Source organism: Flavonifractor sp. An100, from assembly GCF_002161175.1.
Classification (GTDB): Bacteria; Bacillota; Clostridia; order Oscillospirales; family Oscillospiraceae; genus Lawsonibacter.
In genome coordinates this window covers 1-56,690 of sequence record NZ_NFMA01000003.1, presented here as the reverse complement: position 1 = coordinate 56,690, position 56,690 = coordinate 1, and the positions used below count along the sequence as shown (strand labels likewise).

Below are 56,690 nucleotides of genomic sequence, written 5' to 3'. Positions count from 1 at the left end.
GCCGGTGCTGTTCTACTACTGGACGGGGAGCAGAAACCGGCCCTATCGCAGCCAGAAGATGTACGGCATGGCAAAGGACTTCAAACCCAAGGCCGGACAGATTACCCTGTCCAGCATCATAGGCCGTGGGATTCTCCACGAGCTGGAGAGCGCCAATGAGGGAGTGCTGACTGTTCCAACAGCGCCGGAACCGTGCCAGATTGCCCTCTATACCGTGACTCTGGTATCAGGCTCCAGCCGCACGGAACACGCCGTACTATGTGGCCTAACGGAGAGCGGCAAAGCCCTGGACGATGCAGCTTGCCGCAGCATCCTGGAGCTGCCGGTGGAGAATTACACCGAGGATGAGCGGAGATCTCCCCACTGGTTAAAAGGGAGCAGCCGTCCCCACCCGCTGGATAATTTGGTGCCAAAGGAGGCGCTGCTGGAGGCGCAGTTGGAGCGTTTGTCTCCCGCCCAGGCCGAGGCAATGGAACGGATGAAGCAGCAGGTGTCCGCTGATAAGGCGGCATTGAGCCGTGAGCTGAACACCCTAGACAGCCAGGTTCAGCAGGCCCAAGCGGAGCTGGAGGCCGTCACCGGCGACCGGCTGAAACGGCTGTCTGCGCAGAAAAGAGTAACCCAGCTTCGGCAGGAATACATGAAGCGGCAGGAGAGCCAGTTCTTTGACGCTATGCGCCTGGATGTAGAGCTGGAAGAAAAAATAAAGTCCTTTGCCGACAAGGAAAAGCTGACGGCAAAGGTGCAGAGGGAATTTATGGTTAAAGTTGAGGTGTGATAAATGAATTTTGATATAGGAAAAGTTTTAGATACATCTGCTAGAGCCTCCTTTGCAATCTGTTTTGCCAGTATATTCTTGCTTTTCTTTCCTGCAACCTTTCTGCCATTTGATATTATCGCATTTAGAGAAAAATATGGGATATGGTTTTTTATTATTTTTGCAATATCTGCTTCGCTACTCATTTCTTATATTATGAAATACATTATTGGTTTTACCAAACGGAAATGGAATAAAATCAACACATGGAGAACATATAAATACATTCTGAAGAATCTTTCAGATGTAGAAAAAGTCTATTTAAAACAGTTTTATGACAAGGGACAAACAGCGATTCTCTTTTCAATGATGGACCCGGTGGCACAAAAACTCAAAACTTTTGGAATTATTTCTCAGCCGTCTGGAACAAGCATTGCGCCACGAGGGCTATCCCCAGGATTTATTCAACCGTGGGTATTTGAATTGCTCCATAAGCACCCGGACTATCTAAATGTGTCTAAAGCAACAACTCAGGAGGTACAAAAAGATGCCTGATATACTTGACGGACTTTCCATGAACATAGAACAAAGCAACCTGGACAAGCTGCGCTCGGTGTTCCCGGAGTGCGTCAGCGAGGGCAAGCTGGACATTGACAAGCTGCTTTCTCTGTGCGGCGAGTACATCGACAACGATTTTGAGAAGTACAAGTTTGAGTGGAAGGGCAAGGCGGACTGCCTGCGGCTGGCCCAGAAGCGTTCCACCGGAACCCTGCGCCCCTGCCAGGAGGAAAGCGTGGACTGGGACACCACCCAGAACCTCTACATCGAGGGCGACAACCTGGAGGTCTTGAAGCTGCTGCAAACGGCCTACTACCGCAAGGTGAAGATGTTCTATATTGACCCGCCGTACAACACCGGCAACGATTTTGTCTATGCCGATGATTTTGCCGATCCCATGGCCCGGTACAAGGAAGTGACCCAGCAGACCACCAAGAGCAACCCGGAAACCATGGGCCGCTTTCACACCAACTGGCTCAACATGATGTATCCCCGTCTGCGTCTGGCGGCAAACCTGCTGCGGGATGATGGTGTGATTTTTATCTCGATTGATGATAACGAGGTCACAAACCTGCGAAAAGTTTGTGATGAAGTGTTTGGCGAGGAAAATTTTATAGCACAGATTATATGGCAAAAACGTACATCACCAGATGCACGACGGGTTATTAGCCCGGGGCACGAATACATCCTTGTCTATACAAAAAACATTCAGAATAGTAACCAAGTTATAAAGCTGCTACCATTTTCTGAAAAGGACAAAGCAGCTTATAAAAATCCTGATAACGACCCCAGAGGGCCGTGGATTTCGACTGATTGCACAGCACAAGCTGGTCACGGAACGAAAAACCAATTTTATACTATGGTTACACCTGCTGGACGGGTTATCGAATTGCCTGACAGCCTGTGTTGGCGATATACACAGGATAAAATGAACGAAGAAATAGCTGCTGGGCGAATCTGGTTTGGTGCAGATGGAAAGGGTGTTCCAAGAAAGAAAACATATCTCTCGGAAAGAGCAGGACGCAATCTTTGGACATGGTGGCCTAACACAGAGGTTGGTCATACCCAATCTGCTGCGCAAGGCTTAACAAAATTATTTGGCGGAAAGATATTTGACTTTTCTAAACCAGTTGAACTAATACAGCGGTGTCTTGCGATTTCAACTTCAAATGATGACATTATTCTCGACTTCTTCTCTGGCTCCGCTACCACCGCCCATGCGGTGATGCAGCTCAATGCCGAGGACGGCGGCAACCGGCGCTTTATTCTGGTGCAGCTTCCCGAGCTGTGCGACGAAAAGAGCGAGGCGCATAAGGCCGGGTACAAGAATATCTGCGAGATCGGCAAGGAGCGAATCCGGCGGGCCGGAAAGAAAATCCTGGAGGAACACGCCCAAGTCACTATGGAGGAGGACAAGCAGCCCCTGGACGTGGGCTTCCGTGTCTTTAAGCTGGACACCTCCAATCTGAAAACCTGGGACGCTACCCCCATTGAGGACGAGCAGCTCGACCTGCTGTACCAGCGAATGAATACCATGATTCACCGGGTAAAGCCGGAGCGTACCGACCTGGATATGATCTATGAAATCATGCTGAAGCTGGGTGTACCGCTGACCTACTCCGTGACCCCGTTCTCCATCCACAACAAGACCGTCTATGGCGTGGGCGATGATTGCCTGCTGCTGGTCTGTCTGGCCGAAGATGTGCAGCCGGAGGACGTGGAGCAAATGACCGAATATGCTCCGGCTAAAATCATTATCTCCCGTGACAGCTTTGCCGACGATACCGCTATGGCAAATGCCTACTATATCCTGCGGGATCATGGAATTGAGCTGAAACTGGTGTGAGGAAGATATGAATAACACTCTAAAATGGTTTCATGTAATCACAAAAACCACTGTGCATTGCCTACTTGGAACAATCGAATACATTGGTATTCCATTCTTACTTGCTTATCTTTCTACATTCCTTTCCCCTATCTCCAGCGGTAATACTTTGTGGCTTTGGATTGAACGGATTGCTTTTTGCTTTACGATATACGAAGTAATTATTGTTGGTGTGCGAAAAATGCAGATTGACATACGCAAAGATGCACTATTAGCACTAAAAACCGCCTACGAACGAGCAGCCCTGTATTGTGAAACAGGAAATCAAGACATATATCGGAACTTGACTTCAAAAATAGATCAGGTGCTTGACAATGGAATACTAAATCAACTTGATGTTGTGCAGAGCTATAAAAATCTCAAGCTCTACATGGACAGTAAAAATATTGTTGGAATCAAATATGAGATTATCAATATTCAGCACTCCATTGAAGCAGATAATCTTTTATGGAACTATACCCTGTTCCTGCGGTTGTTTAAGAGGTGAACAGGCATGAAACTTAAATTCAAAAATCAAGCCTTCCAAACGGACGCAGTCAACGCCGTGGTGGACTTATTTACTGGCCAGGAGAAAACCAAAAGCACCTTCTCCGTGGTGGATGATCGGCAGACTTCCCTTCTCCCTGAACTGGGCCAGGGCAACGCCCTCTACATCGACCAGGAAACACTGACCGCCAATATGCACGCTGTCCAGAAGCGGAATGGTTTACCACTCACTGACTTGGAACCCGCCGCCGAAGGCGCATTGGGTGCAGCGTCACGCTGCCAGTTCTGTATCGAGATGGAAACCGGCACCGGCAAGACCTATGTTTACACCAAGACCATCTTTGAGCTGAACCGCAAGTACGGGTTTACCAAGTTCGTCATTGTGGTGCCGTCGGTGGCCATCCGGGAGGGCGTCTACAAGTCCTTTCAAGTCACTCAGGAGCATTTCGGCCTGCAATATGACAATGTGCCGTGCCGGTACTTCATCTACAACTCTGCCAAATTGTCCGATGTGCGGCAGTTTGCCACCAGCTCCAACATCGAAGTGATGATTATTAACATCGACGCTTTCAAGAAGGCGGAGAACATTATCAACCAGGCCCAAGATCGTTTGGGTGGCGAGACGGCCATGGGCTTTATTCAGAATACCCATCCTATCGTCATCATCGACGAACCCCAGAGTGTAGACAACACCCCCAAGGCCAAGGAAGCCATTGCCACGTTGAACCCCCTGTGTGTGTTGCGGTACTCCGCTACCCACCGAGAAAAAATCAATCTGCTTTACCGCCTGACTCCGGTGGATGCCTACCAGATGGGGCTGGTGAAGCAGATCGCCGTGTCCTCCAATCAGATTGCCGGTGGCTTCAACCAAGCCTATGTGCGGCTGCTTTCTGTCAGCAACGACAAGGGCTTTAAGGCCAGGGTAGAACTGGATGTGAAGGGCAAGACCGGAGCCGTGACCCGAAAGGCCATGACCGTCAAGCCGGGAGACGATTTGTTCCTGCTCTCCGGTCAACGGGAACTGTATGAAGGCTACACCGTCGCCGGAATCGACTGTACCCCCGACTTTGAGCATATCGAGTTCGGCAACACCCAAGAGGTCAAGCTGGGCAAGGCCATTGGCGATGTAGACGAGAACATCGTCAAGAAGGCGCAGATCCGGCGCACCATCGAAACCCACCTGGACAAAGAGCTGCGGTATCTGGACAAGGGTATCAAGGTACTGTCCCTGTTCTTCATCGACAAGGTGGACAAGTACCGCCACGAGGACGGCACCCCCGGCATCTATGCCACCATGTTTGAGGAGTGCTACCAGGAGCTGATGGCGAAACCCAAGTATGCCGTCCTTCAGGAGCGGTTTACCACAGACGTGAGTAAGATGCATAACGGCTACTTCTCCCAGGACAAGAAGGGCCGTCTGAAGGATACCAAAGGCGACACCCAAGCTGACGATGACACCTACAACACCATTATGCGGGACAAGGAGTGGCTTCTCAGCTTTGAGTGTCCGCTGCGGTTTATTTTCTCCCACTCGGCGCTGCGGGAAGGCTGGGACAACCCCAATGTGTTCCAGGTTTGCACTCTGATCGAGCAGAAGTCCACCTTTACCTGCCGTCAGAAGGTGGGCCGTGGCCTGCGCCTGTGCGTGAACCAGGACGGCGAGCGTATCGAGGATAAGAACATCAACGTCCTTCACGTTATGGCCAACGAGAGCTTTGCCGAATTTGCCTCCACCCTCCAAAAGGAGATCGAGGACGAAACCGGCGTCAAGTTTGGTGTGCTTCAGCTTAGTTTGTTTTCCGGCATGGTCTATGAGGCCCGTCGGGACGTAGAGAAGCAGGTAACGACTGAACAGGCCCAGGCGGTAGTAGCGGCCCTGAAAACCGCTGGTGTGATTGATGAGGCTGGTCAGGTGGCCGCTGCAATCAAGCCCAGGGAAATCGAGCTGCCCAAGGCGCTGGAGCCTGTCAAAGAAGTGGTACAGGAAATCGTAGAAAAGGCCCAGCCGGTGGCGGTGGAATCCCTGGCCGGAACCACCTACACGGAAACCGTGGTGGAGGAACACACTGTCACCCACGAGGAAGCAACCGAGCTGCTGCAACATTTTGAGCAAAAGGGGTATATCACCAGCACCGGCAAGGTCAAGGACACCATGAAGAACGCTCTGAAAAACGGAACCCTTGACCTGCCGAAAAAATATGAAGCTGCCAGAGAGCGGTTTGAGCAGATTATCGCCAATGCCGACCGGAAGCCCCCGGTGCGGGATGCTTCCCGTGATGTGGTGGTGCGGCTCAACAAACAAGTCATGCTCTCCCCGGAGTTCCTGGAGCTATGGAACAAGATCAAGCAGAAAACCGCTTATCGGGTGAGCATTGACACCGAGCAGCTTGTGGAGAACTGCGTCAAAGTTATCCGGGAAATGCCCCATATCCCCAAAACCCGACTGGTGTCCCAGACCGCCGACATCCATATTGAACAGGCTGGAATCAGTCACATAGAACGGGAAATGCGGACAATGGATATTGCCAACGACTATCAGGCCCTGCCGGACATTATTACCGCCATCAGCGATGAAACGCTGCTGACCCCGGCCACCATCAATCGGATTCTGGTGGGGAGTGGACGGTGCAAGGACTTTCTCAACAACCCGGAGGCATTTCTGGAGCAAGTCGTAGAGCTGATCCGCAGCCACCGCCACGCCCTGGCTATCGACGGTATCCGCTATGTGAAGCTGGACGGCCAGGAATATTATGTGCAGGAAATCTTCGACACCACTGAGTTGCTTGCTAACCTGGATCGGAACGCCGTAAAGGTGGAACACAGCGTCTATGACTATGTGGTTTACGACAGCTCCACGGTGGAGAAGCCGGTTGCCGTGGCCTTGGACAACGACCCGGATGTGAAGATGTTCTTCAAGATTCCCAGCCGATTCAAAATTGAAACCCCCATCGGCACGTACAACCCCGACTGGGCTGTGTATCTCAACAAGAATGGTGAGGAAAAGCTGTATTTTGTCCTGGAAACCAAGGGCGACACCAGCTTTATGCACCTGAAAACCAGTGAGCAGCTGAAAATTCACTGCGGCAAGGAGCATTTCAAAGCCTTGAACGCTGGGGTGGAGCTGGAGGCTGCCACTAGCTGGACAGAACTGCGTGAGCGGCTGTAAATAGAGTTAATGACACAATGAGCAAAGGGAAACCTGGACTGAATCCGGGTTTCCCTTTTTGTGTTTTATTCAGCTTTTTCTACAATTCCATAGTCAATCAAGATATTTTCATCCCCGTGTGCGGGATAGACAATACCCGTCATCTCGTAGTCGTAGCGTTTGACCTTGCGGAACGGCTTTAACAGTTCTGGAGCATAGGCAGCAGTCTGGCACCCCTCGTATTCCGGCATACCAGCCAGATCTTGAGACGCTGCTTCGACCAGAGCCTCCGTGACTTCATAGATGTCTGTACCAAATTCCACAGCCACCAGTTCGTGTTTTGTCACATCCTTCTCTATGCTTCCAGGGGATCGGTACAGAAGATATTTCATGTCGCTCAAACCTCCTCCTGTTGTTCTGCCTGCCATCATTTTAGCGTGGGAACGTAGGAAACGCAATATGAATTAAACCTAATTTCAGTAAAAGCACTGTTTTCTTTCCATTTGTCAGCAAATTTCGACCTTCCGACTGTGTTATCATTCTTTCGACTTCAACTATATGATATATTAAAAGTTTTATAGAAAGAGTGATCTCGGTGCGCAATTCTTTTTGAATCAAAACAACTGTATAACCCGTGGCATAGAAAAGAGGATTTTCTAGACCGTCCGCTGAAACGGAAAAGAAAATCCTCTTTTCTTTTGTTATTTGACATACCCGGCCCCGGGGAATCCGTTTGTGTTAGGCATATCGAATTTTGTCGTAAAAACGATGAGATTCGATATGCCTTTTTTTATTTGCAGTTTGATTGGTTTACAGCGCACTGGCATCCCTCCATAGCAGCGTACCCGTAGCAACTTCTTTGAATACTTCAAAAACAATTCAAAGGAGTTGCCAACATGAAATTTATTGATTTGAGAAAAGAATACCCCCATCTGGATTCTACATACTCGGAATATCCTGTTTCCTACAAGATTGACGCCATGTTTGAGCAGTGCCGTCTTGCTGACCAGGCCCTGGAGAAGCGGAGAAGCCGAAACGGGGATGTGGTATCTCTGGACAGTGAACCGGGAGTGGAGGCTCACATTTTAGAACAAGTACCTGGGCCGGAAGAAGAAACGATGCGGCATATCCAGAACGAAGAACTTTACAAAGCTATGCGGTCTATCCCCAGAAAACAGGCAGACCGGATCTATGCCTATTACTTTATGGACATGACCTTGGAAGAAATCGCCGCTGCGGACGGCACCTCCGTACAAGCGATTTATTACAGCATCCAGGCTGGCAAAAAGAATCTAAAAAAAATTTTAGAAAAACTTTTCAAAGAGACTTAAAAAATCGCCTCCAGATGTCCTTGTTAATAGAGGGGTTTTCACTTCTCGGTGAACCTTGATAATGGAATATCGGCAGCATGAGCAGGTACGTCACTGTGCCAATGCAATTTTTCGTTTACCGCCATGACCATCGGTCACACCGATGTGAGCGATTTGTAAGCGATACGCCTGGGTGCTTATGGCTCATTCAGGAGGAGAGCAGCACAGACATAATGGTACTTCCGAACGGTGGCCTCCCACGTAAGCGGGGGAACCCTACGGCGCACGGTACGACCGACGCTGTGGAGTTATGAATCGTCCTCGCCACGGACAACCTGCCATGTTCCCATTTCGCCAGGGGCTCGATAAATATGGCGATGAATATGACCGGCATATTCAAAGTCAGATACCACGCACTGGCAGCACACGCTGCCAGTGCGTTCATGTGGCTTTGAATCCGAACATCATAGTATCCGTTCAAAAGGCATAACTTACCGAGAAGGAGGTTTGAGCATGAATGAGATTGACCGTGAGATCGGGCTTGTTCTTTTGAAGCGACTGTGGCAGCGGAACTTTATCTCAGAGGATCTTTATCATTCTGCCAGTCATTCTCGGTTTTTTGACAGAAAGCATTTCACCCATTATGCTGAAGATAAGCCTTTACAAGTACAAGAGCAGAAGGGGGATCAACGGCATGATGACCATTAGAAAGCTGCGGGAACAGTTACGGATGGGCAGGTCTATCTACGACCTTTCCCTGCGGGTTACATATTATGCCCGTGTATCTACGGAGAAAGTGGAGCAGCAGGGAAGTTTGGAAAACCAAGTTCAATACTACACGGAATTCATTCAGAAAAATCCCAACTGGACATTCGTACAGGGGTATGTGGACGAAGGTATCTCAGGAACCAGCACCTATAAGCGGGAGAGTTTTCTGCGGATGATTGACGACGCCCACCGGGGCTTGTTTGATTTCATTATTACCAAAGAGATCTCCCGATTTTCCAGAAGTACGTTGGACAGCATTCAGTACACTCAGGAACTGCTGGACGCCAATGTGGGGGTTCTCTTTCAAAATGACAACATCAATACCCTGGATACGGATAGCGAGTTTCGCTTGGTGGTGATGGCAGGGGTGGCCCAGGATGAGGTGCGGAAGCTGTCCGAGCGTTTGAAATTCGGGTTCCGACAGTCCATCAAGAACGGTCATGTTCTGGGCAATAACCGTCTGTGGGGGTACGATAAGAAGGACTGCAAGCTGACCATTATCCCGGAGCAGGCTGAGGCAGTGCGGCTCATTTTTGAACTCTACGCCACTGGGAAGTATGGAATCCGAAAGATCTCTCAGGAGTTGACCCGGCGAGGACACACCAGCCTGCTGGGTAATGAGTTCAATCAGCTGACCATCCGGCATATTCTGACCAACCCTAAGTACAAGGGGTGGTACTGCGGCAACAAAACCCAATCGCTGGATTATCGCACCAAAAAGAAAGCATTTTTGGACGAAAGCGAATGGGTTATGTACCCAGATCCCAACATCCCAGCAATTGTTTCAGAAGAATTATGGGATCAGGCAAATGCCATCTTCAAGCAGCGGAGCAGGGAGGTTCGGACAAAATCTACCAGCTACCATAACCGCTATCCATACAGCGGGAAAATCATTTGCGGCAGACACGGTACCAGCTTCCATCGCCAGTCCTTTAAGACCCAGAAAGGAGAGACGGAGTTCTGGCGCTGCAAGACCTACCGCCAGAAAGGAAAGGATGGGTGCGACCTACCGGGTATCCGTACCCATGAAGTGGATCAGGTCTTGGCCGACCTCTTTGAGAAGGTGGTTACAGAGAAAAAACAGATCATCCGGTTGGTGCTGGACAGCATTGGGGAAACCTCATGCGGGGTGGACTACTCCGCTCAGATTGGACGGATCGAGGTGCAGATCAGCCAGATCGAGGAGAAGAAGGATAAGCTGCTGGAGCTGAGTATGGCGGATGCCATTACCCTCCAGGAGTTTAAGGAGCGCAACGGACGATTCAACCGCCAGATCTCCGCCCTGGAGGAACAGCGGATGTCTCTGTGTCAGCAGGAGCAAATGCAAAAAAGTACGGAGGTTGACCCAAAACTCCTGGAAAAGGCCCTTTGGGAAGAACTGGACTTTACGAATGGAATCCAATCCGAAGTCGTGGCGACGATCCTGGATCACATTGTGGTGTTGGAGCAAAGCGATGATAAGCAAATCTATTTAGAAATCTATCTCCGGCTGGGGCAGCAGGCTTCAGCCCATTTTCAGAGGGGCGGATTAGTCTCTTGCAATAGTCCTTTAAAAAATACTACGCGCAATATGGAGAACAGGATGATCTGATTTCTATTGGCACCATTGGACTGATCAAAGGAATCTCTACGTTTCGGGCGGATAAAAATGTCCGATTGGCAACCTATGCCAGTCGATGTATTGAGAATGAGATTCTGATGCATTTTCGTTCTCAGCGAAAATTACAGGGGGAGGTGTCCCTGGCGGATACATTGGAATCGGCGGGTGAGGGCGGATCGCTTTCCTTAATGGATGTAATCGCGGTGGACGATACCATGTTGGAGGATCTGGATACAAAGGATGCCTGCCAACGGGTGAGACGATGTGTGGAGACCTGCCTGACACCGCGGGAACGCACCATTATCATACGTCGATATGGTCTGGACGACCGGCAGCCTCAGACCCAAAAGGAAATCGCATCCCAATGCGGAATCAGCCGTTCCTATGTATCGCGACGCCGCTAATGTAAACAAAGCCCGGAAAGCCTTGTGGGACAAGACTTTCTGGGCTTTGTGCGTGGCTAGTGTAGCACCGCGGTTATTGTAAACGGTAAGAATTCTAGTAAGATAAGCGGCTGTTCATCGAAAGAAGGTTACTTTTCTTTTATGTATTCCTCGACCTTATCTAAGCGTGACTCGACACTTTTCCAAAGTATGGGTAGCAAGACACACTCAGCAATTGTTGCAATGCCAATGATCCCTGTAACAATGTTAAGAAGTCTGCTATCGTTATATACAAAATATAGTGTAATAGCAATTGTGATAGATAAAATGATTGGTATTGCAATAAGTACTACTTTAAAAACAACAAGAAGGGATTCGGCTTTTTTTAGAAAAGAACGTCTTTCAGATGCAGTTTCCTCCAATTTAGATATATGATTTTCCAATGCGGATAGTCTGGATTTTATTTCATGATTGTCCTGACCGCATTGATATGGATTTGGACAAGGAGGAGTAGACGATTGTGTATTTGGTGTCTGACTATAGCTTGATGTAGAGGGAGTTGACACATCGGTTAAAGGTGTCGTTACACTTGGAATAGAGACTGTATTACTGTTTTCTCTTTCTTCTGAGGATGACATTATCTCGCCTCCCCAAAAGATTTGTCATTTAATATGGTATAGCTATGTTTTAAGATATTAGTTATTTGCTTCAAGCTAAGAGGTTTTGGAGCGTCTTCGGTTACGGTGTTAATGTCTCGAATATAAATTACTCCAGATTCTTTCTTTCCGTTTGTATTAGCCACAGCATTAGAAACATTTAACACATTGTTTGTATTGATTCCTTTTACACTGATGATTTTATTCATGCGAAAAGATAGTTCATTTTCCCCCTTAATATTCCCGCCAAAGTAATGTTCGGAAATATAATCGCACGGTGTGCCTATGGGCTGAAACACAGTATAGACAATACCGACTCGTATTATCTCATGACCTTGTATAGTAGTTTTTATATAATTCAAAATATCTTCTGAATAGCGGTTTTCAATAATTTGAAGCTGATTATTTTCTTGCATGGGATACAAAGTTAAATCACTTCTATTTCTGGAAATATTCAACGAATGAGGAACCGTAGTAGATTTACGCTGTACCACAGGAATTTCAGCAGGAGCATCAAGTGGAAGATCCATACAAATCGGCATAGCATCAAATATATTTCCCAATTTTTGGTTGATCTGTTCTGCTAAATAATCTGGCCTGCTTACTAAATCTTTAAAAAACAGAGCAATTTGAATAGAAATAACTTTCATGATAATGACCTCCATCTTCAATGCAATAGAATAATACATTAACTTTGATTATACAGCAAAATATATATCCAATGTCCGCCCTTATGGTATCTTCTTAATTTACCTCCCTCAACAAAACTCGATAGTATGCGGTTTGCCGTAGCTGTAGACACCCCGCACAATTCCCGCACATCGGCGTTCATGATATAGTCGTGGGTTTTAAGATACTCCTCAATTTTCTTCCAGCGAAGGGTTGCCTTATCCATCCTTCCATCGCTCATTTCATCACTCGTACCAATCGCATCCATGAGTGATGCTTTGATGGCTGAGAGCATGAACTCAATAAATACCGTGGACTCTCCGGCATCATTAGAGGCGTTGATGGCATCATAATACTCCTGCTGACGGTCGTGGATGATGGATTCCACCGGGAGCCAGGCAAAGGCCGGATTCCATTTAGAAAGCAGCAGTGTATGCCACAGGCGTCCTACACGTCCATTTCCATCGGCAAAGGGATGGATTAGTTCCAGCTCATAGTGGAACACACAACTGCGAATGAGCATGTGAACCTCACTGGTCTTTACCCAGTCCAGCAACTCCATAACCAGATCAGGAACATATTGTGGAAGCGTACCGAAATGCAGGACATGTCCTTCGCTGTCCACCACGCCCACAGGTCGAGTGCGAAACACGCCGGATTCCTCGACCAAGCCCCGGGTCATAATGCCATGGGCAGTCAGCAGATCGTCCACCGAATAGGGGTCAAGTTCATCAAGCCGCTCATAAATCTCATATGCATTTTTGACTTCGGCAATATCCTTAGGTGGAGCCAGGACGTGCTTGCCGTTCAAAACAGCAGTTACCTGTTCCAAAGAAAGGGTATTCTGCTCAATTGCTAACGACCCGTGTATGGTTCGAATACGGTTGGCACGGCGGAGCGTAGGGCTCGTGGATAGGGGAGAGACTGCCGTCAGACGGCCCACCAGTTCGGCGATCTCCGCCACATAGTCAATGATCTGGTTTGTGATTTCAAACGGAGGCTTTTTGTGTTTCATGCAAATACCCCACAACTGTAAATGATTGGTTTTATTATACCATACATCACTCATTTCATCAATCAAAAGGAAAAAGAACTGCCCGGAAAGCAGCAAGACTTTCCGGGCAGTTCACTTATTCTTAGAAAAAGTTTGGTTCATTCGAACCCATGAATATGGTTCCTGAAACTGATTTCGAATCCGCTCGACCATGACCACCCGGATAAGGAGAAAAGAAAAAGCTGATATAGTACTTCCTGTAACAACATAAAGCGGGAGGTGCTTTTGTGATTGCGGGACATTTGACAAAGAAAAATGGGTATTGGTATATGATCCTTCAACTTCGGGACGAAGCGGGGCGGCCAAAACAGAAGTGGCTGGCAACTCATCTGAAGGTCGAAGGGAACAAGCGGAGAGCGGAAGAACTACTGTTTGCCGCACGGCGGGAATATACGGATCTGACAGACATGCAGAAACGAAATAGCGGCATTTTCTTCAGTGATTATCTCATGGCCTGGGTGAAAACCAGTCAGGGAAAAGTGGCGGTTGGTACCTATGAAGAATATCAAAAGTGCATTCGCAACCGGATCGCACCCTATTTTGAGAAACGGCACATTCTGCTCTCCTCCATCAAAGTCTCTGATATTCTGGATTACTACCATTCCCTGTACGCCAAAGGCCTTACAGGGAATACCGTTTTACATTATCATGTGCTGCTGCGCAAGGCGCTGGAAGAGGCAAAACTGCGGCGGCTGATTGCGGACAACCCAACGGATCACATTCCACGTCCGCAGAAAGAGCCCGCTATTTCTGATTGTTATTCTCCGGAGGAGTGCCGGAAATTACTGGGTGTCCTCCGGGACGATCCTATGGAGTTGCCCATTACCATTGCTGTTTTGTATGGCCTGCGGCGCAGCGAAGTGTTGGGCTTGCGGTGGGGCGCCGTTGATTTTGAGCGGGGAAGCATTACGATCTCACATTCGGTTACGGTGGCCTCCATCGATGGCCATCGGCAGCGCATTGCCCGGGATAAGGTAAAGCGGAAATCCAGTTTCCGCACCCTGCCGCTGATGCCGCAGGTGGAAGCTCTGCTCCGGGAAACTGTCATTCAGCGCTACGGCACTAAAGAACCGCCAGCGGAAGACTATGTCTGTCTATGTGAGAATGGGTGTCCACTCATGCCGGATGATCTCTCCCTGGGGTTTCAGCGGATCCTTGCGAAAAACCAATTACGAAGGATACGGTTTCATGATTTACGCCACAGTTGTGCAAATCTGCTAATCTCTGCCCGTGTGCCCCTGATCGAGGTGCAGCAGTGGCTGGGGCACAGCACCATTTCCACGACAGCGGATTTATATGCTCATCTGGAGTATGCGAATAAGGAGCGAAACGCCGATACGATTTCAAAAATGATGTTGGAATAGAAGGAGGACAGTATGTCATTTGATCTCTTGACTCTCTTTGAGGAGACGGAAATGGCGTTGGCAAGATTGGAGGAAGGGGATGAAAGCGCCGCGGAAGAATTTGCAAAGTACATCTTTGCGCTGCGCCCCTCGTATATGTCCGGGACAAGCTATCTGCTTTATCAGGAAGATGCCGCTGCTCGCTATGCCCAGTGGATTCTGAACATAAATTGCCAACTGGGTCTTGTCCCTTGCATTGAGGCCCTGCACCAATTTGCTAGTGGGTTTTGGCCATCTAACACGCCTGCCATAACAGAGACACAGGTTAAGCAGGTGTTTCAAATGGTAAATCAGGTGTTTCCCTATACGAAGAAGGTGTCACCTGAACAGCCCATTGAAATCCTGCTTTTTGACGCCCAGCATGAGGCTCTAAATGGGGAGACAACCGCATTCTTTGAACCAAGCGGGATGCGGGGATGTATCTGTATGTACCGGATGCAGGAGGAAACCCTTTCACCCGTTGCTGTTTTTCTGCATGAGTTAGGCCATCTACTCCATATCAGAGGAACCGGAGCCATGGATCAAGTTCCTCCGTCCTTCGTGACATACCTGCGCCGTCTTGGGGCCCAGATTGATGCCCTTTCGATTCCGCAGCTGCAAGATGTTTTTGCAGACACTTTCATGCTGGCAGTGATGAGTCAGCACCCGGAACTGGAAGCGCCCATTCCGGGATTGCCGGATCAGGTGCTCAGAGCCAGTTACCAGTACATACAGGCATTTTTTGATGAAATGGCGTAGTTCGACAGACTGTTTGATGAAGCAACTATAAAATGGGCAGAGGAAAGGAACGTTGCCTATGAATACTTTTGTGTCAATTTTCTGCCATGTGCCGAATGATATGCCGGAGGAGGACACGCTTCAGGAACTGTGGAGACAGCATGACCAACTAGCGCAGGAAGCAGCCCGGATGGGCCGAGCCGTTGAGCACTGCTTTTTCCATGTGGGAAAATTTGACCTGGAAAAACCGGACAAGGTGTTCTTTCGTTTGATGCAGTGCGCTCAGGCAAAGGAACTGGGCCTCTTGCTGATCGAAAATGTGGAGCGGTTTCCGCTGTCCCCACAGGCCAAAATTCCGCAAATGAAAGTATACTTCGTGCAGGAACATCAGCAGGAGACATTTGGCACTCTGGAAATACAGGTGGAGATAGACGAGGATCTTCCACAACATGGCTATGTATATTTTGGCCTTTAATTAGTGGAGCAAGATAAAGCAGGTATAGCTCTCCCTATGTGTAAACGAAAATTGCAGTTAAGCAGATTTGTCCTTAAACATTGAGAAACAATAAGATTTTGGCCCGTACCGTCTCGGTACGGGCTTTTATTTTGCCTTCAATCGCAAGTTGACGGATACCGGCGCATAAAATCCACCAAGGAGGTGTGTTTCATGAAGGAAAAGGTCCTTCCTGTTTCCTGCGTATATTCCCAGTGCGGTCAGCCAGTGGCGGAACTCATCCGTGAGTCCTTTCAATTCTTTCTGAAAAAAGAACTGGTTGCCCTGGATATTCGCCCGCCGATGTAGTATGTTTGTGGCGATGAATGGCCGCTTATCTCAGGAGGTATAGCATGTACTTAGAGATAAGCAATCCCATGGATTACCATGCGGCTTTATACATCAGACTATCAAAGGAGGATGAAAGCGAGGGACCATCCCAGAGCGTTCAGAACCAGGAATCCCTGCTGCGAGAGTTTGTGCAGCAGCACCGGCTGAGCGTCTATGACACCTATGTAGACGACGGCTGGAGTGGCACCAACTTCGACCGCCCGGATTTTCAGAGGATGATCGCCGACATTGAGGCCAAAAAGGTCAACATGGTGATCACCAAAGACCTCTCCCGTCTGGGCCGCGACTACATCATGACTGGTCACTACATGGAGCGGTACTTCCCGGAGCACCGGGTTCGGTACATCTCCCTGCTGGACGGCATCGATACCGGCGTAGACTCCACTGCCAACGACATTACCCCTTTTCGGGCCATCATGAACGACATGTACGCCAAGGACATCTCCAAGAAGATCAAAAGCGTCAAGCGGGATAAACAGCGGAAGGGACAGTTCATCGGCGGCAAGCCGGTGTACGGCTACAAGATGCACCCAACGGAGAAAAACAAGATCGTCATTGATGAGGAAGTGGCGCCCATCGTGCGGCGGATCTTCGCCCTGGCTCTCTCCGGCATGAGCTGCCGGAATATCGCAGCCCTCCTAAACCAAGAGGGAGTGCCCACCCCGGCTACCTACGCAAACCTCCCGGTGGCAAGACCCGGTCCCTATACCGGCCTGTGGAGCAGCGAGCGGATCTCCGATATGCTACAAAACGAGACCTACATCGGCAACATGGTCCAGGGGCGCAGTGTGAAGATCAGTTACAAGTCTAAGAAATGTCTGCGCCAGAACCCGGCCAACTGGGTGGTGGTGGAGGGCACCCACGAGCCCCTGGTGGATGAGGAAACCTTTCGAAAGGTGCGGATGCTGGTGAGCAGCCGAAAGCACACCCGGAGCCGAACCTACGACTTCCTGCTGAAAGGACTGATCTTCTGCCATGAGTGCGGATACCCGCTGGCGGTGCTCAATCGGAAAAACGCCAGGGGAGAGGATGTGCTGTACTTCGTCTGCCGTACCTATCAGCGGTTCACCAAAGCGGGCGTGTGCACCTGTCACTCCATCAAGGAGAAGACGGTGACTGACGCGGTGATCTCCAAGGTGCGGGAGGTCTGCCAGGCTTACCTGAACCCTGACGAATTATTTCCTATGGCTCGGGAAGCCGTGGAGAACGCCAGAAAGCAGAGCGGCCTGGAGATGGAACTCCAGGCACTCCAATCCAAGATCGACAGCCTTACCGCCAACCTGGACCGGATGTATACGGATCGGCTCAGCGGACTGCTGCCGGAGGCGGACTTCCAGCGGATCTTTAGCCGGATCAAACTGGAGCGGGAGCAGTTGGAGGAAAAGCGGCAGGCCCTGGAGTTTCAGAAAAAAAGCCCCGTCCGCAGCGAGGACAGGGCCAGGGAACTGGTACAGAGGTTCATCGAAACTGCGGGGGAGAGTCGGGAACTGCTGGTCAGCCTCATCGAGCGGGTGGAGCTGACCGAGGACAAGGAAGTCATTATCAAATTCCGCTTCGCCCAGCTGGACGAAACGGCGGAAAGCCAGACACCGCAAGGGGGCGCGCCGTCCGAGACGGCGTAAATTTCGGGAACGTTTCACTTACAATAGCCGGGGCGCTATGTATCACGAATCGAAAAGCGGGCTCTGGGGAAGCTGGAGGAAGCCATGCAAGGCTGGCGGCCATGAACAAAGAAGGCGGACGTCCAACGGCGTCCGTCTTTTTCCGCGGTCGGGAAAGGGAAAAGTCTAGGATTGTTTTTCCGCTTGGTTCCGTGTATAATATTGGGAAACCCGTTTGTTCGGGCAGTCAGAAAGAATTGGAGGAGACCGTCCATGGAAAAACTGTTGGAATTATTGGAACAGGACTGCACCATGAGCGTGGAGCAGATTGCAGCCGCAGCAGGTATGACTGTTGCAGAGGCAAAGGCAGCCATTAAAAAATATGAGGATGAACGGACCATCCTGGGCTACAAAGCAATCATTGACTGGGATCGGGTGCGCCGGGAGACGGTTACTGCTCTGATCGAGGTAAATGTTGTGCCTCAGTCCATTGACGGATTTGATCGAATTGCGGAGCGGATCTATCAATATGACGAAGTGGAGAGCATGTATCTGATGAGCGGATCTTTCGATCTGACCGTCATCATCTCCGGCCGCACGCTGCGTGAGGTGGCCCAGTTTGTGGGGGAGCGTTTGGCTCCCATTCAGGGCGTCACTGGTACGGCCACCCACTTTATTTTGAAAAAATATAAGGAGAAGCACCTGGTGTTCCGTCCCCAGGAGCCCGAGGAAAGGGAGTATATTTTCGTATGAACTACGACCAGATCTTAAATAGTAAGATCCAGGGGATCAAGCCCTCTGGAATTCGTAAGTTTTTTGACATTCTGGAGGAGATGACCGACGCCATTTCCCTGGGAATCGGGGAGCCTGATTTTGTAACGCCATGGCACATTCGGGATGCGGGCATCTACTCTCTGGAACGGGGTCATACCAAATATACCTCCAATGCCGGTATGCTCCAGCTCCGCCGGGAGATTGCTGCCTACCTCAACCGCCGGTTTGACCTGCAGTACGACTATAACAGCCAGATTTTAGTTACGGTGGGAGGAAGCGAAGCCATTGACCTGGCTCTGCGGGTGATGATTAACCCCGGTGACGAGGTGATCGTGCCGGTTCCCTCCTTTGTCTGCTACGGCCCGCTGGCGGAGATGGCGGGGGGCGTGCCGGTCTATGTGGAGCTGAAGGCGGAAAATGAATTCCGCCTCACCCCCGAGCAGCTCAAGGCCGCCATTACCCCCAAGACCAAGGTGCTGGTGATGCCCTTCCCCTGTAATCCCACGGGAGGAATTATGGAGCGCCGGGACCTGGAGGCCATTGCCGATGTCCTGCGGGGCACCGACATTATGGTGATCTCCGATGAGATTTACGCTGAGCTGACCTACGGGCAGCGCCATGTATCCATGGCCAATCTCACGGACATGTACGACCGGACGATCGTGGTCAATGGTTTCTCCAAGAGCCACGCCATGACGGGCTGGCGTATGGGCTATGTATGCGCCCCCAAGCCCATTGTTGCGGCGATGACCAAGCTGCACCAGTTTGGTATCATGTCTGCCCCCACCACCAGCCAGTACGCGGCGGTTGAGGCCATGCGCAACGGAGATGGGGATATTGAACACATGCGGGAGGAATACGACCGCCGCCGCCGGTATCTGGTGGAAAACCTCAACCGGATTGGACTGAGCTGTTTTGAGCCCAAGGGCGCGTTCTATGTCTTCCCCTGCATTCGCTCCACGGGTCTGACCAGCGAAGAATTTTGCGAGCGGTTTTTGATGGAGGAGAAGGTAGCGGTGATCCCGGGCAATGCCTTTGGTCCGGGGGGAGAGGGCTATGTGCGGGCCTGCTACGCCGCTTCCATGAAGGATATTGCTGAGTCCATCAGCCGGATGGATAATTTCCTGACCAACCTGCGCCGCAAGCAGGGGCAGGAGCAGGAATAAGGCCTTTCGGACAGAATGTAAAATAAAGGTGGGTAAAACCATGAATATCGTATGTTTGGATATGGAAGGCGTACTGGTGCCTGAAATTTGGATCGCTTTTTCTCAGGCCAGCGGGATTCCGGAGCTGAAGCGCACCACACGGGATGAGCCGGATTATAACAAACTGATGAATTGGCGCCTTGGCATTTTAAAGGAGCACGGCCTTGGCTTGAAGGAGATCCAGCAGACCATTGCCACCATTGACCCTCTTCCCGGAGCCAAGAAGTTTTTGGACGAGCTGCGCTCCATGACCCAGGTCATCATCCTCAGCGACACCTTTGAGCAGTTTGCTAAGCCTCTTATGGAAAAGCTGGACTGGCCTACCATCTTCTGCAATACACTGGAGGTGGCACCCAGCGGAGAGATTACCGGCTTCCAGATGCGCTGTGAGCAGTCCAAGCTGACCACCGTAAAAGCGCTGCAGTCCATGGGCTATGAGACCATTGCGGCCGGTGACAGCTACAATGATTTGGGGATGATTCAGGCCAGTAAGGCCGGCTTCCTGTTTAAGAGCACGGACAAAATCAAGGCTGACCACCCGGAGCTGCCCGCCTACGAGGAGTTTGACGAGCTGCTGGCGGCCATCAAGGCCGTTTTGGACTAAGGCTGCTGGAGCAGCCAGAGAGAAGGAGAACCCATGAGCGATCTGTTTGAGCATCTTCCCTTTCGCCCGGCAGACATCCTGCTGCCCCAAGGCTGTGACATGGAGCTGTGGTCGGTGGTGGCCTGTGATCAGTATACCTCCCAGCCGGAGTATTGGCAGCGGGTGGAGGAACGGGTGGGGCGGGCTCCATCCACCCTGCGTTTGATTTTGCCCGAAAGTTGTTTGGAGGGCCCCAACGTAGAGACGGATATCATGGAGATCAACAACACCATGGGCCGGTATCTGCGGGATGGCCTGTTCCGGACCTACCCTGACTGCCTGATTTACGTGGAGCGGACCTTGAGCAGCGGGGCAGTCCGCCATGGCCTGGTTGGCATGGTGGATTTGGAGCAGTATGACTATGAGCCGGGAGCCAGCTCCCTAGTGCGGGCCACGGAGGGCACAGTGCTCTCTCGGATTCCTCCCCGGGTAGCGGTGCGGAAAAACGCACCCATTGAGCTTCCCCATGTCATGATGCTGGCGGATGACCGGGAAAAACGGGTGATTGAGCCTCTGGCTGATCAGACCGATGGGATGGAGCTGCTCTACGATTTCGAACTGATGGAGCAGGGCGGCCACATTCGGGGATGGGCCCTGACCCAGGAGCAGAAGGACCAGGTCGCTCTGGCCCTGGCCTCTTTGGCAGATCCCGCCTCCTTCCGGGAGCGGTATCAGCTGGGAGAGGAGCCGGTGCTTCTCTTTGCCGTGGGGGATGGAAACCACTCCCTGGCCACGGCAAAGGAGTGCTATGAGCGGCAAAAGCGGCTCACCCCGCCGGAGCAGTGGGCCACCCTGCCCGCCCGGTACGCCCTGTGTGAGCTGGTAAACCTCCATGACTCCTCCCTGGAATTTGAACCCATCCACCGGGTGGTATTCGACGTGAAGCCGGAGGAGCTGCTGGCGGAGCTTCGGGCGACAAGGGACGCGGGAAAGCTGAGCGGAGGGAACGGGCCCGCCCATCCTCTGCTGTACGCCTACCGGGGAGCAAACGGGACCGGGGAGCGGGGCTGCATCCATGTGAACCATCCGGCAGCCCAGCTGCCGGTGGGCACGCTGCAAAACTTCCTGGATGACTTTTTGTTGGCCCATCCCGGCACCCGGATTGACTACATTCACGGAGGGGACGTAGCCCTGCGTCTGGCGGAGGAGCGGAGCGACGCCGTAGCCTTTCTGCTGCCCGAAATGGGCAAGGAGGAGCTGTTCCCCACGGTCATCCATGACGGAGTACTGCCCCGAAAGACCTTCTCCATGGGGGAGGCACAGGACAAACGGTTTTATTTGGAGGCCCGAAGGATTCGGGACTGACGGAGAGAGGAGGGCCATGGGATGGAGGTCCAGGCGCTGGCCAAGCTGAATTTGACCTTGGACGTGTTGGGAAAACGGCCGGATGGCTACCATGATCTGCGGATGGTGATGCAGTCCATCACCCTGTCGGATACACTGGAATTGGCCGACAACGCCGGGGAAGGGCTGCGGGTGGAAAGCAGCCTGCACTTTCTGCCCGCGGGCGAGAAGAATCTGGCGGGAAAGGCAGCGGTCTGCTTTTACCAGGCGCTGGGCCGGGACGTGCGGAGCCTGGATATTCGCCTGACCAAGCGCATCCCGGTGTGCGCCGGAATGGCGGGTGGAAGCAGCGACGCCGCGGCTGTGCTCCGTGGCCTCAATGAACTGGAGGGGAATCCCTTCACCCCGACGGAATTGGCCAGGATTGGAGAGCGGGTGGGCTCCGACGTGCCCTACTGCGTGATCGGCGGCACCGCTCTGGCCGAAGGCCGGGGGGAGATCCTTACCCCCCTGCCGGCGCTGCCCCCCTGCTGGGTGGTGGCCTGTAAGCCGGATTTCCCCGTGTCTACCCCGGAACTCTTCGGACGGATTGACAGCTGCCGGATTCGCTGCCGCCCGGATACGGAGGGCATGTTGGCCGCTCTGGAGTCTGGTAACCTGGGGGCGGTGGCGCGGCGGATGTACAACGTGTTTGAGGACGCGCTGCCCGACCGGCAGAGGACAAGCATGGCGGAAATCAAGAACGTTCTCATCCAATGCGGAGCACTAGGGGCCAATATGAGCGGAAGCGGACCCACCGCCTTTGGCCTGTTCGACGAGGAGGAAGCAGCCCGCCAGGCGGCGCAGCTGCTGGGGCAGAGCTATCGGGAAACTTTTTTGGCCCGCACGGTTTAAAGAGCAAAGGGGCCGTCCATACTGTTATTGACTTACATAACAGTGTGGACGGCCTCTTTTTTGCGGCCGTGAGGGAGGAACCTATGGATCGAACCTTAAAGCGGTGGGAGCTGGCCCTTTTGTTTGGCGTGCTGTGCGCGCTGGTGGCGGGAGCGTGGCTGAATCAGGAGCAGACCGATCTGGCCGACCGGATGATCCGTCTTCATGTGATTGCCAATTCCGATGGAGAAGAGGACCAGGCGTTGAAGCTGGCGGTGCGGGACCGGGTGCTGGAGCAGGCGGAGGCCCTCTATCCCCAGGGTGCCAGCCTGGAGGAGGCCAGACAGGCGTTGGAGGGCCACCTGGATACTCTGGAGGATGCCGGCCGGGCGGTGGTGGAGGAGTGGGGCTGTGACTATCCGGTCACCGCCCAGATCACCCAGTGCTGGTTTCCCACCAAAGAGTATGAGGAGTTTGCCCTGCCCGCCGGAGAATATACCGCCCTGCGGGTGGTGATCGGGGAGGGGAAGGGACAAAATTGGTGGTGTGTGGCCTTTCCGCCCCTGTGCCTGGGGGCGGCCAGCCAAACGGTGGATGAGGCCACCCAGGCAGGGCTGTTCACCCAAGGTCAGGCCAGGCTGGTCACGGAGGACGGGCCGGGCTATGTGTTGAAATTCAAGAGCATGGAGCTGTTGGGGGAGTGGAAGGGCATCTTCCGGTAAAACAAGAAAAGGGCTGCGGGCCTGAGGGTCCGCGGCCCTTTCTATTTTTGCGCCTTGCCGCATACCCTGGTGGAGATGGGAGGGGACGATAGATGCTTGGACAGCTGAAGCTGGACGGAACGGGCCGGGGCGGCGTAAGGCGGGAGGAGCTGTACGGTCTGGGGGTGCTGCGGGCCTGGGCGGACCCGGAGGGCTGGTGGGGAGAGCGCAGGCTGCGCAAAGCCGGGCGTCTGCTGCGGAGAGGGGGAGCGGTTCGGGTATTGGCACCTGCTCAATTTGAACGGTGGGATCTGCTGGAGCAGGCGGGCTTGGTGCCCTTGGACCCCTGTCCCTTTCTCCGCGCCCAGGGAGCGCCGCTGGCGCTGGGGTGCCTGGAGCGGCAGGGGGCGGCGCCTGACCGGGCCACCGTGGCACTGGTGGGCGGCCGCGTGGACCGGGATATGGTTCGGACGGCGGCGGAGCTGTGTCCCAAGGTGCGTCGGCTGGTGATTGCTGCTCCCCGGGGAGGAGATGAGCTGGCAAAGTGGCTGCGGCAAGAGTTTGGCGTGCCTATTTTGCCCCGGGAAGCGCCGGGAGAGGTGGCCGTCTGCTTCGGGCCGGGGGAGGAAAAACGGGAAGAACCGGCTTTGAGCCTTTATGGACCAAAACCGGAATTGGGGGGGCTGCAGCTGCGCGCACCCGGGCTGTCGGAGGAGGATCAGACCCATTTACCACTCCTTGCAGCCCTGTGGGAGGGTGGAAAACTGGGAAAAGAGGGGCTAAAAATTACTTGACAGACCAGGCGGGAAACTCTATAATGACACATACTGCATCGGTATGCCTAATTCTTTATTATAATGTATAGTCAGGGACACCCCGGCTATGTTTGGAAAGGTGTGCGAGGTAACATGGCAAAAGAGTATAAGTTGAGCCCCCAGCGGCTCAAGGAACTGCAGGACGAGATGAACTACCTGAAGACCGTCCGGGAGAAGGAAGTGGCCGAGCTCATCAAGGAGGCCCGCTCCTTTGGCGATTTGTCGGAGAACAGCGAGTACGACGAGGCCAAAAACGAGCAGGGTAAGCTCTATTCCCGCATGGCCCAGTTGGAAGAGATTTTGTCCAATTATGTGGTGATCGAAGAGGAGGAGCAGCAGGGGGACTATATCCGTCTGGGCTCCACAGTGACGGTTCTGGACAAGGAGTTTGAGGAGGAGCAGACCTACAAGATCGTCGGCTCCCAGGAAGCTGATCCCATGAACGGCTCCATCTCCGAGGACTCCCCCTTCGGCAAGGCCCTGCTGGGGAAGAATGCCGGAGAGGACGTAACGGTGGATGCTCCCGCCGGTCCCATTCAGTACAAGATTTTGAAGGTGGAGCGATAATCGACAAAAGACGGCCTCTGGCCGGTAGAGAATAGGAGTAGTCAAGAATGGCCGAGAACAACAACCAGGGCGCTGCTGCCGAGCAGCAGAACCTGTCTCAGTTGCTGCAGATCCGCCGGGATAAGCTCAAGCAGCTGCAGCAGGAGGGGAACGACCCCTTCCAGATCACCAAGTACGCGGTGGACAATGACTCCGCCAACATCAAGGAGAACTTTGACGCCCTGGAGGGCAGCCAGGTGTCCATTGCCGGGCGGCTGATGTCCAAGCGGGGAATGGGCAAGGTATCCTTCTGCGACCTGCAGGACAAGTCCGGCCGCATTCAGCTCTATGCCCGCAAGGACGAGATGGACGAGGCCGAGTATAACCGCTTTAAGAAGTATGACATCGGGGACATCGTGGGCGTTCAAGGCATCGTCTTCCGCACCCAGCGGGGGGAGATGTCGGTGCGGGTGGTGACCTGCACCCTGCTGAGCAAGTCTCTGCTGCCCCTGCCGGAGAAGTTCCACGGCCTGACCAACACCGAGCTGCGTTACCGCCAGCGGTATGTGGACCTGATCGTCAACCCCGAGGTGAAGCGCAACTTCATCATCCGGTCCCAGTTTATCAAGCATGTGCGGGACTTCATGGACGGCCGGGGATACATGGAAGTGGAGACCCCTGTTCTGAACACCATCTCCGGCGGCGCCACCGCCCGTCCCTTCATCACCCACCACAACACCCTGGACATCGACATGTATATGCGCATCGCCACCGAGCTTCCGCTGAAGCGGCTGATCGTGGGCGGCATGGACCGGGTGTATGAGATCGGGCGTATCTTCCGCAACGAGGGTATGGACCCCAAGCACAACCCGGAGTTTACCACCATTGAGCTCTACCAGGCCTATGCCGACTTCAACGACATGATGGACCTGTTTGAGGACCTGCTCTCCTCTGCCGCCCAGAAGATTTTGGGCACCTATCAGGTGGAGTGGCAGGGAGAGAAGATCGACCTGACTCCCGGCTGGCCCCGCCTGCCCATGCACGAGGCGGTCAAGCAGTACACCGGCCTGGACTTCATGGCTATCTCCTCCGACGAGGAGGCAGTGGCCGCTGCCAAGTCCATCGGAGTGGAGCTGCCTGAGACGGCGGACAAGACCTGGGGCAATGCCCTCTACGAGGTGTTCGACCAGCGGGTGGAGGAGAAGCTGATTCAGCCCACCTTCATCACCATGCACCCGGTGGATGTCTCCCCCCTGGCCAAGCGTTCCCCCAAGGACCCCCGGCTCACCGAGCGGTTCGAGCTGTTCATCTGCCACAGCGAGATGGGCAACGCCTTCTCCGAGCTCAACGATCCCATTGACCAGCGCCAGCGCTTCCAAAAGCAGGTGGAGCTGCGGGACAAGGGAGACGACGAGGCCGGCATGATGGACGAGGACTTCCTCACCGCTCTGGAGTATGGCCTGCCCCCCACGGGCGGCCTGGGCATCGGCATCGACCGGTGCGTCATGCTCCTGACCAATTCCGACTCCATCCGGGAAGTGATCCTCTTCCCGACGATGAAGCCCCTGGACTGACAAGAAATGACATACCGACGGCGGGCTACCCATCGGTATGCCTTTCTGTGCGTAGAGGGAAAGGAGAACATACCTTGAAGGCGATCGTTTGGCCGTTGGGAAGAAAGGGCCTCAATCCAACCCGCCTGGTGGCGCTGGGGTTTGGGATCATCATCCTTCTAGGAGCGGCGCTGCTCCATCTTCCCATAGCGGCCCGGGGGGGAGAGGCCACCTCCTGGCTTGTGTGTCTGTTTACCGCCGCCTCCGCCACCTGCGTGACCGGGCTGGTCCAGGTGGACACTGTGCTGCATTGGTCCCCCTTCGGACAGGGGGTAATTCTTCTGCTGCTGCAGCTGGGTGGCCTGGGCTTTGTGTCTCTGATCACCCTGGTGTCCCTGGCCCTGCAGCGGCGGATTGGCTTATCCCAGCGGCTAGTTATGGCTTCGGCCCTGAATCTCTCCAATACCGCCGGTGTGGTGCGGGTGGTACGCCACGCCCTGATGGGCACCTTCTTGATTGAGGGCCTGGGGGCTTTGCTGCTGTCCACCCGGCTTATTCCTCTGTTTGGTCTGGGCAAGGGAATTTGGTTTTCACTGTTTCACAGTGTATCTGCCTTTTGCAACGGAGGCTTTGACCTGATGGGGGAGTACACCGGACCTTACTCCAGCTTGCTGGGCTTTCAGGGCGATCCGGTGGTGCTGCTCACCATCATGGGGCTGATCGTAGTGGGGGGAATTGGCTTTTTTGTGTGGGAGGACATCTTGGAAAACCGCAGTTGGCGGCGGCTGTCCCTCTACACTAAGATGGCCCTGTCCATTACCGGTGTGCTGATTGTGGGGGGCTGCCTGTTCTGCCTTTGGACGGAGTGGAATAACCCGGCCACCTTGGGCCCCATGGAGCCCTGGGAAAAGGTACTGAATGCCCTGTTTCAGTCCGTGACCCTGCGTACGGCCGGGTACGCCTCTTTGGACCAGGCGGGCCTGACAGAAAATATGGCGGTGTTATCCGCGGTATGGATGCTGATCGGTGGATCCTCGGGCTCCACTGCCGGCGGTATCAAAACGGTGACCATAGGAGTGCTCCTGCTAGCCCTGGGCGAAAGCCTGCGGGGAAAGGAACAGGTGGTGGTGCGGGGACGCACCATCCCTCAGCGCCGAGTGCTGGACGCTATGACTCTGACTTTGACGGTGTTGCTGCTGTTTTTGGTGGGGGCCATGGCTCTGTCCAGAATCGATGGATTGCCATTTTTGACGGCCAGCTACGAGGTAGCCTCGGCACTAGGCACCGTGGGCCTGTCCATGGGAGCTACGCCTAATCTGAGTGCGGGCAGCTCTGTGCTGATTATTCTTTATATGTACCTAGGGAGAGTGGGACTGTTGTCCTTCTCCATTGCGTTTTTGACCCGCCGGGGGGAGAGCAAGCTGCGCTACCCCACGGTAGATGTGATGATTGGCTGAACTGGATAAAAAGAAGGAGCGGTAGAGAGTGAAAAACTTTCTGGTAATCGGTTTGGGCCGATTTGGCTTTTCCCTGGCCGTAGAGCTGTGTATGAAGGGCAATGACGTATTGGCTCTGGATTTGCGGGATGACCGGGTGCAGGCGGCCAGCGAGCTGGTGACCCACGCCGTGGCGGGAGATGCCCGAGACCCGGAGGTTTTGCGGGCATTGGGGGCCAGAAATTTTGATTGCGCTGTGGTGGCGGCCTCCACAGATGTGGGGGACAGCACTTTGATCACCTTGAACCTGAAGGAATTGGGTGTACCTCATGTGGTAAGTAAGGCCAACAGCGCAGTGCACCGCAAGGTGCTGGAGAAGATCGGGGCCGACCAGGTGGTGTTTCCCGAGCAGGAGATGGCCCTGCGTCTGGCCCGCAGCCTGTCCAATGTGGATATTCTAAATTTCATCGAGTTGTCCAAGGACTACTCTGTGGTGGAGCGCCGCTGTCCCAGCCAGTGGTGCGGAAAAACCATTAAGGAGCTGGATATTCGGGCAAAATACCGCTTGAATGTGGTGGCAATCCGGGACGCAGAGGGGACCATGCTGGTGTCCCCCGGTGGCGAGCATGTGCTCCGGGAAGGAGACTGCTTGGTGGTCCTGGGGAGCAATCAGGATATTGAGAGGATGGAAAAGCTGTGACGGCGGAATACATTACCAGCCGGAAAAATCCTCTGATGGTACAAATCCGAAAGCTGGCCTCCAGCCGTTCCTATCGCCGGGAGCAGGGGCTATACCTGGGAGACGGGTTGAAGCTGGTGCAGGAGGCTCTGCGCTGGAAGGCGCCGTTGCAGACTGTGGTGGTGTCCCAAGGAATCTCCCTTTCGGATGTGCCGGATTCGGTGCGTGTAGTGGAGGTGCCTGAGGACGTGATGGCCAGTATCTCCCCTATGGAGAGCCCCCAGGGCGCTCTGCTGGTGGGGTTCCAACCGGAACGGAGGCCCCCTGTGGAACTGGCGGGCGGACGGTATCTGGTGCTGGACGGACTACAGGACCCAGGCAATGTGGGCACCATTTGGCGTACCGCAGATGCTCTTGGTGCGGACGGACTGCTGCTGGTCCACCGCTGCGCCGACCCCTTTTCCCCCAAAACCGTGCGGGCCACCATGGGTGCCTGCTTCCGCCTTCCGGTGTATGAGCTGGAGACGGAGGAGCTGCCCGGTCTGTTGGAGCGCTCCGGTCTGCCCCTGTATGCCACCGCTTTGCGGGAGGACACGGTGGACATCCGCCAGGTGGACCTGGGCCGGTGTGCCGTGGTGATTGGCAGTGAGGGTCAGGGAATCTCTCAGGAGCTGCTGGCGCTGAGCCAAAAGACACTGAAAATCCCCATGCGGGAGCGCTGTGAGTCGCTGAATGCGGCTGCGGCAGCTTCCATTGTGCTGTGGGAAATGGGACGCTGATGGGTCCCAAGGGATAAAAAACGGTCTGTCTGGACCGAAACGTAAGGGGGGCAGCCTGATGTCAGCCTTGAAGTACTGGCTGTGGCTCACCAGCCGGAAGGGGATGGACGCCTCATCCGCTCTGGCAGTGCTGGACTATTTTGTCACGCCGGAGCGGGCCTATTACGCGGAGGAAGAGGACTGCCAGAGCCTGCCCATCCCGCCTGCTGCCCGCCAGGGACTGCTGGATAAAAATATGGACCGGGCGGAGGAGATTTTAGGGGACTGTGAGCGGCTTGGAGTGCAGGTGATGACCTTTCAGGACGCCGACTACCCCCAGCGGCTGCGGCAGATTCCGGACCCTCCGGCCGTGCTGTATTATAAGGGCCGCACCTTCCACTTTGACGAGGAGGCGGCCATCGCCGTGGTCGGGGCCCGAAAGCCCTCCCCTTATGGAGAGAAGTGGGCCAGCCGGTTTGGGTTGGAACTGGCCTCTGGCGGGGCGCTGGTACTGTCCGGCATCGCCGAGGGACTGGATGCCTGTGGGGTGCGGGGCGCCCTAAAGGGAGGCGGACCGGTAGTCTGTGTCCTGGCGGGCGGGACGGATGTGGTATTTCCGCCCCAGCACCGCGGCCTTTATGAGGATGTAGCGGCAGTGGGTGCCTTATTATCGGAGTACCCTCCCGGTACGCCCCACTATGGTTACCACTTTCCCCGTCGCAACCGCATTCTCAGCGGCCTGTCCCTGGGCGTGCTGGCGGTGGAGTGCCGTACCTTCGGCGGTACCATGAACACCATTAACCACGCCCTGGAGCAGGACCGGGATGTATTTGCGGTTCCGGGAGCCCTGGACGCCCCCATGAGCGAGGGAACGAATCGGCTCATCCAGCAGGGAGCCAAGCTGGTCACCTGCGGACGGGACATTTTGGAAGAATATTGGAGCCGTTTCCCGGGAAAACTGGCCCCCAGCGCACCCCTCACTCCGGAGGCTGCCCAGGCCCGACTGGCGGACAGCGTCCGGCAGCAAAAGCCGGTGCCTGTGCCGGAGACGTCGGCTGCTGGTGTGTCTCAGCCAGTCCAGTCCACCCGAACGCTCATCCCCCGGGGGGAGCAGAAAACGCGCTTTACCGATGATGAGCTGTCCCTTCTGGCCGCTCTGGCGGCTGGGGAGCGCTCGGCGGAGCAGCTGGTGGAGCTGACTCAGATTCCGGCCCGGAGAGTGCTGTCGGCTCTGACCATGCTCCAGGTCCAGCAGGCGGTGGAGGAGCATCCGGGGCGGCGCTTCTCTGCCCTGGTAGAGCTGGAGGAATAACCGTTCATCCCAACTTGATCTATGGAAACAGCCGGTGCTCCTGCGGGGGCGGCAGCCGCAAAGGACGGCGAGAGGCGGGAACAGGACAAAGCGTCCGGTTCCTCCACCGGCGAGGAGGTTAACAAAACGTGGCAAACAAGACTGATCTGGTAATCGTAGAGTCCCCGTCCAAGGCCAAAACCATCGGAAAATACCTGGGACCGGGCTATGAGGTAAAGGCATCCATGGGCCATGTCCGGGACCTGCCTAAAAGCAAGATCGGCGTGGACCTGGACCAGGGCTTTGAGCCCAACTACCAGCCCATCAAGGGGAAGGAAGACGTGATCAGCGACCTGAAGAAGGCGGCCAAAAAAAGCGGCAAGGTCTATCTGGCCACCGACCCGGACCGGGAGGGGGAGGCCATCTCCTGGCACCTGAAGGAGCTGCTGAACATCCCCGATGACAAGACCTACCGGGTCACCTTCAATGAGATCACCAAAAATGTAGTCAACCAGTCCATTGCCCACCCCCGGGCCATTGACCAGAACCTGGTCAACGCCCAGCAGGCCCGGCGCATTCTGGACCGCATTGTGGGCTATCAGCTCTCCCCTCTGTTGTGGCGGAAGATTCGCCGGGGCCTGTCGGCAGGCCGGGTGCAATCGGTGGCTACCCGCCTGGTGGTGGAGCGGGAGGAGGAAATCCGGGCCTTCCAGCCCCAGGAGTACTGGACGTTGGAAGCGGATCTGGCCCGCATTGCTCCCAACCTGGGGTCCTTCAAGGCCCAGTTCTACGGCCGGGAGAAGAAGATGGAACTGCACACCAAGCAGGAGGCCGACCAGATTGCCGAAGTGGTCTCCCAGGGCAGCTACCAGGTGTCCAAGGTGAAGCGGCAGGAGAAAAACCGCACCCCCGCCCCTCCCTTTACTACTTCGACTCTCCAGCAGGAGGCCTCCCGGAAGCTGAATATGGCCCCTGCCCGCACCATGTCCATTGCCCAGCAGCTCTATGAGGGCATCGACATCTCCGGCGAGGGCACCGTGGGTCTCATTACCTACATGCGTACCGACTCTCTGCGCCTGTCGGAGGAAGCTCTGGCGGCGGCCAAGGGATTTATTCAAAACCGCTACGGGGCGGAGTATTATCCTCCCCAGACCCGGCACTTTAAGACCAAGGGCAATGCCCAGGACGCCCACGAGGCCATCCGGCCCTCGGATGTGAACCTGGTGCCCGATGAGATCAAAAAGGACCTGACCGGGGAGCAGTACCGTCTATATAAGCTCATCTGGAGCCGTTTTTTGGCCTGCCAGATGGCTAACGCCGTCTATGACAGCCTGTCCATTGAGGTGGCCAACTCCGGCTATACCTTCCGGGCCAGCCACTCCTCCATGAAATTCTCCGGCTTCACCGCCGTGTACGAGGAGGGAAAGGACGAGGAAGAGGAGGAAGACACCTCCCCACTGCCCGATCTGAAGGAGGGAGAGCCGTTGGAGGGCCGGGGCGTGAAGGCCGACCAGCACTTCACCCAGCCCCCCGCCCGGTATTCCGAGGCCAGCCTCATCCGGGCTCTGGAGGAAAAGGGGATTGGCCGTCCCTCCACCTATGCCCCCACTATTTCTACCATCCTCAACCGGGAGTATGTGGTCAAGGAGGGCAAGGCCCTTCGTCCCACCCCTCTGGGCGAGGTGGTTACCACTTTGATGAAGGACAAATTCCAGGACATTGTAGACCCTGCCTTTACCGCCCAGATGGAAGAGGAGCTGGACAAGGTAGAGGAGGGCGCCACCGACTGGAAGCAGGTGCTGGAGGAGTTCTACGGCTCCTTTGACGCAGAGCTGAAAAAGGCGGAACAGGAACTGGATGGAGAGCGGATCAAGGTCCCTGACGAGGTGTCGGAGGAGATCTGTCCCCATTGCGGCCGGAACCTGGTGGTCAAGTCCGGGCGGTTTGGCCGTTTCCTGGCCTGTCCCGGCTGGCCGGAGTGTGACTTCACCATGCCTTTGGTGGTGGAGATGCCTGGAAAATGTCCCAAGTGCGGCGGGCGGCTGCTCAAGCGCACGGGCAAGAGCAAAAAGACAGGCAAGCAGTACACCTATTACTGCTGCGAGCACCTCAACAACAAGGACGAGAGCAAAAAGTGCGACTTTATGACCTGGGACGTGCCGGTGAAGGACAACTGTCCCGTGTGCGGCCAGACCATGTTCAAGAAGGCGGGCCGAGGCGCCAAGAAGCCCTTCTGCATTAACGAGAGCTGTTCCAACTTTACCCCGGAGGAGAAGCGGGGCGGATGGCAGAAAAAGCCCGCTGCCGCTGTGGAGGAGGCTGCGGAGCCCCTGGAAGAAGCGCAGGCCGAGGCGGAAACCGCTCCGGCCAAAAAGACAACGGCCAAGAAAGCCGCAGCTGCCACCAAGCCTGCTGCCGCTAAGAAAACCACAACAAAGAAGACAACAGCGGCAAAAGCTAGTACCACAAAGAAGTCCTCTGCCGCCAAGACAAGTACGGCAAAAAAGACTGCCACATCCAAAACGGCTGCCAAGAAGCCTGCCGCCAAAAAGACGGCCAGCAAAAAGGCAGCGGAGGAGACCACCTGAGCGGTGATAGCCCGGGGCAGTGAACCAAAGAAAAAAGGAGAACCCTATGGAACCTGTCATTGTGATCGGAGCGGGCCTTGCGGGAAGCGAGGCCGCCTGGCAGCTGGCCCAGCGGGGCATTCCCGTGGAGCTGCGGGAGATGAAGCCCCAGAAGATGACCCCCGCCCACCACAGCGCCGACTTTGGGGAGCTGGTCTGTTCCAATTCCCTGCGCTCCGACCAGTTGGAAAACGCTGTGGGCCTGCTGAAGGAGGAGCTGCGCCGCTGTTCCTCCCTCATCATGGCCTGTGCCGATGCCCACCGGGTGGAGGCGGGAGGGGCACTGGCGGTGGACCGCCACGCCTTTTCCGCCGCTATTACCGAGAAAATCCGCAGCCACCCCAACATCACCGTAGTGGAGGGAGAGGTGACGGAGATCCCGGCGGAGGGAAATGTGATCCTGGCTTCGGGGCCCCTCACTTCGGAACCTCTGTCCCAGACCATCGCCCGGCTGTTCCCGGAGAGCAAGTACCTCAACTTCTTTGACGCCGCCGCCCCTCTGGTCACCTTTGAGAGTGTGGATATGGACAGCGCCTGGTTTGCCTCCCGCTACGACCGGGGCACCCCGGACTACATCAATTGCCCCCTCACCCAGGAGGAGTATTTGGCCTTCTGGCAGGCCCTCACCACCGCAGAGGAGGCCCCCGTCCACGGCTTTGAGGATGCGGGAGTGTTTGAGGGGTGCATGCCGGTGGAGGTCATGGCCCGGCGGGGCCAGGATACCCTGTGCTATGGTCCCCTGAAGCCGGTGGGCCTGCCAGACCCCAAGACGGGAAAGGAGCCCTTTGCTGTGGTCCAGCTCCGGAAGGACAACGCCCAAGGGTCCATCTATAACATCGTTGGCTTCCAGACCCATTTGCGCTGGCCGGAGCAGAAGCGGGTATTTTCCATGATTCCCGCCCTGAAGAATGCGGAATATGTGCGGTACGGCGTGATGCACCGCAACACCTTCCTGGACTCTCCCCGTCTTCTGGACCGGTATTACCGAGTCCGGGGCGAGGAGCGGCTGATGTTTGCCGGCCAGATCACCGGCGTGGAGGGCTATGTGGAGTCCACCGCCTCCGGTTGCCTGGCGGCTATGGAGTTGGCCCGGCGTTTGGAGGGCCGTCCCGCCATCGACTTCCCCCGGGAAACCGCCATTGGGGCTCTGGCCCTTTACATCAGTGACCCAAGTGTGATAAACTTTCAACCAATGAATATCAATTTTGGACTGATTCCCCAGCTGGGCTACCGGGTAAAGGGGAAGCGGAATAAAAACGCGGCCATCTCCCAGCGAGCCCTGGAAGCACTGGGACAGCTGGACCTGACTTGAAGACGGATGACTGGAAGGAGAAAGATATGAAAATCATCGTAGACGCCATGGGTGGAGACAATGCCCCCCAGGCTCCGGTCATGGGAGCCATCCAGGCCAATCAGGAGTACGGGGTCGGCATCACGCTGGTGGGCCGGGGAGAAGAGATTTTAAAGGTGCTGGAGGAAAACGGCATCAAAGATCTGCCTGCGGGTGTGGAGATCGCCCACGCCAGCGAGGTGGTGGAGATGTGCGATAATCCGGCCACTGCCTTCCGGGAGAAGAAGGACTCCTCCCTTACCGTGGGGCTGAACCTGCTCAAGAGCGGGGCGGGTGACGCCTTTGTGTCGGCCGGTTCCACTGGCGCGCTGCTGTCCGGGGCTACCCTGGTGGTCAAGCGAATCCGGGGCATCCGCCGGGCTGCCCTGGCCCCTGTAGTGCCCACCGGAGGCGGCGGAGCGGTGCTCATCGACTGCGGAGCCAACGCGGAGTGTCCCCCGGAGTATCTGCTCCAGTTTGCCTACATGGGTTCCTACTACGCCGAGCATGTGCTGGGCCGCCCGGAGCCCAAGGTGGGACTGCTGAACATCGGTGTGGAGCCCTCCAAGGGCACCAGCCTTCAGACCACCGTTTATCCCATGCTCCAGGAGGCCGGAGCGGCGGGACGAATCAACTTCGTGGGCAACGTGGAGGCCCGGGAAGCGGTAGAGGGTGCGGTGGACGTGATCGTCTGCGACGGTTATTCGGGAAACATCTTCCTGAAAACTATGGAGGGTACCGGCCTGTATCTGGTCAAGGAGCTTAAGGGCGTGTTCATGCAGAACATCCTCACCAAGCTGGCCGCTGTGCTGGTATCCGGTGGGTTGAAGAAGATGAAGAAGCTGATGAGCTCCCGAGAGGTGGGAGGCACCGCTCTGGTGGGAATCTCCAAGCCGGTCATCAAGGCCCACGGCTCCTCCGACGCCTACGCCATTAAAAATGCTGTCCGTCAGGCCAAGCAGTATGTCTCCTCGGGGATTATCGAGAGCATTACCGAAAACATTGACGTGATGCGGCTGGACGCTCCCGGAAAGAGCGAGGAATAAACCAATCGGGACAGAGGATATATCCTCTGTCCCGATTTTTTTGCTGTGCAGTTATAACCGCTTGTTGATTTCGTCCAGAATGATTTGAAGGGCCTTGAGCCGCCCGTACTTTTTGTCCTGGGATTCGATGATATGCCAGGGGGCGAAGTCTGTGGAGGTATAGTGGAGCATGTCGTTGATGGCCTGCTCATACAGCGGCCACTTTTCCCGGTTTCTCCAGTCCTCATCGGTGATTTTCCAGCGCTTTTCCGGCGTGTTCTGCCGGTCGTGGAAGCGGGCGAGCTGCTCGTTCTGGTCGATGTGGAGCCAGAATTTGATCACCACAGCCCCCCAGTCCCAGAGCTCCCGCTCAAACTCGTTGATCTCCTGATAGGCCCTGTGCCAGTCGGTCTGGGAGCAAAATCCTTCGATGCGCTCCACCATGACCCGGCCGTACCAGGTGCGGTCAAAGATGGCAATGTGCCCGGTTTTGGGGATGTGATTCCAAAAACGCCACAGGTACTGGTGGTTGAGTTCCTCCCGGCTGGGGGCAGCAATGGGGATGACTTCATAGCCCCGGGGGTCCAGGGCGGCGGTGACCCGCTTGATGTTTCCGCCCTTGCCGGCGGCATCCCAGCCCTCGTATCCGATGATGACCGGTACCTGCTTGCGGTAAATTTTGTTGTGCAGGTCGGCAAGCTCCTTTTGGAGCTGGTTGAGGCGCTTTTTATAGACCTCGTCCTCCACCCGCTGCTCCAGGCTGATCTGGGAGAGCTCCGGCATGGGGGTAAGCACGAAAGGACCGGGGAAGACCGGCTCCTGGATGGAGGGAGAAGCGGGCTGCTTTTGCTGCTGGAGCGCCGCCTGGAGCTGGTCCCGGACAATTTGCAGCATAGCCAGGCGGGGGCTGTATTTGTCATCACAGGCCAGAATGTGCCAGGGAGCGTTTGGGGTGTTGGTGGCGGACAACATGTCATCAAAGGCCCGAAAATATCGCTCGTAGTGCCGGTTGCGGCGCCGGTCCTGTTCGGTGACCCGCCATTGGGTATTTTTGAGCTGGGTGAGGGACTCAAAACGAGCCTTTTGTTCCTTGCGGCTGATGTGCAGGAAGAACTTTAGGATAAGATAGCCGTCATCCGTCAGCTGCCGTTCCATGGCCAAAATGCTGTTGACACGGCGCTGAAACTGGGCATCCGACAGGTCTTCCTCAATGCGCCCCACAGAGATGTCCTGGTACCAGCTGCGGTCCAGTACCGCGATTTGTCCCCGCTCAGGCAGCTGCTGCCAGTAGCGCCACAGCAGTGGCCGGCGCTGCTCAAAGGGCTCCCGGGCGGCATTGGAATAGACCCGGAAGCCGCGGGGATCAAACTGGGCAATGAGCTTGGAAATCAGATTGCCCTTTCCGGCAGCTCCCCAGCCCTCAAACAGGAGAAGCACGGGGAGTTTGGCTTGCCGTACCTGTTGAGCCAGTACAGACAGCTCCTGCCGCAGCTGGGCAGCTTGCTTCTTGTAATCCGCTTTGCTGATGGTTTGCTCCAAATCGATTTGTTCCAACATATCCACAAAACCGTCCTTTCCGAACAAAGGTATCGGGGGTGAGAGAGTTATGCCCAAATCCAAGTCCAGCCAAACTGATGCGGTTAAAGAAGGACAAACGGTGCTATAGGTGTGCTTTGAGAAATAAAAAAGTCGGAGCAAGCAATTGAGCGCTTGCTCCGACATGGAGCAGGTGAGGGGAATCGAACCCCCGTGTTCAGCTTGGGAAGCTGACATTCTGCCATTGAACTACACCTGCATTAAAATTAGCTTTTACACTATAGCATACCCGCTTGAGTTTTGCAAGGGGAAAAACACAGGAATTTGATTTTTCCAAGGTGAGCCGATATTAAGTAAGAAAAAATTACCACTTTTTTTGCCTAATGCTTGACATGTGGGTAGTGGCATACTATAATGAAAGCATGAATTAGTAATGAGAGGAGTTACTATTATGAAATTTTATCGCTGTGCCCACTGTGGTAATATTGTGACTTTCCTGCACGACAGCGGAGTGCCGGTTATTTGTTGTGGTGAGAAGATGACTGAGCTGGTTCCCGGTACCGTGGATGCCGCGCTGGAGAAGCATGTGCCCGTGGCGGAAGAGAAGGACAATATGGTCCATGTGGCCGTGGGAGCTGTGGCGCATCCCATGCTGCCCGAGCACTATATTGAGTGGATCGTGCTGGAGACCAATCAGGGCAGCCAGATCAAGAAGCTGCAGCCTGGTCAGGCCCCTGAGGCAGTCTTCGCCCTGGCTGAGGGAGAGAAGATGGTTGCGGTCTATGCATACTGCAACCTCCACGGATTGTGGAAGGCCTAAGGAAATTGTTTCTGCAAAAAGCCCCGGTCCTGCCAGGATCGGGGCTTTTTTCGCCCTATTTAGGGGAGGGGTGGCCTTTTCTTGGGAAAATCGCATTGACACCCGAAGGGATTTCTCCTACAATAGGGACTATGCCCGTATGGGCATGGAGAAGAGAGAATGAAAGGGAGGATCCAAAGATGGATTCCAAGGAGAGACGGAAAAAGAGCAACCCGGTTGCCCTGCTGCCAATTTGGGTATTCCTGGTGTTGTATCTGGGGCTGGGCTACATATTTGAGTATAGGCTGAAGATTGAGATGGGCTTTTACAGCATTCCCATCGTGGTAGTCTTCCTGGTCGCTCTGCTGGTGGCCTGCCTACAGAATCGGTCCCTGAGCTTTGATGACAAGTTGGCGGTCATGGCCCGGGGTGTGGGCGATAAAAATATCATGACCATGATTCTGATTTTCCTGGTGGCGGGAGTGTTTGTGGGAGTGACCGGACGGGACAGCGCCGAGGCGGTGGCCTATTTCCTGCTTTCCGTCACCCCGGCTTGGGCTTCGGTAGCAGTGCTGTTTGTGGCCGCTTGCTTTGTGTCCACAGCTATGGGTACTTCGGTGGGCACCATTACCCTGATCGTCCCCATTGGTGTAGCGGTGGCTCAGGTTTCTGGTTTCTCTCTGCCGCTGTGTATTGGCTCGGTGATGGGCGGGGCAATGTTTGGAGACAACCTGTCCTTTATTTCTGATACCACCATTGCCGCGTGTAATACCCAGGGCTGCGCCATGCGGGACAAGTTCCGTGCGAACTTTAAAATTGCCTTCCCTGCCGCCCTGGCCACGCTGGCGCTGATCTTGGTGCTGTCGTTCCAGACGGGACTACAGTCCATTGACATTCCGGAATATAACATGATGCTGCTTATTCCCTATGTGCTGGTGCTGGTGGGCGGCATCCTTGGCCTTAATGTGTTTGTAGTTTTGCTGGTGGGTATTTTCTCCGGGATTCTGATCACTGTGTCCACCGGAACGGTGGATGGCATGACTCTGATGACCAGTATGAAGACGGGAGCGGAGGGAATGTTTGAGACCATCATGGTCACCATCTTGGTGTCCGCCATGTGCGGCCTGATTCGGGAGCACGGCGGCTTTGAAGCCCTGCTGTCCTTTATTCGCCGGGTGTTTAAGGGCCGGGTTGGAGGCAGACTGGGTGTGGGCCTGCTGGTGGGAGCCATGGATATCGCCACCGCCAACAACACCGTAGCCATCGTGATGGCTGGCCCCATTGCCCGGGAGATCAGCCAGGAGTATGGCATTACCCCCAAGGAGTCGGCCTCCCTGCTGGATACCTTCTCCTGCATTTTCCAGGGCGTGATTCCTTACGGCGCCCAGATGCTCATTGCGGTTTCCACCTCCATTTCCCTGGGCAGCCAGGTGTCCGCCTTCGAGGTAATCCCCTGCCTGTTTTATCCCTATCTGCTGGCGGTCAGCTCCATTATTTATATCCTGTTGTTGGCGGGCAAGAAGCCACAAGGCTGAGAAATCAGAAAATTACAGACAAAAACAACTGCCGCAGCCCGCTGCGGCGGTTGTTTTTTGTGCAAAGAGAAGAGAATGAAAAAATCCAGGGAAGGAAGCAGGAAAACGTCACTTTATTTCGTATAGATAAATATGAAACTGTAACAAATCAAGGCTGAGACAGAGAGGAGGCAGACTATGACACTGCGGGAGCAGACGCAGCAGAGAGAGGACAGCTGTCTGTCCCCCTATGCCTGCCGTTCCGCTCAGACGCGGGGGCGGCAGCGGAAAGAGGAGGAGTGCTCCGTCCGCACCCCCTTTCAGCGGGATGTGGACCGGATCGTCTACAGCAAGGCGTTTCGGCGGCTGAAACATAAGACTCAGGTGTTTCTCCAGCCGGAGGGGGACCACTACCGCACCCGTATGACCCATACACTGGAGGTCAACCGGATTGCCCGTACCATTGCCCGGGCTCTGTCCCTGAATGAGGATCTCACCGAAGCCATTGCCCTGGGCCACGATTTGGGCCACACCCCCTTTGGGCACGCAGGGGAGCGGGCGTTAAATGCGGTGATGCCCGGCGGCTTTGCCCACTACCAGCAGTCGGTCCGTGTGGTGGAGCGGCTGGAAAAGAACGGGGAAGGGCTCAACCTGACCTGGGAAGTCCGCAACGGCATCCTGTGCCACACCAAAGGAGAGCCGGCAGCTACTCTGGAGGGACAGGTGGTTCGCCTGGCTGACCATATCGCTTACATCAACCATGATATTGAGGACGCACTGCGGGGGGGTGTGATCTACCCCATTGACATCCCCCTGGAGATCTCGGGCGTGTTGGGCTTTACCCACGGGGCCCGGATTGACGCTCTGGTGCAGGACGCCATCCAGGCCAGCATGAATCAGCCCTCCATCCGCCAGTCTGCGGAGGTGGAGGAGGCGATGCAAGCCCTAAAGGAGTTTATGTTTGCCAATGTCTACACCAATCCCCTGGCAAAGGGGGAGGAGGGCAAGGCCCAGGACATGCTGCGTATGCTCTTTGAATATTACCAGAGGCAGCCGGACGAGTTGCCCGATGACTTTCAGTCCATTCGGGCGGAGGAGGGGATCGACCGGGCGGTGTGTGATTATATCGCCGGCATGACCGACCCCTTTGCAGTCGAGCGGTTCAAGGAGCTGTTCATTCCCATGGGTTGGACGGTAAAATAAACCGCTTCCCCTTTTGAAGGTGGTTTTCTTCTCCAGAAGGAGAAAAGAAGGATATTTTTTCGGGGAAACGGCTAAAAATAGGGTGATACATCCCCAGGAAAGGAGGGAGCCGTTTGCCGATTCCAGACCGATTTTTAGACGAGCTGGTGGCCCGCACCGACCTGGTGGATCTGGTGTCGGAGTCGGTCCGCCTGACAAAAAAGGGAAACAGCTACTGGGGCTGCTGCCCCTTTCACAGCGAAAAGACCCCCTCCTTTCATGTGGTGCCCGACCGGCAGATTTATAAGTGCTTTGGCTGCGGGAAGGGCGGCGGTGCCATCAACTACGTAATGGAGTTGGAAAACCTGTCCTTTCGGGACGCGGTGGAAGTGCTGGCCAAGCGGGCCGGGATGACCATGCCGGAGGGCAGTGGCCCGTCAGCCGGGGGGCGGGAGCGCCGGGAAAAGCTGTTGGAAATCAACAAGCAGGCGGCCCGTACCTTTCACCGCTGGCTCTATGCTCCTGAGGGAGCGGAGGGGCTGGCCTATCTGCAGCGGCGGGGACTGAGCAAAGGGACGCTGACCCGTTTTGGCCTGGGCTTTGCGCCCAACCGCTGGGACGGCCTGATTCAGGCCTTGGGCGAGCAGGGCTATGACAAGCGGGACCTGCTGGATGCCGGCTTGGCCGTGAGCAATAAAGACGGACGAATCTATGACCGCTTCCGCAACCGGGTCATGTTTCCCATCATTGATGTGCGGGGCAATGTGATCGGGTTTGGCGGCCGGGTGATGGATGACTCCACCCCCAAATATCTAAACTCCCCAGATACTCCGGTGTACAACAAAAGCCGGAATGTTTTTGCCTTAAATGTGGCCAAGAGTTCCAAGGCTGGCCGGGTGATTTTGACCGAGGGGTATATGGATACCATATCCCTTCATCAGGCCGGATTTGATAGCGCGGTGGCTTCTCTGGGCACCGCCCTCACCGAGGAGCACGCCCAGTTGCTCTCCCGTTACTTTAAGGAGGCGGTGATCTCCTACGACGGCGACGGTGCCGGAGTGGCAGCGGCTCAGCGGGCAATCCCGCTGCTGGAAAAGGCGGGACTGAAGGTCCGGGTGCTGCGTATGACAGGGGCCAAGGACCCGGATGAGTTTATCAAGGCATACGGACGGGATGCCTTTGCCAAGCTGCTGGACCGCAGCGAGAACCAGGTGGACTACCGCCTGGCTCAAATTCAAAAGCAGTTCGATTTGACCGATGATGTACAAAAGGTGGGCTTTCTCCAGCAGGCTGCTCAGCTCATCGCCGGCTTATCCAGTGCGGTGGAGCGGGAGATATACGGCGGCCATGCGGCCCAGGCGGCGGGAGTAACTCCGGAAGCCATGGCCCAGGAGGTGGCCCGGGCGAGAAAGCAGCGCCTGCGCAAGGCGGAAAAGCAGCAGCGGCGCAAGGACCTGGCTCCGGCCAGCCAGCTGCAGCCCAAGACCAGAGAGCTGCGCTATGCCAATATCCGCTCCGCCCTGGCGGAGGAGGGGCTGCTTCGCCTGTTGGTCCTGGACCCTGGTTTGGTGGGCCGGATGGAGGGGATGACAGGAGAGGAATTTTCCTCCCCCCTGTTGGGACGGGCCTTTGATTCCCTCTGCCGCCGGGGAGAGGAGGGGCTGTCCACCAATCTGGCCGCATTGGCAGAGGAGTTTACCCCGGAGGAGATGAACCATCTGGCACAGGTGGTGTCAAAGCCGGAGGATACAGCTCGAGCGGAACAATCCATTCAAGATTACATATCGGTGATCCGGAGGGAAGGTATGCTGCGCCGGGAGCCCGAAGGAGATGCGCTGCTGCTGGCGGTGCAAAAGAGATTACAAGAGAAAAAAGCATATATGGAGGAAAAACCATGAGCACGAAGAAGACAGGGACGGTTCACACCATTACCGAGGAACAGAAGGATAAGATTGACAAGCAGGCCGATATCAGAAGCCGGATGGAGGCAGGCAAGGTCGAAATTATGAAGGTGGTTGAGGGCGTCCAGGGGGCTGAAAAGCTGGCGGAGCTGATTGAACGGGGCAAAAAGAAGGGGAATCTCTCCTCTACTGAGCTATTGGATGTGTTGGAGGACTTGGATCTGGGTGCCGAGCAGATGGACAAGATCTATGATACTCTGGAAAATTTAGGCATTGATACGGTTGGCGAGGACTACATCCCCGAGCTGCCCGACGATGTGGAGCCTCCCCTGGAGGCCATGGAGGAGATCAGCGAAGAGGAGATCGTAGACCCCAACTCCATGGTGGATTCCTTCGGCACCGATGACCCGGTGCGTATGTATCTGAAGGAGATCGGCAAGGTGAATCTGCTCTCCTCCGATGAGGAGATCCAGCTGGCCCAGGATATGGCGGCGGGAAACGCAGCCAAGGAGCAGATTGAGGAGCTGCAAGCGGCGGGAGAGGAGATTCCCGCTGAGCTTCAGACCGAGCTGAATAAGGCGATCAAGGCGGGGGAGCGGGCGAAAAAGCGCCTGGCTGAGGCCAACCTGCGACTGGTGGTGTCCATTGCCAAGCGGTATGTGGGCCGGGGCATGCAGTTTCTGGATCTGATCCAGGAGGGCAACCTGGGTCTGATCAAGGCGGTGGAGAAGTTTGACTACACCAAGGGCTATAAGTTCTCCACCTATGCCACCTGGTGGATTCGTCAGGCCATTACCCGTGCTATTGCCGACCAGGCCCGTACCATCCGGATCCCCGTGCACATGGTGGAGACCATTAATAAGGTGATCCGGGTCTCCCGCCAGCTGCTCCAGGAGCTGGGGCACGATCCCACCCCGGAGGAGATTGCCGATGAGATGAATATGCCGGTGGAGCGGGTGCGGGAGATCTTGAAAATCGCCCAGGAGCCTGTCTCTCTGGAGACCCCCATCGGCGAGGAGGAGGACAGCCATCTGGGCGACTTTATCCCCGACGAGGATGCCTCCGAGCCCGCGGAGGCCGCTTCCTTCACCCTGTTGAAGGAGCAGCTGGTGGAGGTGCTGTCCACCCTGACTCCCCGGGAGGAGAAGGTGCTCAAGCTGCGCTTTGGCATTGAGGACGGCCGGACCCGCACTCTGGAGGAGGTCGGCAAGGAATTTAATGTCACCCGGGAGCGCATCCGCCAGATCGAGGCCAAGGCCTTGCGGAAGCTGCGCCACCCCAGCCGGAGCAAGAAGCTGAAGGACTTCTTGAATTAAAAAAAGTGAACAGGCCCCGCACTCAAAACGAGTGCGGGGCCTGCTTTTTGCGGCGCTTATTTCCCCAGAGCTTCAATGGCCGCCTTGGCTGCCATCTGCTCCGCTTCCTTTTTGCTTCGGCCGGTACCGGAGCCCACAGCGGAGCCGTTGAGCTCCACCTCTACAAAAAAGCGTTTGTCATGGTCGGGGCCCTCCTCCCCGGTGAGGCGGTACTGCAGGACTTGTCCGCTCTCCCGCTGTACCAGCTCCTGCAGGGCAGTCTTGTAGTCCCGGGGCTTGGTCAGTCCCGCCACTTCCCGGCTGAGGATATACCGCTGGATGATTTTTCGGGCCGAGCCGATGCCGCCGTCTAAATAGACCGCTGCCAGTACCGCCTCCACTGCGTCAGCCCGGATGGAGGGGCGCTGCCGGCCTCCACCGGCCTCTTCTCCCTTGCCCAGGCGGAGATACTCTCCAAGTCCCAGCTCCTGAGCTACCTCCACCAAACTCTCTTCGCACACCAGAGCGGCCCGAGTGCGGGTCAGCTCTCCCTCCGGCAGGTCGGGGTGGTTGCGGTAGAGGTGGTCGGCGACGATCATACCCAGAATGGAGTCGCCTAAAAACTCCAGCCGTTCGTTGCTCTGCAGTTTGCCTCTGCTCTCGTTGGCACAGGAACTATGAGTCAGGGCATTTTCCAGCAGCTCCCGGTTGTGAAAGGTGTAGTCCAGCTTTTCCTCCAAACTCTTCATGTTAAATACTCCTTAAGACAAGGCAAAGCTCCGCCTGAGGCGGAGCTTTGCGTGTTGTGTTATCAATCGATCTTGTTCTGCAAAAATCGAACCAGATCGCCAACGGTGGAGATGGAGGCAGCCTCGTCCTCCCCCAGCTCGTCGATGCCGAACTCCTCCTCCAGGGCCATAGACAGGTCTACAATGTCTACCGAATCGGCATTCAGGTCATCGGAAAAAGAGGTGTCCAGGGTGATGGTGTCCTCATCCACGTTGAATTGCTCGGCGATGAGAGCTCTCAGTTTCTCAAAGATCATACTCGCTGCTCCTTCGTTTGTGCCCCAGGCACAGTTTCTTTCCTTACTATATGCAGAAACCCCTTTGCTGTCAATAGGATTTTGGCTTTTTGTGGGCTTTGACGATACAGAAAATGGAAGGACAAATAGGGAGCGGTGGGCGGGTCAGTCGGAGAGGGAAGAGGCCTGTCTGGGCGCAAAGCGGTCCACTCGCCACCCATCCTGGTAAGTGACAAGAATCGCCTGCAGCGTGGTGGTGACCGGTTTCCCTTCGCCCAGGTATAGGGCGCTGTTGGGAGAGGGAATGCCCTGCACGGTGACCTCCAGGATATGCTCACTGAGGGGCAGGAAAACAGCTTCCGAGATTGGGTCTGTGACCGAGTCGTGCTCCAGAATAAAATAGGTGTCATCCTGGGGAAGGTGGATCGCCAGCACATCAAAGGAGGAGAAGCCCAAAACCTGCAGGCTGCCGTCCGCACTGCAGGCGGCCATGCAGTCCTCGGTGGCGTACAGGGACATGGTCTCCCGGTCTCCCCGCTGGAAGGCCTCCAGGAAGGCGGAGAGGGTCACCTCTGGAGATTCCGAGGGGAGCCAGAGCGCATTGGCCCCGGTGACCGCGCCGTCCACCACCGTGAGTTCCCACAGAGAGGGGGAGAGCGTTTGACCCACCAGAGCAGGAAGATCGCCGTCATCGTCGGCCGGAGCCAGGGGGAGCGTATAGTAGGCATGGTCATAGTCCTGCCCATCTGACCAGCAGGGGTCCACATCCAACCCGGCTACGCCGGAGAGGGGGGATACGCCGCCCTCACCAGCGGCATAGACCACTCCGCAGTATCCGGTAAAGTCCAGGTTCTTTCCGGATAAGTCCAATCTGGCGCTGCCGGAGAGCTGAACCCGTGCGGCCTGGCCGTCTCCGTCCAGCTCCACCTGGCCGGGCACTCCCTGTTGAGACATACTCACCGTGTAGCGGATGCTGGCCGGATTGAGGGAGTAGGAATTCCCTTCCCAAGTGTGGTGCAGCTGGGCGTCTGGGGAGAGGGAGACGGTGCGCTCCTGGTCCCACAGTTGCCCCTGGGTGAGCAGCTCAAACACCTTGGCGGTATCCTGCGCCTGCTCCTGGGTGAGTGGGATGTAGGAGACGGTGCCTGTCTCCGGGTCTAAGGAGGTGATCCAGGCGTCGGTCTGGTGGGGATCTGTCTGAGCCTGTTGGCAGGAGACCAGTGTACCGGAGACTAGGATAACCGCCAGGGCCACAACCAGTGCCCAGCGGCCGGGACGCCGGGGAGACAGGTCCATCATGGCGCGAAAACGGGCAAAGACCTCTGCTTTGCTGCCGGAAAAGCCGGTAGACAGGCGGGCGGTGTGCCGGCTGCCCCGGGTCATCTGGTCCAGGATGGCCTGGCCGTACCTCTGGCGCTCCGCTTGACTCTGGTCGTGGATCAGGTCCCAGTCACAGCACAGCTCCACATCCCGGTTGGCCTGACGGACCATCATCCATACCAGGGGATTGAACCAGTGCAGACACCGGGCCAGGGCCAGCAGCAGCTTGTACCACAGGTCGCGGCGTTTTTGGTGGGTAAGCTCATGGGCTATGGAGATGGCCAGGACGTGTTCCGGCAGATCACAGGGCAGGAGGATGCAGGGGCGGAACAGGCCCAGGAGCATGGGGGAGGACAGGCCTGGTATTTGATATACCGCGGCGGGGTGGGAGAGCCCAAGGCGGGCGCTCTGATCGCTCCAAATCCGGCGGACAGATTCATCCACTGGGCGGCGCAGCCGCCGGACGTACCGGCACAGACGGATGTAATCCATGGCCAGCCAAAGCAGACTGAGTGTAAAGCCCACAGCCCAGATCCGTTCCCACCGGAAGGAGAGGTGCCAGTCCCCATCAGTCCCCGTCAGTAGGAACAGGGCAAAGTCGTAAATGTGGTGTTCCACCTGCTGCTGGTCGGTGTACCAAACCTCATAGGTGGTGTCAGAAAAGACGGAGGCCTGATAGCCGTTGGGGAGAGCGGCCGCCTCATCCTGAGCCATCCCATCGTAAACCGGGGCGGTGAGGGAGCTGGGGGCCTGGACCTGGATGGGAGCCTGTGGAAGGGTTATGGGGATGGGCAGAACCAACCGTACCGCCACAAACAGCCAGGCCCAATAGCGCCACCGGGGAGAAAACCGCCGGGACAGCAGGGGGGTGAGTAGGAGAAGCAGGGCGATGACCGCTGCACAGGAGAGACTGAGGGAGAACAGTTGGGCGAGCAGCTGTGCCATGTCAGTCCACCTCCTTTCCCAGAATCCGCTCCAGAGCCTGGATATCCTCCTGACTGAGGTTGGCGTCGGGATAAAGGGAGGCCACCAGGCTGGACAAGGAGCCGTGGTGCAGCCGGCTCAGAAAGCTGCGGCTCTCGGCCTGTAGATAGTCCTGCTCCTGGACCAGAGGGGTGTACAGGTTGGCCCGGCCCTGCTTTTCCGCCCGCACAAAGCCCCTCTCCTCCAGCCGGGAGAGGAGTTTCAGCAGGGTGGGAGCTTTCCAGTCCTTGGACAGGCGGGCGGACAGGTCGCTGGTGTGGGCCGGGTAGCGGTCCAGAGCCCACAGGGCCTGCATGACCTCCAGCTCGGCATCAGGCAGCTTGGGAAAGGTGGCGGCCATAAAAACACCTCGTTTCTATTTAGACGTTTGTCTATATAATTATTTTACATTTGTCTAAAATAAAAGTCAAGGGGGCATGCCGCTGTTTTTTGCCAAAATAAAATATCCCTGGCGCCTGCCGGAATAAAAGCCGGCAAAGCGCCAGGGACAGGATAAAGCGGAAGAGTCAAGGCAGTCAAGAGCGGTGTTGCTTGTGGGGGAAAGCCATCCGCAAGCCGCGGTAGCGGTTCAGGCAGGCGAAGATCTCCTGGGTCCTGGGACGGGCCAAAAAGTCCACTCCGGACCGGCCGGAACACAGGGCATCCAAGCCCTGGCGGTCCATCAAAGCGTCCAATTCCTGTACGATTTGCCGCAGGTCTTTGGTCCCATCCAGCAAATGGGTTTGGGCGTAGATGAGGCAGCGGCCCAGGGCGGCCGTCTGTTCACTGTCCGCCAGCTGTTCCACACAGCGCAGGTCGATGGTCTCTTTGTTGATGGAAATTCCATCCCGGCCCAGGGTTTTCAGCTTTACCCGCTCTCCAGTTCTAAATTCCGGGGAGCTTTGGGGGCGACGGTTAAACTGGGGAGGAGCGGCTGGGGGGAGAGGGGAAATCTGGGAGGGGAAGGCCTTTGCCTCCTGCTTGGCCAGGGCGGTGATATCTCTGGGAAGGTAGCGGTCCATCTGGATGATGTGGTCGGAGCAGTGGAAGAAGGCGCCGGAGCTGCCGGCCACCAAAATAGTCGAAATACCGTAGTGGTCATAGAGCTCCCGTATGCGGTCCAGGAAGGGGGTGATGGGCTCCATATCCCGGTGGATGACCCGCTGCATCAGCTCATCCCGGACCATGAAGTTGGTGGCGCTGGTGTCCTCATCCATTAAAAGCAGAGAGGTGCCCGCCTCCATGCCCTCCACCACGTTGGCCGCCTGAGAGGTGCTTCCGCTGGCATCTTCAGTAAAGAAGGAGGTGGTATCTTTGCCGTTTGGAAGGTCGCGAATGAACATGGAGATATCTGTATTCTGAATGCTTCGGCCATCTTCTGCCCGGATTTTCACGGCGGAGGCGTCTGTGATGACATATTCCCGGCCATCCCCGTCGATGTGGTCGTAGACGCCCAGCTCAAGCGCCTTCAGTAGGGTAGACTTGCCGTGATAGCCGCCCCCCACGATTAAGGTAATTCCCTGGGGAATCCCCATGCCGGTCAAGGGTCCTTTGTGGGGGAGATTTAGGGTGACAGCCAGCTCTGGGGGAGATTGGAAGGGAATTGCGCCCTTCATAGGCAGGGAGGAGACACCGGAGGCACGGGGGAGGATGCTGCCATTTGCCACAAAGGCGCACAGCCCCAGCTTGGGGAGCTCTTGCCGGATGTAGTGCCGGTCCTCCGCCAGGTCAGCCACGGCCTGAAGGCGTTTTGCATCCCAATTTTGATAGAGTAAGGCGGATTGTACACACCGGGGCAACAGATCAAACAGAATTTTTTCCAGCTCCCGGGCGTTGATGGTCCGGCCGTTGGCAGGGAAGCCCACCTCCAAACGCAGAACGATGTCACCGGTGGTGGGATTCAACTGACAGGCGGTCCGTTCCAGCACCTCTTGCCCGCAGCGGCTGAGGGAAATCAAGCCGCTGTGTCCCGAGCCCTTGGCCTGGAAGGAGACTTGGCTGGCCTGGCGGCTGAACTGGCGGGTGAGAGCATCCTGCAGCGCAATCCGGCGCTGAGGCGTACAGTATAGGGAAGAGGGAAAGGCCGCGGTAGCTCCTCTGAGGTGAATGCTTACCTTAGAGGGGGCAGCAAAGGGGTCCCCCTGGACATGGTCAATGGACAAAATGTACCCGGGAAATTGGTAGCACCCCTTGGTGTCCTTGTAGGCGGGATATCCTCTGCGGTCAATTCGGTCAAGCAGGGCTTTTAAATCGGCTGATGTTTGCATTCTGGCGTCCTCCAACTGGGTTTTGTCTGCGCGGAGACAAAGAAAAAATGTGGATGGGCCGAAAGGCCCGATCCCTTTGACCATAGCGCTTTTTTTCTCCCTTGTCAAAGAAAATTTGTCTCTTAAATCGGTGGGAGCGGCCCAGTCGCCTTGGAGGAACAGCTGGGGCTGTTTGGATGGCTGTGAATAAGGACAAATTGCTCTTGTACAGCCGCCTTTGCTGTGGTAAAATAAAGATAATTTTAAAAAGATATCTTTATGGGGGACGGTATGCCAAAGGTTGCTTATTCGGAAGAGGAGCGCCAGCGGATTCGAGAGGCGTTGGTGGTTGAGGGTCTGGAGCTGGTGAAAAAGCAGGGAATCCAGCATACCACTGTGGAGCAGATCTATCAGAGGGTGGGTATTTCACGTACCTTTTTTTATTCCTTCTTTCCCACCAAGGAGGATTTGATCGTAGAGATGCTGTATTTACAGCAGCCCCAAATTCTGGCCCACGCAAAAAAGAAAATGGACGATCCGAACTTAAGCTGGCGGGAAGGGGTAAGGCAGTTTTTGTATGACTGCTGCTACGGAGAGCGGAATGGAATCGTGGTGCTGACAATCCCAGAGCAGCAGCGATTGGTTCACCGGCTGTCAAAGGAGAGCTACCAGGTGTTTCGGGAAAAGCAGGCTAAGTTGTTTGGAGAGCTGCTGGAGTGCTTTGGTATTCGAGCCAACCGCAAATGTATCGAACTGTTTATCAATTTGAGCCTAACTGCCATGGTGATCCGCCGGGCGATTCCGGAGGTCCTACCCATGTTTGTCCCTGAGGCAGCTGACGCCACTGTGGAATTTCAGATCAATGCGATTGTGGACTGTCTGGCTGAGCTCAAAGGCCGACCTGCAGATTGAAGTGAAAATTGAAACCAGAAATCCGTCAAAAAGGGATTTCCCCTGGGCGGATTTCTTTCTCGCCAAAATAAAAACAAATATCAAATTAAGTTTTTATTTAAGACAGACCAACCGAGCAGGATAGCAATACCACATGTTCGTTGGTTTGCAAATAAATGTTCTAATATAGGAGGCACATGTATGGGTTTTTTCAGTAAGCTATTGAAGGGACCGGAGGTCGACATGGAGAAGAGCGATGCAAATGCCAAGAAAATGCGGGCATTGTTCAACCAGGTGGTGGAAAACGGAGATGATTACCGCCTGATCTTCGGATACACAGAGGACGTAGCCCGCTTTAATTATGGGTTTGTTCACGGCAGCAAGACCAAGATTGGAAATTTAATTGTGGGATGGAATGAGGCGAGCCTGACAGTCGTGGTAGTTCCCACGGTTCCCGACCTCTCCGGCTGTGGGGACCCCACCTATTACCGCCGCTCTGAGATTTTAAAGGCATACCGGAATAAATATCCCACAGATGCGTTTATCATTTATCCGGATAAGAAGGGCTATATCGGGATCAATGCCTATGATTGGCTGGATGATGAGAAGCTGTACGTCTATGTTTCACAGGAGGAGGAGCTGGCGGCATTTACGCAGTTCTTCCTGAATAAGTTTGCCACAAAGTGAGCTAGGGTATGCTGTTACGAGAGGCTGGAGCCATCCTAATCCTGATGATCATTGTGGTGGCTGTAGGAAATCTGTGGTTTCATTTTGTGGAATCCATATTGAATAAAATTCGGAACCTGATTTTTCCTCATCGGGAGCCTTCCACCTGGCATCTCCTTCCTCCGGAGGAGGATGAGAAAGGCCACTGAAGGATTTTTCTTGAAACAACGAGGCAAATATGAGTGATAAAACGGGTTTTCCCTGTAATGCATGTGTAAAAAGCTGCCTGTCTACCTCGCTTGCGAGGTAGACAGGCAGCTTAATCTTTGGGAATAGATACGTTGCAAGCGCGGCAGCTTTGAGCAAAGAGCGGCACATAACGCCAGCCAGACGTCTGCTGCTGCGGCCAGGCAACCCTCACAGTTCAGTTTCTTCCGGCCTCTGTCGGGGCTTCATCCCCCAAAACACAGCATTCATCAAAATTACAATGAGCAAAACCGCGGACATGGCGACCCAGAAGCCCATGTCGATTCCGCAAAGGGAAGTGCACCCAAACAGAAACATCCACAGTTCAGACCAGATCATAGATCATTCCTCCCAACATTAAAGTAATTCACCGTACGCACCTTCAACCCCACCTGTTTGCAGATGGTTCGGGTCACCTTGTCATTGTCGCCAGTGAGGATTTTGGTGGTCACACCATGGCGCTTGAGGGCCCGGATGGCGTCCGCGGTGGACTCCTTAGGCGGGTCCAGGAAGGCCAGATAGCCAATGAGCACCATGTCGCACTCATCCTTTACTCCAAAGGCCCCCACGGGGGAGGGGCTGCTCTTCTGGGCAATGACCAACACGCGGAAGCCTTTGTCATTGAGACTGTCCACGGTCTGAAGGATTCGTTGGCGCACATTGCCAGTAAGAGGCTGAACGCCGCCATCACACTCGGCAAAAGAGCAGATCGAGAGCATTTCCTCCACCGCTCCTTTGGTCACCATCTGGGTTTTTCCAGCTGTGTCCTGCACCACGGTGCTCAGCCGCCGGCGGGAGAAGTCAAATGGAATCTCATCCACCTTTACGTAGTGTTCCGACAGATCTACCAGCCGGGGATCCTCCTCCTCGGCTTCTTCCGTTTTGCGGATGATGGCCAAGTCCATGAGATTTTTGTAGCCGGTTTGAAAATAGCTGTTCAGATAGGCGTGGCGCAGTACCCGGTTGTCGTCCTCACCATTTACATTGAGATGGTACTCCAATACCACCTGGTCCTGGGTCAGAGTTCCGGTTTTGTCGGTGCATAGGATGTCGATGGCCCCCAAAGTTCTGAATGGAATTGAGGTTCTTGACAATGGTCTTTTTTTTGCTCATGGACACCGCACCCTTGGCCAGGCAAGTGGTCACGATCATAACCTCCTTTTTCTTGAGATGAAAAAAGGCCAGACCTCCCGGCCCGGCCAGCTAAAAAAATTCCCCCTTTCGTTTTAGTATTAAGTCAGCACCACTCCTTTCCTAAACCGGGCCATGAAAAAAACGCCGCCTTTTTCTTGAAAAAGCGACGTTTTAGTGTAGGTTGGCTCGGTTTTTTGTTGTGATTTATGATTATGCCTTTGTAAAGAAACCTAAAAGAAATGAGAAAATAATATCTGACATTCTCAAAACATAAAATGGCTCCCAGTTACTTTTAGCATAGTCATATATTATTTTGTATTTTCGTTCATCTTTCGAGTGAAAATCCTGATTTTTGGGTACCTTAAGATTTAAATCTTCAAAATTTGCAGTTTCTAATATGGAGGCAGCTTCGCTACACCCAGAACCTGTCCTTCCTGTTAATCCAATAATAATAAAATTACTTCGTTCATTGTAAACTGTTGTAACACAATCTCGAGTATTCATGTGTATCTCCTTTACATTTAAACTAATAAATTTGTTATTTTTATTTATCGTATGTATTGTAATTTTTCCCAGAATATATAATCTATTTCAAAATTGATGGACATTAATAAGTAAGCATATTAGTGTATTTGTATTTAAAAAGCAAATCAATATAAGTCTGCTCTTACTTGTTTCTTCCACCTGGTTCAAATTCATCTTTACACCACTTTACAAAGTTACGAGAGTGGAGTAGATATGTACGAGTGGTATTGGGCTGTAGATAACCATGATCTTGGGCTAACATTACTTCGCGCTCATATGACTGAAGAAGTCTTTCAATTTCTTTGATAGTAGAAGCGTCTGTTTTCATAGTTATTCCCTCCAAATGTTTTCTGTAGGTGCATATAAAGCTTTAATTAGCTGCACTAATTTTTCTTATCCGTACTACGTCAGTTCATTTGAATCATCAAACAAATCTCGGTTGTTAATGCCAAATATCCTTGCTGTTCGGTAGTTGGTATTTACTAGATTAAAGTTTACAAAACCAAACTTCTCTTTGTTTCTCCCAGTCCAACCAACAGTCGCTACAACTTTACCCACTAATCCCCCTTGAAAGTGGCCAAATATCCCGCAAACAGCGGCGTTTTCGTCCTACATCCATATTGCAGGCTCATCCTGGTCCCTGCTTGACCACATGTTTGCCCACAGACAACGAAAATCGGCCCACCAGGGATGGCATTCCCTGGTGGGCCGGTCGTTTTGCCTCAGCTGGCCTCTCGGCTCCAGCGTTTTCTGGCCTGGAAGGTAGTCATAGTCCGTTCTGGCTGGGCAATGGCTGTGTCCTGTACCTCCGCCTTTGCGATGCCCTGGTCGATCTTCACCGCTGCCCTTTGGCGCATCTCGTCGGTGACATGGGAGTAGGTGTTTAGGGTGGTTGCGCTGGATACATGGCCCAGGATGGTGGACAGCGTCTTGATGTCCATTCCATGGGCCAGGGCATTGGTTGCGAAAGTATGCCTAAGATCATGAAAGCGCACTTGCTCACATCCCGCATGCTCCAGCAGTGTGTGAAGCCGTCGGCTGACTGCTGAGGGGATAATCGGCAGATCGTCTTTCTTGGGCGAGGGGAATAACCATCGTGAGTTCACTCTGGTCTTGTATTCCGCCAGTACCTTCCTGACAGATGGGGGCAGGATCAGAGTGCGGACAGCCGCCTTGGTTTTCGGCTCACTGATTACCAATTTCGAACCAACGAGGTTTACCTGTTTGTTAATCCTCAATTCCCCGGTAACCAGATTCACATCATCCCACTGGAGAGCCATCAGTTCTCCCAGTCGCAGACCAGTGGCAAATTCCAGAAGGAAAAGTTCGTAGTAATTCTCTTCCTTGGCCTGGATCAGCACCTTCTGCATATCCTCTCGGGAGAGAACCTTCATCTCATTTGGCCTGTTTGGAGGCAGTTTGCAGCCCTTTGCCGGGTTGCGGACAATCAACTTTTCTGCCATCGCTTTTTCCAATACCCGATCACATAGACTATAGCAGTTTATCACCTGACTGTCCGAGAGTCCGCTATCTCCGTTTTTCTGATCCACACGGGCCTCTGTCATCATCCAGGTACACATCTGTTGGATATCACTGGTGGTCACTTTGTTCAGCGGGATGCTTCCCAGTCTGGGGTGAAGGTATAAACGGATATACCCTTCGTAGGTCCTCTGAGTAGCGGGCCGGGCATTGGGCTTACAGTAGGTTTCATACCAATAGTCCAACCACTCCCCAAATGGCATATCTGCCTTGAGTTTTATGGGTGTATCCGGTGTGATAGAGTTCTTCAGCGCCTTTAGTTTTTCTATACATTCGCCTTTGGTCTTGGCCAGCACATTCTTCGTCTTGGGAAGACCATTCTCATCATACCCAATGACGATCCGTCCTTCCCAGCGGCCATCCTTTCTCAGCCGGACAGTGCCTTCGCCATTTTTCCGCTTTCTTGCCATGGCTTCAACTCCTCTCCGAAGATGTCAATGAGAAATTCTTCTATGATCTCAGCTGCCCGTTTTTGCATATCGCCTGTGGTGTGAGTATAGGTGTCCAGTGTGAACGCGGCCCGTGTGTGTCCCAGGATGCCGGACAGAGTTTTGACATCCACGCCTGATGTCAGAGCATGGGTGGCAAAGGTGTGCCGGAGATCATGAAAGCGAAGATCAGGAAGTCCTGCCTCTTTCAGCAGGACCTTCATCCGTTCATAGGCGGCACTCGGGCGGGTTGGCTGCTCCGGCTTCCATGGATGCGGAAAGATCCATTCCGTCAGTGCCGTCTTCTTTCTCTCCCGAAGTAGAGCTGCGGTACTGGGTGACAGATGGATGGTACGGGTTCCCGCAGCAGTCTTAGTATCCCAGGCGGTCAGCTTGCCTCCCTTTTCCTCATGGATTGTGCGGCGAACTTTCAATGTACTGTGGGCCTCGTCAAAATCCTCCCACTTCAGCCCGCAGATCTCACCCCGGCGCAGTCCGGTGGTCACTTCTGTGTAGAAGAAGTCACACCAGACACTATCCCTCTGAATGGTTTCCATGAATTTTTCCAGTTGTTCATCCGTTAGCACTTTTTTGCCTTTGTAGCTGAATTTAGGTGCGTCGATATCCTCTGTAGGATTTCGTGGAATGAGGCCAGCCTGCTGCGCGGCGCCCATCGCCTCATGAAACATTGCGTGAATACCTCGGATTGTTCCGCTGGCCAGCCCCTCTCCTGTGTTTCGGTTTCCGTGATGCGCCAGTGTATCATACAACTTTTGAATGTCTTTCCCTGTGACCTGGGAGATAATTTTCTCTCCCAGGTATGGTTTGATATGTCTGGCTACAGTTCCCTCATATCTTTTCATGGTGACGGGGCGTATCGTTCCAGTCATGTTCTCCAGCCACTGATCCAGCCATTGGCCCAGTGTCATCCGGCTCTCCTCAGTCAGCTCGACTCCCTGATACGCCTCGATGCTCTGCCGGAGTTTGGCTGTCAGTTCCTTTTGGGTATCTGCGTAGATGTAACGGAAGATGGGATCGCCGTTTTCTTTGTGGCCCACCACGATGCGCCCTTCCCAGCGCCCATCTTCCCGCTTGCGGACCATACCGTCACCTGACGGTCGTCTTTTTGCCATGCCATTTCACCCCCAAGGCCTTATTTTTGTTTTGCGGCGCAACTTTTGCGTTCTTACCCCACAGGTGGAAACTTGTGAGGCTCAGCCACGCACTGGTACAGAACAGCGCCGCAGCGTCGGCAGATCAGATACCGTAGCCGGTTGCCAAGCAGGCCATGCTTTTTGAAAGTGACCAGCGCCTCGCCATGCTGCCAGCCAAGGCCAATGTCCTCGCATCCACAGTACTGGCACCGCTGGACCGGAAGTCGATTTATCATCTTATTCAATCCTCCTGTTCTATCCTGTGGCAGACACGCTTTGTTTCCTCCTCATCGAAGGAGTAGAGGCCATCCTCCTCCAGTTCCTTGCTCAGTCCCCAGGCCAGTTTGAATCCGGCCGTGAAGCTGGCCAGGGAGGTTTCCTCCCGCAGCAGATTTTGCGTGTCCACCAGGTGCATGAGCCTGCGCCGCTGCAGCTTGTCCAGGCAGTCCCGCACCTCCTGCCTGGTGCTCTCAATATCTTCTTCCAACTCACGGAAGTCCGGCTCCCGGTAGAACCGCTGGTGCAGGGCTCTCATGTAGTCGTTCATGTGTGCCACCTCCTTTGCAGCAACACACAATACCGAAGAACGGAGAGAATAGCCAGGGCTTTTGACCACAATTATCAGATTGTTATCAATTTCTCCGGCCTATTTCTGCGCGGCGCTTATCATTGTTAACACTGTGCTATTTTTACTCACCATCCGCTCATGGTCATGCCGTCCATAGTCTGCTCATCCTCATGGTCATCCGGCTTGTGGCCCATAGCAATCTTCTTTTCCTGGATCTTTCACTCATCGTCCTCCCAGGCCCCGCGCACATGCTGCTCCAACGAGATGCGTACGCCGCTCAAAAAGTGCAACTTGACCGCAGATGATGGTGCATAGCCACCGCTGGAATGGTGCACCCATTCCGCCGAAATGGTGCATGGCGGCCGCTGGCGTGGTGCACCGGG

55 protein-coding genes, 1 tRNA gene and 1 pseudogene (1 of these 57 running past the window's edge) are annotated in these 56,690 nt (G+C 54.8%); 37 read left to right on the top strand and 20 right to left on the bottom strand.

Translation table 11 applies throughout. The features are described from left to right. The 5 genes in view from B5E43_RS02650 to B5E43_RS02630 are tightly spaced (at most 7 nt apart) and all read left to right on the top strand, a layout consistent with a single transcriptional unit that may run on beyond the window. On the top strand, positions 1-778 hold the final stretch of the coding sequence (locus B5E43_RS02650) for a DEAD/DEAH box helicase (RefSeq protein ID WP_242964676.1). Its footprint begins 1,874 nt before the window's first position; the window shows 778 of its 2,652 coding nt (coding positions 1,875-2,652); the start codon falls outside the window, past its left edge; its stop codon occupies positions 776-778. Between the two features lie 3 nt (positions 779-781). Further along, positions 782-1,312, top strand: a complete 531-nt coding sequence (locus tag B5E43_RS02645) for a super-infection exclusion protein B (protein WP_087393361.1) — start codon at positions 782-784, stop codon at positions 1,310-1,312. After that, positions 1,305-3,161 carry a site-specific DNA-methyltransferase gene (locus B5E43_RS02640; RefSeq protein ID WP_087393359.1) on the top strand — a complete coding sequence of 619 codons (1,857 nt, stop codon included), beginning with the start codon at positions 1,305-1,307 and terminating at the stop codon, positions 3,159-3,161. The genes B5E43_RS02645 and B5E43_RS02640 overlap by 8 nt, the downstream gene beginning before the upstream one ends. A 7-nt stretch (positions 3,162-3,168) precedes the next feature. Next, positions 3,169-3,687 (top strand): hypothetical protein, encoded by a 519-nt coding sequence (locus B5E43_RS02635; RefSeq protein ID WP_087393357.1) that lies wholly within the window; start codon positions 3,169-3,171, stop codon positions 3,685-3,687. 6 nt (positions 3,688-3,693) lie between these two features. Further along, on the top strand, positions 3,694-6,852 hold the full coding sequence (locus B5E43_RS02630; RefSeq protein WP_087393355.1) for a DEAD/DEAH box helicase family protein: 3,159 nt from the start codon (positions 3,694-3,696) through the stop codon (positions 6,850-6,852). Positions 6,853-6,917: 65 nt separating this feature from the next. On the opposite strand, the gene B5E43_RS02625 is transcribed toward B5E43_RS02630, so the two are convergent. Next, the gene (locus B5E43_RS02625) at positions 6,918-7,223 is read right to left on the bottom strand and encodes a carboxylate--amine ligase (RefSeq protein WP_087393353.1); all 306 of its coding nucleotides are present in this window, start codon (positions 7,221-7,223) and stop codon (positions 6,918-6,920) included. A 504-nt stretch (positions 7,224-7,727) separates the two neighbouring features. Here B5E43_RS02625 and B5E43_RS02620 point away from each other — a divergent pair. The 4 genes from B5E43_RS02620 to B5E43_RS02605 all read left to right on the top strand — a co-directional run bounded on the left by B5E43_RS02620 (position 7,728) and on the right by B5E43_RS02605 (position 10,913). Then, entirely contained in the window at positions 7,728-8,162 is a 435-nt protein-coding gene (locus B5E43_RS02620; protein ID WP_087393351.1) for a sigma-70 family RNA polymerase sigma factor, read from the top strand. A gap of 492 nt (positions 8,163-8,654) precedes the next feature. Further along, complete coding sequence (locus B5E43_RS02615) at positions 8,655-8,849, top strand: hypothetical protein (protein ID WP_087266543.1); 195 nt, start codon at positions 8,655-8,657, stop codon at positions 8,847-8,849. Beyond that, on the top strand, positions 8,836-10,500 hold the full coding sequence (locus tag B5E43_RS02610; protein WP_242964675.1) for a recombinase family protein: 1,665 nt from the start codon (positions 8,836-8,838) through the stop codon (positions 10,498-10,500). The genes B5E43_RS02615 and B5E43_RS02610 overlap by 14 nt, the downstream gene beginning before the upstream one ends. Next, entirely contained in the window at positions 10,497-10,913 is a 417-nt protein-coding gene (locus B5E43_RS02605; protein WP_343214262.1) for a sigma-70 family RNA polymerase sigma factor, read from the top strand. The genes B5E43_RS02610 and B5E43_RS02605 overlap by 4 nt, the downstream gene beginning before the upstream one ends. A 128-nt stretch (positions 10,914-11,041) precedes the next feature. Here B5E43_RS02605 and B5E43_RS14830 read toward each other — a convergent pair whose 3' ends face one another. Genes B5E43_RS14830 through B5E43_RS02595 form a run of 3 tightly spaced genes read right to left on the bottom strand, consistent with a single transcriptional unit; the run spans position 11,042 to position 13,328 of the window. Further along, positions 11,042-11,530 (bottom strand): DUF2207 domain-containing protein, encoded by a 489-nt coding sequence (locus tag B5E43_RS14830; protein WP_143382928.1) that lies wholly within the window; start codon positions 11,528-11,530, stop codon positions 11,042-11,044. Next, on the bottom strand, positions 11,530-12,198 hold the full coding sequence (locus B5E43_RS02600; protein ID WP_087393347.1) for a hypothetical protein: 669 nt from the start codon (positions 12,196-12,198) through the stop codon (positions 11,530-11,532). Before B5E43_RS02600 ends, B5E43_RS14830 begins: the two co-directional genes overlap by 1 nt. 38 nt (positions 12,199-12,236) lie before the next feature. Further along, positions 12,237-13,328: a Fic family protein gene (locus tag B5E43_RS02595; protein ID WP_242964674.1), complete on the bottom strand. Its 1,092-nt coding sequence runs from the start codon at positions 13,326-13,328 to the stop codon at positions 12,237-12,239. A 212-nt stretch (positions 13,329-13,540) separates the two neighbouring features. On the opposite strand from B5E43_RS02595, the gene B5E43_RS02590 reads away from it, so the two are divergent. The 21 genes from B5E43_RS02590 to plsX all read left to right on the top strand — a co-directional run bounded on the left by B5E43_RS02590 (position 13,541) and on the right by plsX (position 35,397). Next, positions 13,541-14,635 (top strand): site-specific integrase, encoded by a 1,095-nt coding sequence (locus tag B5E43_RS02590; RefSeq protein WP_143382927.1) that lies wholly within the window; start codon positions 13,541-13,543, stop codon positions 14,633-14,635. A gap of 12 nt (positions 14,636-14,647) precedes the next feature. After that, positions 14,648-15,412, top strand: a complete 765-nt coding sequence (locus B5E43_RS02585) for a hypothetical protein (RefSeq protein ID WP_087393341.1) — start codon at positions 14,648-14,650, stop codon at positions 15,410-15,412. A gap of 58 nt (positions 15,413-15,470) precedes the next feature. Further along, a complete protein-coding gene (locus B5E43_RS02580; protein WP_143382926.1) occupies positions 15,471-15,866 on the top strand; it encodes a hypothetical protein in 396 nt (131 codons plus the stop codon). A 192-nt stretch (positions 15,867-16,058) separates the two neighbouring features. Then, positions 16,059-16,193, top strand: a complete 135-nt coding sequence (locus tag B5E43_RS15605; RefSeq protein ID WP_275532980.1) for a hypothetical protein — start codon at positions 16,059-16,061, stop codon at positions 16,191-16,193. Positions 16,194-16,237: 44 nt separating this feature from the next. Next, positions 16,238-17,857 (top strand): recombinase family protein, encoded by a 1,620-nt coding sequence (locus tag B5E43_RS02575; protein ID WP_087393337.1) that lies wholly within the window; start codon positions 16,238-16,240, stop codon positions 17,855-17,857. A gap of 252 nt (positions 17,858-18,109) precedes the next feature. Next, positions 18,110-18,589: an Lrp/AsnC family transcriptional regulator gene (locus B5E43_RS02570; RefSeq protein WP_087393334.1), complete on the top strand. Its 480-nt coding sequence runs from the start codon at positions 18,110-18,112 to the stop codon at positions 18,587-18,589. Beyond that, entirely contained in the window at positions 18,586-19,776 is a 1,191-nt protein-coding gene (locus tag B5E43_RS02565; protein ID WP_087393332.1) for an aminotransferase class I/II-fold pyridoxal phosphate-dependent enzyme, read from the top strand. The genes B5E43_RS02570 and B5E43_RS02565 overlap by 4 nt, the downstream gene beginning before the upstream one ends. Before the next feature lie 40 nt (positions 19,777-19,816). After that, positions 19,817-20,419 (top strand): bifunctional phosphoserine phosphatase/homoserine phosphotransferase ThrH, encoded by a 603-nt coding sequence (thrH, locus tag B5E43_RS02560; protein WP_087393330.1) that lies wholly within the window; start codon positions 19,817-19,819, stop codon positions 20,417-20,419. 33 nt (positions 20,420-20,452) lie between these two features. Continuing rightward, positions 20,453-21,763: a DUF1015 domain-containing protein gene (locus tag B5E43_RS02555; RefSeq protein ID WP_087393327.1), complete on the top strand. Its 1,311-nt coding sequence runs from the start codon at positions 20,453-20,455 to the stop codon at positions 21,761-21,763. Between the two features lie 21 nt (positions 21,764-21,784). Continuing rightward, positions 21,785-22,636, top strand: a complete 852-nt coding sequence (gene ispE, locus B5E43_RS02550; protein WP_087393325.1) for a 4-(cytidine 5'-diphospho)-2-C-methyl-D-erythritol kinase — start codon at positions 21,785-21,787, stop codon at positions 22,634-22,636. An 83-nt stretch (positions 22,637-22,719) separates the two neighbouring features. Next, positions 22,720-23,337 carry a stage II sporulation protein R gene (gene spoIIR, locus B5E43_RS02545; RefSeq protein WP_087393323.1) on the top strand — a complete coding sequence of 206 codons (618 nt, stop codon included), beginning with the start codon at positions 22,720-22,722 and terminating at the stop codon, positions 23,335-23,337. A gap of 92 nt (positions 23,338-23,429) precedes the next feature. Further along, positions 23,430-24,110, top strand: a complete 681-nt coding sequence (locus B5E43_RS02540) for a hypothetical protein (RefSeq protein WP_087393322.1) — start codon at positions 23,430-23,432, stop codon at positions 24,108-24,110. A 114-nt stretch (positions 24,111-24,224) separates the two neighbouring features. Beyond that, complete coding sequence (gene greA / locus B5E43_RS02535) at positions 24,225-24,698, top strand: transcription elongation factor GreA (protein ID WP_087393320.1); 474 nt, start codon at positions 24,225-24,227, stop codon at positions 24,696-24,698. 47 nt (positions 24,699-24,745) lie between these two features. Continuing rightward, positions 24,746-26,251, top strand: a complete 1,506-nt coding sequence (gene lysS, locus B5E43_RS02530; protein WP_087393318.1) for a lysine--tRNA ligase — start codon at positions 24,746-24,748, stop codon at positions 26,249-26,251. A 74-nt stretch (positions 26,252-26,325) separates the two neighbouring features. Beyond that, a complete protein-coding gene (locus tag B5E43_RS02525; protein ID WP_087393317.1) occupies positions 26,326-27,687 on the top strand; it encodes a potassium transporter TrkG in 1,362 nt (453 codons plus the stop codon). A 28-nt stretch (positions 27,688-27,715) separates the two neighbouring features. After that, positions 27,716-28,366, top strand: a complete 651-nt coding sequence (locus B5E43_RS02520) for a TrkA family potassium uptake protein (RefSeq protein WP_087393315.1) — start codon at positions 27,716-27,718, stop codon at positions 28,364-28,366. Continuing rightward, positions 28,363-29,124: an RNA methyltransferase gene (locus B5E43_RS02515; RefSeq protein WP_242964673.1), complete on the top strand. Its 762-nt coding sequence runs from the start codon at positions 28,363-28,365 to the stop codon at positions 29,122-29,124. The genes B5E43_RS02520 and B5E43_RS02515 overlap by 4 nt, the downstream gene beginning before the upstream one ends. Positions 29,125-29,182: 58 nt before the next feature. Next, positions 29,183-30,415, top strand: coding sequence for a DNA-processing protein DprA (dprA, locus tag B5E43_RS02510; RefSeq protein ID WP_087393313.1), 1,233 nt, complete (start codon positions 29,183-29,185; stop codon positions 30,413-30,415). 128 nt (positions 30,416-30,543) lie between these two features. After that, positions 30,544-32,982 carry a type I DNA topoisomerase gene (gene topA / locus B5E43_RS02505; protein ID WP_087393311.1) on the top strand — a complete coding sequence of 813 codons (2,439 nt, stop codon included), beginning with the start codon at positions 30,544-30,546 and terminating at the stop codon, positions 32,980-32,982. Positions 32,983-33,028: 46 nt separating this feature from the next. Next, positions 33,029-34,333 (top strand): methylenetetrahydrofolate--tRNA-(uracil(54)-C(5))-methyltransferase (FADH(2)-oxidizing) TrmFO, encoded by a 1,305-nt coding sequence (trmFO, locus tag B5E43_RS02500; protein ID WP_087393309.1) that lies wholly within the window; start codon positions 33,029-33,031, stop codon positions 34,331-34,333. A 26-nt stretch (positions 34,334-34,359) separates the two neighbouring features. Beyond that, positions 34,360-35,397, top strand: a complete 1,038-nt coding sequence (gene plsX / locus B5E43_RS02495) for a phosphate acyltransferase PlsX (protein WP_087393307.1) — start codon at positions 34,360-34,362, stop codon at positions 35,395-35,397. A 51-nt stretch (positions 35,398-35,448) separates the two neighbouring features. Here the strand turns inward: plsX and pap are convergent, their stop codons facing one another. Both pap and B5E43_RS02485 read right to left on the bottom strand, forming a co-directional pair. Continuing rightward, positions 35,449-36,933, bottom strand: coding sequence for a polyphosphate:AMP phosphotransferase (gene pap, locus B5E43_RS02490; protein ID WP_087393305.1), 1,485 nt, complete (start codon positions 36,931-36,933; stop codon positions 35,449-35,451). 164 nt (positions 36,934-37,097) lie between these two features. Then, positions 37,098-37,171: transfer RNA gene (locus B5E43_RS02485), tRNA-Gly, on the bottom strand. A 192-nt stretch (positions 37,172-37,363) separates the two neighbouring features. Between B5E43_RS02485 and B5E43_RS02480 the strand changes: the two genes are divergently transcribed. From B5E43_RS02480 to rpoD, 5 genes are all read left to right on the top strand, one after another. Then, positions 37,364-37,732 (top strand): desulfoferrodoxin family protein, encoded by a 369-nt coding sequence (locus tag B5E43_RS02480; RefSeq protein ID WP_087393303.1) that lies wholly within the window; start codon positions 37,364-37,366, stop codon positions 37,730-37,732. A gap of 179 nt (positions 37,733-37,911) precedes the next feature. Beyond that, a complete protein-coding gene (locus tag B5E43_RS02475; protein ID WP_087393301.1) occupies positions 37,912-39,246 on the top strand; it encodes a Na+/H+ antiporter NhaC family protein in 1,335 nt (444 codons plus the stop codon). A gap of 177 nt (positions 39,247-39,423) precedes the next feature. After that, a complete protein-coding gene (locus B5E43_RS02470) occupies positions 39,424-40,428 on the top strand; it encodes a deoxyguanosinetriphosphate triphosphohydrolase (RefSeq protein WP_087393299.1) in 1,005 nt (334 codons plus the stop codon). A 113-nt stretch (positions 40,429-40,541) separates the two neighbouring features. Beyond that, positions 40,542-42,305 carry a DNA primase gene (gene dnaG, locus B5E43_RS02465; protein WP_087393297.1) on the top strand — a complete coding sequence of 588 codons (1,764 nt, stop codon included), beginning with the start codon at positions 40,542-40,544 and terminating at the stop codon, positions 42,303-42,305. 107 nt (positions 42,306-42,412) lie between these two features. Next, positions 42,413-43,624, top strand: coding sequence for an RNA polymerase sigma factor RpoD (rpoD, locus tag B5E43_RS02460; RefSeq protein ID WP_087393615.1), 1,212 nt, complete (start codon positions 42,413-42,415; stop codon positions 43,622-43,624). Positions 43,625-43,680: 56 nt separating this feature from the next. Here the strand turns inward: rpoD and rnc are convergent, their stop codons facing one another. The 5 genes from rnc to B5E43_RS02435 all read right to left on the bottom strand — a co-directional run bounded on the left by rnc (position 43,681) and on the right by B5E43_RS02435 (position 49,177). Further along, positions 43,681-44,352: a ribonuclease III gene (gene rnc, locus B5E43_RS02455; protein ID WP_087393295.1), complete on the bottom strand. Its 672-nt coding sequence runs from the start codon at positions 44,350-44,352 to the stop codon at positions 43,681-43,683. Positions 44,353-44,414: 62 nt separating this feature from the next. Continuing rightward, entirely contained in the window at positions 44,415-44,648 is a 234-nt protein-coding gene (acpP, locus tag B5E43_RS02450; protein WP_087393292.1) for an acyl carrier protein, read from the bottom strand. Positions 44,649-44,792: 144 nt separating this feature from the next. Continuing rightward, on the bottom strand, positions 44,793-46,892 hold the full coding sequence (locus B5E43_RS02445; protein WP_087393290.1) for a M56 family metallopeptidase: 2,100 nt from the start codon (positions 46,890-46,892) through the stop codon (positions 44,793-44,795). Position 46,893: 1 nt separating this feature from the next. Continuing rightward, positions 46,894-47,271, bottom strand: coding sequence for a BlaI/MecI/CopY family transcriptional regulator (locus tag B5E43_RS02440; RefSeq protein ID WP_087393288.1), 378 nt, complete (start codon positions 47,269-47,271; stop codon positions 46,894-46,896). A 175-nt stretch (positions 47,272-47,446) separates the two neighbouring features. After that, positions 47,447-49,177: an ABC-ATPase domain-containing protein gene (locus B5E43_RS02435; RefSeq protein ID WP_087393286.1), complete on the bottom strand. Its 1,731-nt coding sequence runs from the start codon at positions 49,175-49,177 to the stop codon at positions 47,447-47,449. A 270-nt stretch (positions 49,178-49,447) separates the two neighbouring features. On the opposite strand from B5E43_RS02435, the gene B5E43_RS02430 reads away from it, so the two are divergent. Continuing rightward, positions 49,448-50,068 (top strand): TetR/AcrR family transcriptional regulator, encoded by a 621-nt coding sequence (locus B5E43_RS02430; RefSeq protein WP_087393284.1) that lies wholly within the window; start codon positions 49,448-49,450, stop codon positions 50,066-50,068. Positions 50,069-50,248: 180 nt separating this feature from the next. Further along, positions 50,249-50,734, top strand: coding sequence for a hypothetical protein (locus tag B5E43_RS02425; RefSeq protein ID WP_087393282.1), 486 nt, complete (start codon positions 50,249-50,251; stop codon positions 50,732-50,734). 48 nt (positions 50,735-50,782) lie between these two features. On the opposite strand, the gene B5E43_RS15025 is transcribed toward B5E43_RS02425, so the two are convergent. From B5E43_RS15025 to B5E43_RS02385, 9 genes and pseudogenes are all read right to left on the bottom strand, one after another. Further along, positions 50,783-51,079, bottom strand: coding sequence for a hypothetical protein (locus tag B5E43_RS15025; protein ID WP_158098941.1), 297 nt, complete (start codon positions 51,077-51,079; stop codon positions 50,783-50,785). A 51-nt stretch (positions 51,080-51,130) separates the two neighbouring features. Next, complete coding sequence (locus B5E43_RS15220; RefSeq protein WP_087393278.1) at positions 51,131-51,298, bottom strand: hypothetical protein; 168 nt, start codon at positions 51,296-51,298, stop codon at positions 51,131-51,133. A 35-nt stretch (positions 51,299-51,333) separates the two neighbouring features. Beyond that, positions 51,334-52,111: pseudogene (locus tag B5E43_RS02410) on the bottom strand (magnesium-translocating P-type ATPase); the annotation flags it as partial. Positions 52,112-52,303: 192 nt separating this feature from the next. Next, on the bottom strand, positions 52,304-52,597 hold the full coding sequence (locus B5E43_RS14820; RefSeq protein WP_143382924.1) for a hypothetical protein: 294 nt from the start codon (positions 52,595-52,597) through the stop codon (positions 52,304-52,306). Between the two features lie 163 nt (positions 52,598-52,760). Then, positions 52,761-52,946: a hypothetical protein gene (locus B5E43_RS02405; RefSeq protein ID WP_087393276.1), complete on the bottom strand. Its 186-nt coding sequence runs from the start codon at positions 52,944-52,946 to the stop codon at positions 52,761-52,763. Positions 52,947-53,340: 394 nt separating this feature from the next. Then, positions 53,341-54,567, bottom strand: a complete 1,227-nt coding sequence (locus B5E43_RS02400) for a site-specific integrase (RefSeq protein ID WP_087393274.1) — start codon at positions 54,565-54,567, stop codon at positions 53,341-53,343. Then, positions 54,525-55,718 carry a site-specific integrase gene (locus tag B5E43_RS02395; RefSeq protein ID WP_087393272.1) on the bottom strand — a complete coding sequence of 398 codons (1,194 nt, stop codon included), beginning with the start codon at positions 55,716-55,718 and terminating at the stop codon, positions 54,525-54,527. The genes B5E43_RS02400 and B5E43_RS02395 overlap by 43 nt, the downstream gene beginning before the upstream one ends. Before the next feature lie 53 nt (positions 55,719-55,771). Beyond that, positions 55,772-55,975 carry a hypothetical protein gene (locus B5E43_RS02390; protein WP_087393270.1) on the bottom strand — a complete coding sequence of 68 codons (204 nt, stop codon included), beginning with the start codon at positions 55,973-55,975 and terminating at the stop codon, positions 55,772-55,774. 5 nt (positions 55,976-55,980) lie between these two features. Then, on the bottom strand, positions 55,981-56,286 hold the full coding sequence (locus B5E43_RS02385) for a hypothetical protein (RefSeq protein WP_087393268.1): 306 nt from the start codon (positions 56,284-56,286) through the stop codon (positions 55,981-55,983). Positions 56,287-56,690 lie beyond the last annotated feature (404 nt).

What these genes read in the sequence shown, in the direction of transcription:
- ispE (WP_087393325.1), top strand. Translation starts at nt 21,785, where the DNA reads ATGGAGGTCCAGGCGCTGGCCAAGCTGAATTTGACCTTGGACGTGTTG.
- B5E43_RS02630 (WP_087393355.1), top strand. Translation starts at nt 3,694, where the DNA reads ATGAAACTTAAATTCAAAAATCAAGCCTTCCAAACGGACGCAGTCAAC.
- B5E43_RS02430 (WP_087393284.1), top strand. Translation starts at nt 49,448, where the DNA reads ATGCCAAAGGTTGCTTATTCGGAAGAGGAGCGCCAGCGGATTCGAGAG.
- B5E43_RS02445 (WP_087393290.1), bottom strand. Translation starts at nt 46,892, where the DNA reads ATGGCACAGCTGCTCGCCCAACTGTTCTCCCTCAGTCTCTCCTGTGCA.
- thrH (WP_087393330.1), top strand. Translation starts at nt 19,817, where the DNA reads ATGAATATCGTATGTTTGGATATGGAAGGCGTACTGGTGCCTGAAATT.
- B5E43_RS02480 (WP_087393303.1), top strand. Translation starts at nt 37,364, where the DNA reads ATGAAATTTTATCGCTGTGCCCACTGTGGTAATATTGTGACTTTCCTG.
- B5E43_RS02565 (WP_087393332.1), top strand. Translation starts at nt 18,586, where the DNA reads ATGAACTACGACCAGATCTTAAATAGTAAGATCCAGGGGATCAAGCCC.
- B5E43_RS02585 (WP_087393341.1), top strand. Translation starts at nt 14,648, where the DNA reads ATGTCATTTGATCTCTTGACTCTCTTTGAGGAGACGGAAATGGCGTTG.
- B5E43_RS02580 (WP_143382926.1), top strand. Translation starts at nt 15,471, where the DNA reads ATGAATACTTTTGTGTCAATTTTCTGCCATGTGCCGAATGATATGCCG.
- spoIIR (WP_087393323.1), top strand. Translation starts at nt 22,720, where the DNA reads ATGGATCGAACCTTAAAGCGGTGGGAGCTGGCCCTTTTGTTTGGCGTG.
- B5E43_RS02400 (WP_087393274.1), bottom strand. Translation starts at nt 54,567, where the DNA reads ATGGCAAGAAAGCGGAAAAATGGCGAAGGCACTGTCCGGCTGAGAAAG.
- B5E43_RS02570 (WP_087393334.1), top strand. Translation starts at nt 18,110, where the DNA reads ATGGAAAAACTGTTGGAATTATTGGAACAGGACTGCACCATGAGCGTG.
- B5E43_RS02475 (WP_087393301.1), top strand. Translation starts at nt 37,912, where the DNA reads ATGGATTCCAAGGAGAGACGGAAAAAGAGCAACCCGGTTGCCCTGCTG.
- B5E43_RS02405 (WP_087393276.1), bottom strand. Translation starts at nt 52,946, where the DNA reads ATGAAAACAGACGCTTCTACTATCAAAGAAATTGAAAGACTTCTTCAG.
- B5E43_RS02470 (WP_087393299.1), top strand. Translation starts at nt 39,424, where the DNA reads ATGACACTGCGGGAGCAGACGCAGCAGAGAGAGGACAGCTGTCTGTCC.
- B5E43_RS02645 (WP_087393361.1), top strand. Translation starts at nt 782, where the DNA reads ATGAATTTTGATATAGGAAAAGTTTTAGATACATCTGCTAGAGCCTCC.
- greA (WP_087393320.1), top strand. Translation starts at nt 24,225, where the DNA reads ATGGCAAAAGAGTATAAGTTGAGCCCCCAGCGGCTCAAGGAACTGCAG.
- B5E43_RS14830 (WP_143382928.1), bottom strand. Translation starts at nt 11,530, where the DNA reads ATGTCATCCTCAGAAGAAAGAGAAAACAGTAATACAGTCTCTATTCCA.
- B5E43_RS14820 (WP_143382924.1), bottom strand. Translation starts at nt 52,597, where the DNA reads ATGAATACTCGAGATTGTGTTACAACAGTTTACAATGAACGAAGTAAT.
- B5E43_RS02625 (WP_087393353.1), bottom strand. Translation starts at nt 7,223, where the DNA reads ATGAAATATCTTCTGTACCGATCCCCTGGAAGCATAGAGAAGGATGTG.
- B5E43_RS02620 (WP_087393351.1), top strand. Translation starts at nt 7,728, where the DNA reads ATGAAATTTATTGATTTGAGAAAAGAATACCCCCATCTGGATTCTACA.
- B5E43_RS02385 (WP_087393268.1), bottom strand. Translation starts at nt 56,286, where the DNA reads ATGAACGACTACATGAGAGCCCTGCACCAGCGGTTCTACCGGGAGCCG.
- B5E43_RS02555 (WP_087393327.1), top strand. Translation starts at nt 20,453, where the DNA reads ATGAGCGATCTGTTTGAGCATCTTCCCTTTCGCCCGGCAGACATCCTG.
- plsX (WP_087393307.1), top strand. Translation starts at nt 34,360, where the DNA reads ATGAAAATCATCGTAGACGCCATGGGTGGAGACAATGCCCCCCAGGCT.
- lysS (WP_087393318.1), top strand. Translation starts at nt 24,746, where the DNA reads ATGGCCGAGAACAACAACCAGGGCGCTGCTGCCGAGCAGCAGAACCTG.
- B5E43_RS02610 (WP_242964675.1), top strand. Translation starts at nt 8,836, where the DNA reads ATGATGACCATTAGAAAGCTGCGGGAACAGTTACGGATGGGCAGGTCT.
- pap (WP_087393305.1), bottom strand. Translation starts at nt 36,933, where the DNA reads ATGTTGGAACAAATCGATTTGGAGCAAACCATCAGCAAAGCGGATTAC.
- acpP (WP_087393292.1), bottom strand. Translation starts at nt 44,648, where the DNA reads ATGATCTTTGAGAAACTGAGAGCTCTCATCGCCGAGCAATTCAACGTG.
- B5E43_RS02635 (WP_087393357.1), top strand. Translation starts at nt 3,169, where the DNA reads ATGAATAACACTCTAAAATGGTTTCATGTAATCACAAAAACCACTGTG.
- B5E43_RS02440 (WP_087393288.1), bottom strand. Translation starts at nt 47,271, where the DNA reads ATGGCCGCCACCTTTCCCAAGCTGCCTGATGCCGAGCTGGAGGTCATG.
- B5E43_RS02615 (WP_087266543.1), top strand. Translation starts at nt 8,655, where the DNA reads ATGAATGAGATTGACCGTGAGATCGGGCTTGTTCTTTTGAAGCGACTG.
- B5E43_RS02540 (WP_087393322.1), top strand. Translation starts at nt 23,430, where the DNA reads ATGCTTGGACAGCTGAAGCTGGACGGAACGGGCCGGGGCGGCGTAAGG.
- rpoD (WP_087393615.1), top strand. Translation starts at nt 42,413, where the DNA reads ATGAAGGTGGTTGAGGGCGTCCAGGGGGCTGAAAAGCTGGCGGAGCTG.
- B5E43_RS02425 (WP_087393282.1), top strand. Translation starts at nt 50,249, where the DNA reads ATGGGTTTTTTCAGTAAGCTATTGAAGGGACCGGAGGTCGACATGGAG.
- B5E43_RS02640 (WP_087393359.1), top strand. Translation starts at nt 1,305, where the DNA reads ATGCCTGATATACTTGACGGACTTTCCATGAACATAGAACAAAGCAAC.
- B5E43_RS15605 (WP_275532980.1), top strand. Translation starts at nt 16,059, where the DNA reads ATGAAGGAAAAGGTCCTTCCTGTTTCCTGCGTATATTCCCAGTGCGGT.
- B5E43_RS02590 (WP_143382927.1), top strand. Translation starts at nt 13,541, where the DNA reads ATGATCCTTCAACTTCGGGACGAAGCGGGGCGGCCAAAACAGAAGTGG.
- B5E43_RS02435 (WP_087393286.1), bottom strand. Translation starts at nt 49,177, where the DNA reads ATGCAAACATCAGCCGATTTAAAAGCCCTGCTTGACCGAATTGACCGC.
- B5E43_RS02395 (WP_087393272.1), bottom strand. Translation starts at nt 55,718, where the DNA reads ATGGCAAAAAGACGACCGTCAGGTGACGGTATGGTCCGCAAGCGGGAA.
- B5E43_RS15220 (WP_087393278.1), bottom strand. Translation starts at nt 51,298, where the DNA reads ATGATCTGGTCTGAACTGTGGATGTTTCTGTTTGGGTGCACTTCCCTT.
- rnc (WP_087393295.1), bottom strand. Translation starts at nt 44,352, where the DNA reads ATGAAGAGTTTGGAGGAAAAGCTGGACTACACCTTTCACAACCGGGAG.
- B5E43_RS02575 (WP_087393337.1), top strand. Translation starts at nt 16,238, where the DNA reads ATGTACTTAGAGATAAGCAATCCCATGGATTACCATGCGGCTTTATAC.
- trmFO (WP_087393309.1), top strand. Translation starts at nt 33,029, where the DNA reads ATGGAACCTGTCATTGTGATCGGAGCGGGCCTTGCGGGAAGCGAGGCC.
- dprA (WP_087393313.1), top strand. Translation starts at nt 29,183, where the DNA reads ATGTCAGCCTTGAAGTACTGGCTGTGGCTCACCAGCCGGAAGGGGATG.
- B5E43_RS02600 (WP_087393347.1), bottom strand. Translation starts at nt 12,198, where the DNA reads ATGAAAGTTATTTCTATTCAAATTGCTCTGTTTTTTAAAGATTTAGTA.
- B5E43_RS02390 (WP_087393270.1), bottom strand. Translation starts at nt 55,975, where the DNA reads ATGATAAATCGACTTCCGGTCCAGCGGTGCCAGTACTGTGGATGCGAG.